45 protein-coding genes (1 of these 45 cut by a window edge) are annotated in these 57,134 nt (G+C 64.1%); 32 read left to right on the plus strand and 13 right to left on the minus strand.

Features of this window, described 5'->3' with window-relative positions:
- The 4 genes from H597_RS0125170 to H597_RS0125185 form a co-directional block, all read left to right on the plus strand.
- Positions 1 to 645: the end of a sigma-54-dependent transcriptional regulator gene (locus H597_RS0125170; RefSeq protein WP_028104544.1), read on the plus strand. It extends 789 nt beyond the left edge of the window; 645 of the gene's 1,434 nt are visible here — the last part of the coding sequence; its start codon lies beyond the left edge, outside the window; its stop codon occupies positions 643 to 645.
- A gap of 332 nt (positions 646 to 977) precedes the next feature.
- Positions 978 to 3,869, plus strand: a complete 2,892-nt coding sequence (locus H597_RS0125175; protein ID WP_028104545.1) for a ribonucleoside-diphosphate reductase subunit alpha — start codon at positions 978 to 980, stop codon at positions 3,867 to 3,869.
- A 177-nt stretch (positions 3,870 to 4,046) separates the two neighbouring features.
- Positions 4,047 to 5,153, plus strand: a complete 1,107-nt coding sequence (locus H597_RS0125180) for a ribonucleotide-diphosphate reductase subunit beta (RefSeq protein ID WP_028104546.1) — start codon at positions 4,047 to 4,049, stop codon at positions 5,151 to 5,153.
- 359 nt (positions 5,154 to 5,512) lie between these two features.
- On the plus strand, positions 5,513 to 6,478 hold the full coding sequence (locus H597_RS0125185) for a hypothetical protein (RefSeq protein WP_028104547.1): 966 nt from the start codon (positions 5,513 to 5,515) through the stop codon (positions 6,476 to 6,478).
- Between the two features lie 21 nt (positions 6,479 to 6,499).
- Here H597_RS0125185 and H597_RS0125190 read toward each other — a convergent pair whose 3' ends face one another.
- On the minus strand, positions 6,500 to 6,874 hold the full coding sequence (locus H597_RS0125190; RefSeq protein ID WP_028104548.1) for a GFA family protein: 375 nt from the start codon (positions 6,872 to 6,874) through the stop codon (positions 6,500 to 6,502).
- Between the two features lie 322 nt (positions 6,875 to 7,196).
- Between H597_RS0125190 and H597_RS0125195 the strand changes: the two genes are divergently transcribed.
- From H597_RS0125195 to H597_RS0125205, 3 genes are all read left to right on the plus strand, one after another.
- A complete protein-coding gene (locus H597_RS0125195; RefSeq protein ID WP_028104549.1) occupies positions 7,197 to 8,270 on the plus strand; it encodes an Ig domain-containing protein in 1,074 nt (357 codons plus the stop codon).
- Between the two features lie 159 nt (positions 8,271 to 8,429).
- Positions 8,430 to 10,061, plus strand: coding sequence for a mechanosensitive ion channel family protein (locus H597_RS32450; protein WP_051294105.1), 1,632 nt, complete (start codon positions 8,430 to 8,432; stop codon positions 10,059 to 10,061).
- 102 nt (positions 10,062 to 10,163) lie between these two features.
- Positions 10,164 to 11,162: a hypothetical protein gene (locus tag H597_RS0125205; protein WP_028104550.1), complete on the plus strand. Its 999-nt coding sequence runs from the start codon at positions 10,164 to 10,166 to the stop codon at positions 11,160 to 11,162.
- 74 nt (positions 11,163 to 11,236) lie between these two features.
- Here the strand turns inward: H597_RS0125205 and H597_RS32455 are convergent, their stop codons facing one another.
- Positions 11,237 to 11,959 (minus strand): substrate-binding periplasmic protein, encoded by a 723-nt coding sequence (locus H597_RS32455; protein WP_161630642.1) that lies wholly within the window; start codon positions 11,957 to 11,959, stop codon positions 11,237 to 11,239.
- Between the two features lie 331 nt (positions 11,960 to 12,290).
- Positions 12,291 to 13,037: a substrate-binding periplasmic protein gene (locus tag H597_RS32460; RefSeq protein ID WP_035375293.1), complete on the minus strand. Its 747-nt coding sequence runs from the start codon at positions 13,035 to 13,037 to the stop codon at positions 12,291 to 12,293.
- A gap of 213 nt (positions 13,038 to 13,250) precedes the next feature.
- Here H597_RS32460 and H597_RS0125225 point away from each other — a divergent pair, with 213 nt between their 5' ends.
- The 5 genes from H597_RS0125225 (at position 13,251) to H597_RS0125245 (ending at position 19,064) form a co-directional block, all read left to right on the plus strand.
- Positions 13,251 to 14,951 carry a methyl-accepting chemotaxis protein gene (locus H597_RS0125225; RefSeq protein ID WP_028104551.1) on the plus strand — a complete coding sequence of 567 codons (1,701 nt, stop codon included), beginning with the start codon at positions 13,251 to 13,253 and terminating at the stop codon, positions 14,949 to 14,951.
- Between the two features lie 2 nt (positions 14,952 to 14,953).
- Entirely contained in the window at positions 14,954 to 16,459 is a 1,506-nt protein-coding gene (locus H597_RS0125230; protein WP_035375262.1) for a chemotaxis protein CheW, read from the plus strand.
- 687 nt (positions 16,460 to 17,146) lie between these two features.
- Positions 17,147 to 18,160: a hypothetical protein gene (locus H597_RS34410; protein ID WP_211232082.1), complete on the plus strand. Its 1,014-nt coding sequence runs from the start codon at positions 17,147 to 17,149 to the stop codon at positions 18,158 to 18,160.
- Between the two features lie 83 nt (positions 18,161 to 18,243).
- Entirely contained in the window at positions 18,244 to 18,774 is a 531-nt protein-coding gene (locus H597_RS0125240) for a YggT family protein (RefSeq protein ID WP_229632245.1), read from the plus strand.
- Positions 18,771 to 19,064, plus strand: a complete 294-nt coding sequence (locus H597_RS0125245; protein ID WP_028104554.1) for a DUF167 domain-containing protein — start codon at positions 18,771 to 18,773, stop codon at positions 19,062 to 19,064. The genes H597_RS0125240 and H597_RS0125245 overlap by 4 nt, the downstream gene beginning before the upstream one ends.
- 71 nt (positions 19,065 to 19,135) lie before the next feature.
- Here the strand turns inward: H597_RS0125245 and H597_RS0125250 are convergent, their stop codons facing one another.
- From H597_RS0125250 to H597_RS0125285, 8 genes are all read right to left on the minus strand, one after another.
- A complete protein-coding gene (locus H597_RS0125250) occupies positions 19,136 to 20,080 on the minus strand; it encodes a carbohydrate kinase family protein (RefSeq protein ID WP_028104555.1) in 945 nt (314 codons plus the stop codon).
- Positions 20,081 to 20,086: 6 nt separating this feature from the next.
- The gene (locus tag H597_RS36145; RefSeq protein ID WP_028104556.1) at positions 20,087 to 22,639 is read right to left on the minus strand and encodes a DUF3426 domain-containing protein; all 2,553 of its coding nucleotides are present in this window, start codon (positions 22,637 to 22,639) and stop codon (positions 20,087 to 20,089) included.
- A 16-nt stretch (positions 22,640 to 22,655) separates the two neighbouring features.
- Complete coding sequence (prmA, locus tag H597_RS0125260) at positions 22,656 to 23,567, minus strand: 50S ribosomal protein L11 methyltransferase (RefSeq protein WP_028104557.1); 912 nt, start codon at positions 23,565 to 23,567, stop codon at positions 22,656 to 22,658.
- 16 nt (positions 23,568 to 23,583) lie between these two features.
- A complete protein-coding gene (gene accC, locus H597_RS0125265) occupies positions 23,584 to 24,942 on the minus strand; it encodes an acetyl-CoA carboxylase biotin carboxylase subunit (protein WP_028104558.1) in 1,359 nt (452 codons plus the stop codon).
- A 75-nt stretch (positions 24,943 to 25,017) separates the two neighbouring features.
- Positions 25,018 to 25,485: an acetyl-CoA carboxylase biotin carboxyl carrier protein gene (gene accB / locus H597_RS0125270; protein ID WP_028104559.1), complete on the minus strand. Its 468-nt coding sequence runs from the start codon at positions 25,483 to 25,485 to the stop codon at positions 25,018 to 25,020.
- A 95-nt stretch (positions 25,486 to 25,580) separates the two neighbouring features.
- Entirely contained in the window at positions 25,581 to 26,018 is a 438-nt protein-coding gene (gene aroQ / locus H597_RS0125275; protein ID WP_028104560.1) for a type II 3-dehydroquinate dehydratase, read from the minus strand.
- Between the two features lie 115 nt (positions 26,019 to 26,133).
- Positions 26,134 to 26,673 (minus strand): TlpA disulfide reductase family protein, encoded by a 540-nt coding sequence (locus H597_RS0125280; RefSeq protein ID WP_028104561.1) that lies wholly within the window; start codon positions 26,671 to 26,673, stop codon positions 26,134 to 26,136.
- Positions 26,670 to 27,281, minus strand: a complete 612-nt coding sequence (locus H597_RS0125285) for a hypothetical protein (RefSeq protein ID WP_028104562.1) — start codon at positions 27,279 to 27,281, stop codon at positions 26,670 to 26,672. Before H597_RS0125285 ends, H597_RS0125280 begins: the two co-directional genes overlap by 4 nt.
- A 125-nt stretch (positions 27,282 to 27,406) precedes the next feature.
- On the opposite strand from H597_RS0125285, the gene mpl reads away from it, so the two are divergent.
- The 14 genes from mpl (at position 27,407) to pbpC (ending at position 47,203) form a co-directional block, all read left to right on the plus strand.
- Entirely contained in the window at positions 27,407 to 28,777 is a 1,371-nt protein-coding gene (gene mpl / locus H597_RS0125290) for a UDP-N-acetylmuramate:L-alanyl-gamma-D-glutamyl-meso-diaminopimelate ligase (RefSeq protein ID WP_083941281.1), read from the plus strand.
- Positions 28,774 to 29,355, plus strand: coding sequence for a YqiA/YcfP family alpha/beta fold hydrolase (locus H597_RS0125295; RefSeq protein WP_028104564.1), 582 nt, complete (start codon positions 28,774 to 28,776; stop codon positions 29,353 to 29,355). Before mpl ends, H597_RS0125295 begins: the two co-directional genes overlap by 4 nt.
- Positions 29,352 to 29,936, plus strand: a complete 585-nt coding sequence (locus H597_RS0125300; protein ID WP_028104565.1) for a chorismate--pyruvate lyase family protein — start codon at positions 29,352 to 29,354, stop codon at positions 29,934 to 29,936. Before H597_RS0125295 ends, H597_RS0125300 begins: the two co-directional genes overlap by 4 nt.
- Positions 29,933 to 31,966 (plus strand): ribonuclease catalytic domain-containing protein, encoded by a 2,034-nt coding sequence (locus H597_RS0125305; RefSeq protein ID WP_028104566.1) that lies wholly within the window; start codon positions 29,933 to 29,935, stop codon positions 31,964 to 31,966. Before H597_RS0125300 ends, H597_RS0125305 begins: the two co-directional genes overlap by 4 nt.
- 109 nt (positions 31,967 to 32,075) lie before the next feature.
- Complete coding sequence (locus H597_RS0125310; protein WP_028104567.1) at positions 32,076 to 32,960, plus strand: energy transducer TonB; 885 nt, start codon at positions 32,076 to 32,078, stop codon at positions 32,958 to 32,960.
- Complete coding sequence (gene aroE / locus H597_RS0125315) at positions 32,960 to 33,781, plus strand: shikimate dehydrogenase (RefSeq protein ID WP_028104568.1); 822 nt, start codon at positions 32,960 to 32,962, stop codon at positions 33,779 to 33,781. Before H597_RS0125310 ends, aroE begins: the two co-directional genes overlap by 1 nt.
- Positions 33,778 to 34,470, plus strand: a complete 693-nt coding sequence (mtgA, locus tag H597_RS0125320; protein ID WP_028104569.1) for a monofunctional biosynthetic peptidoglycan transglycosylase — start codon at positions 33,778 to 33,780, stop codon at positions 34,468 to 34,470. The genes aroE and mtgA overlap by 4 nt, the downstream gene beginning before the upstream one ends.
- Complete coding sequence (locus H597_RS0125325; RefSeq protein ID WP_051294108.1) at positions 34,467 to 34,847, plus strand: hypothetical protein; 381 nt, start codon at positions 34,467 to 34,469, stop codon at positions 34,845 to 34,847. The genes mtgA and H597_RS0125325 overlap by 4 nt, the downstream gene beginning before the upstream one ends.
- Before the next feature lie 124 nt (positions 34,848 to 34,971).
- Entirely contained in the window at positions 34,972 to 35,937 is a 966-nt protein-coding gene (corA, locus tag H597_RS0125330; RefSeq protein WP_028104571.1) for a magnesium/cobalt transporter CorA, read from the plus strand.
- A 99-nt stretch (positions 35,938 to 36,036) separates the two neighbouring features.
- Positions 36,037 to 36,732, plus strand: coding sequence for a hypothetical protein (locus tag H597_RS0125335; RefSeq protein ID WP_051294109.1), 696 nt, complete (start codon positions 36,037 to 36,039; stop codon positions 36,730 to 36,732).
- Positions 36,732 to 37,601 (plus strand): hypothetical protein, encoded by an 870-nt coding sequence (locus H597_RS32470; protein ID WP_051294110.1) that lies wholly within the window; start codon positions 36,732 to 36,734, stop codon positions 37,599 to 37,601. Before H597_RS0125335 ends, H597_RS32470 begins: the two co-directional genes overlap by 1 nt.
- A 216-nt stretch (positions 37,602 to 37,817) precedes the next feature.
- The gene (locus H597_RS0125345; protein WP_083941282.1) at positions 37,818 to 38,936 is read left to right on the plus strand and encodes a sensor histidine kinase; all 1,119 of its coding nucleotides are present in this window, start codon (positions 37,818 to 37,820) and stop codon (positions 38,934 to 38,936) included.
- A 72-nt stretch (positions 38,937 to 39,008) separates the two neighbouring features.
- Positions 39,009 to 44,882: an alpha-2-macroglobulin family protein gene (locus tag H597_RS0125350; RefSeq protein ID WP_028104574.1), complete on the plus strand. Its 5,874-nt coding sequence runs from the start codon at positions 39,009 to 39,011 to the stop codon at positions 44,880 to 44,882.
- Positions 44,882 to 47,203: a penicillin-binding protein 1C gene (pbpC, locus tag H597_RS0125355; RefSeq protein ID WP_028104575.1), complete on the plus strand. Its 2,322-nt coding sequence runs from the start codon at positions 44,882 to 44,884 to the stop codon at positions 47,201 to 47,203. Before H597_RS0125350 ends, pbpC begins: the two co-directional genes overlap by 1 nt.
- A gap of 46 nt (positions 47,204 to 47,249) precedes the next feature.
- Here pbpC and hemL read toward each other — a convergent pair whose 3' ends face one another.
- Together hemL and thiD are read right to left on the minus strand one after the other, a co-directional pair.
- On the minus strand, positions 47,250 to 48,536 hold the full coding sequence (gene hemL, locus H597_RS0125360) for a glutamate-1-semialdehyde 2,1-aminomutase (RefSeq protein WP_028104576.1): 1,287 nt from the start codon (positions 48,534 to 48,536) through the stop codon (positions 47,250 to 47,252).
- On the minus strand, positions 48,533 to 49,342 hold the full coding sequence (thiD, locus tag H597_RS0125365) for a bifunctional hydroxymethylpyrimidine kinase/phosphomethylpyrimidine kinase (RefSeq protein ID WP_028104577.1): 810 nt from the start codon (positions 49,340 to 49,342) through the stop codon (positions 48,533 to 48,535). Before thiD ends, hemL begins: the two co-directional genes overlap by 4 nt.
- A 96-nt stretch (positions 49,343 to 49,438) precedes the next feature.
- Here thiD and H597_RS0125370 point away from each other — a divergent pair, with 96 nt between their 5' ends.
- The 6 genes from H597_RS0125370 to H597_RS35420 form a co-directional block, all read left to right on the plus strand.
- On the plus strand, positions 49,439 to 49,591 hold the full coding sequence (locus H597_RS0125370) for a rubredoxin (RefSeq protein ID WP_028104578.1): 153 nt from the start codon (positions 49,439 to 49,441) through the stop codon (positions 49,589 to 49,591).
- Positions 49,592 to 49,760: 169 nt separating this feature from the next.
- Complete coding sequence (locus H597_RS0125375) at positions 49,761 to 50,156, plus strand: response regulator (protein WP_028104579.1); 396 nt, start codon at positions 49,761 to 49,763, stop codon at positions 50,154 to 50,156.
- A 25-nt stretch (positions 50,157 to 50,181) separates the two neighbouring features.
- On the plus strand, positions 50,182 to 50,547 hold the full coding sequence (locus tag H597_RS0125380) for a response regulator transcription factor (RefSeq protein ID WP_028104580.1): 366 nt from the start codon (positions 50,182 to 50,184) through the stop codon (positions 50,545 to 50,547).
- A 3-nt stretch (positions 50,548 to 50,550) separates the two neighbouring features.
- Positions 50,551 to 51,096 (plus strand): chemotaxis protein CheW, encoded by a 546-nt coding sequence (locus H597_RS0125385; protein ID WP_028104581.1) that lies wholly within the window; start codon positions 50,551 to 50,553, stop codon positions 51,094 to 51,096.
- Positions 51,097 to 51,155: 59 nt separating this feature from the next.
- Complete coding sequence (locus H597_RS0125390) at positions 51,156 to 53,483, plus strand: methyl-accepting chemotaxis protein (protein WP_028104582.1); 2,328 nt, start codon at positions 51,156 to 51,158, stop codon at positions 53,481 to 53,483.
- Between the two features lie 37 nt (positions 53,484 to 53,520).
- On the plus strand, positions 53,521 to 57,134 hold a 3,614-nt coding region (locus tag H597_RS35420), incomplete at its 3' end, for a FimL-related protein (protein WP_211232083.1).

Raw genomic sequence — 57,134 nt, forward strand, 5'->3', positions numbered from 1 at the left:
GGCGCCACGGCCGAAGAGCCGGTCGATGTGCGCATCATCAGCGCCACCCACAAGAACCTGGAAAAGCTGGTGGAGGACGGCCAGTTCCGGCAAGACTTGTTCTACCGCCTGAACGTGATCGAACTGCGCCTGGCGCCGCTGCGCGAGCGGCTCGACGACCTGGAGGAGCTGGTCGAGGCCATCCTGGCGCGGCTGGGCAACTTCGAGCACAAGGCCGTGCTGGCCCCGGGCGTGCTGGATGTATTGAAGGGTTACCCCTTCCCCGGCAATGTGCGCGAGCTGGAAAACATCCTGGAACGGGCGCTGGCGTTCTCCAACGACGGCGTGATTTCGGCGGAAGACCTGGCGTTGAAGGGGGCCTTGCTGCCGCCGCCAGTGCCGGCTGCCCCGGTCGCGCCGGCGGCCGAGGCGCCAGTTTCCGGCGCGGCCGCGCCGGCCGGCGAAGCGGCGATGCCGCCGCTGCCGGTGTTCGACGTCCTGCCCAGCAACTTGCCGGCCTACCTGGAGGCGGTGGAACGCGACATCATCACGCGCGCCCTGGGGCAGACCCATTACAACCGCACCCAGGCTGCCCAACTGCTGGGCATCAGCTTCCGCCAGCTGCGCTACCAGATGCAGAAGCTGAACATCCAGGACCCAAGCTAGTCGACACGGGCGGCGGCGGCCGCCCGATTCGTCTATAATCCCGCTCCGCCGCGAAAATCCCCTCGAATCGTGTAGCGTTTTCGCCAACGCACAAGTTCCTGCTGCGCCGCAACATTGCTTAATAAGCCAGCACGCAAAAATCAGTGTTAGTGCTCGCACACCGCCGTTCGCCCGTGGTGATTGGAGATAGAAAAAGTCAACAAGAAATCGTGGTCTAAACGAAAAAATTTCACCTTGTACGATCCGGATCCCGTCACTACAATTAGTGGACGGAATTTGATAGTTCACTAGATATAGTAGTCATAAACAAATACTGAATACGCGGAGCATAAATGCAATCTACTCAAGACATTTCCACCAACCAGGCGCTGCAAGTGCCTGTTTCCGCTGGTGAAACCGCCGGCGGCGTCGCTGTTTCCGCCAGCCAGATGGCCGACTACCGCATCATCCGCCGCAACGGCGCGGTGGTGGCGTTCGAGCCATCCAAGATTGCCGTGGCCATGACCAAGGCTTTCCTGGCGGTGAACGGCGGCCAGGGTGCGGCTTCCGCCCGCATCCGTGAGCTGGTGGAAGCGTTGACCAACAACGTGGTGGAGGCCCTGATGCGCCGCCAGCCCGCCGGCGGCACCTTCCATATCGAAGACGTGCAAGACCAGGTTGAGCTGGCCCTGATGCGCTCGGGCGAACACGACGTGGCCCGCTCCTACGTGCTGTACCGCGCCAAGCACATGGAAGAGCGCCGCCTGAAGAAGGAAGCGTCCGGTGCCACGGCCGCCGCCGAACCGCAGATCAATGTCACCGAGAACGGCGTCGCCCGTCCGCTGGTGATGCAGGAAGTGCGCGACCTGATCGGCGCCGCCTGCAAGGGCCTGGAAAAGCACGTCGATGCCGACGCCATCCTGGCCGAAACCGTGAAGAACCTGTACGACGGCGTGCCGGTCGAAGAACTGCACAAGTCCGCCATCCTGGCTGCCCGCGCGCTGATGGAAAAGGACCCGGCCTACTCGCAAGTGACGGCCCGCATCCTGCTGCACACCATCCGCAAGGAAGTATTCGGCAAGGAAGTGCCGCAAGCCGGCGCCGCCGCCGCTTACATCGAGTACTTCCCGCAGTACATCGCCAAGGGCATCGCCGCCGAGCTGCTGAACGAAGAACTGGGCAAGTTCGACCTGGCCAAGCTGGCCAAGGCCCTGGTGGCCGACCGCGACCTGCAGTTCGGCTACATCGGCCTGCAAACCCTGTACGACCGCTACTTCCTGCACGTGCGCGATGTGCGCATCGAAATGCCGCAGGCCTTCTACATGCGCGTCGCCATGGGCCTGGCCCTGAACGAAGCGGACCGCGAAGCGCGCGCCATCGAGTTCTACAACCTGCTGTCGACCTTCGACTTCATGTCGTCGACCCCGACCCTGTTCAACTCCGGCACCCAGCGCTCGCAGCTGTCGTCCTGCTACCTGACCACCGTGTCGGATGACCTGGAAGGCATCTACGACGCCATCAAGGAAAACGCGCTGCTGGCCAAGTTCGCCGGCGGCCTGGGCAACGACTGGACCCCGGTGCGCGCCCTGGGCGCCCACATCAAGGGCACCAACGGCAAATCGCAAGGCGTGGTGCCATTCCTGAAAGTGGTGAACGACACCGCCGTGGCGGTCAACCAGGGCGGCAAGCGCAAGGGCGCGGTCTGCGCCTACCTGGAAACCTGGCACATGGACATCGAGGAATTCCTCGACCTGCGCAAGAACACCGGCGACGACCGCCGCCGCACCCACGACATGAACACCGCCAACTGGATCCCAGACCTGTTCATGAAGCGCGTGATGGAAAAGGGCAGCTGGACCCTGTTCTCGCCGTCCGACGTGCCTGACCTGCACGACAAGTTCGGCAAGGAATTCGAAGAAGCCTACCTGGGCTACGAAGCCAAGGCGGCGCGCGGCGAACTGCGCCTGTTCAAGAAGATCGAAGCGCTGGACCTGTGGCGCAAGATGCTGTCGATGCTGTTCGAAACCGGCCACCCATGGATCACCTTCAAGGACCCATGCAACATCCGTTCGCCGCAGCAGCACGTGGGCGTGGTGCACAGCTCGAACCTGTGCACCGAGATCACCCTGAACACCAATGCCGACGAAATCGCCGTCTGCAACCTGGGTTCGGTGAACCTGCCGGCCCACATGAAGGAAGGCAAGATCGACCACGTCAAGCTGCAGAAGACCATCCGCACCGCAATGCGCATGCTGGACAACGTGATCGACATCAACTACTACGCCGTCGAAAAAGCACGCAACGCCAATATGCGCCACCGTCCGGTCGGCATGGGCGTGATGGGCTTCCAGGACTGCCTGCACATGATGCGCGTGCCATACGCCTCGATGGAAGCGGTGAACTTCGCCGACACCTCGATGGAAGCGGTGTGCTACTACGCCTACCTGGCTTCGACCGAGCTGGCCGAAGAACGCGGCAGGTACGAATCGTACGAAGGCTCCCTGTGGTCGCGCGGCATCCTGCCGCAGGACTCGGTGCGCCTGCTGGCGGAACAGCGCGGCGGCTACCTGGAGCAGGACCTGTCGTCGGCGATGGACTGGACCCCGGTGCGCGAGCGCATCGCCAAGTTCGGCATGCGTAACTCGAACTGCGTGGCGATCGCTCCGACCGCGACCATTTCGAACATCATCGGCGTGTCCGCTTGCATCGAGCCGACCTTCCAGAACCTGTACGTGAAGTCCAACCTGTCGGGCGAATTCACCGAGATCAACGCCTACCTGGTGCGCGACCTGAAGGCACGCGACCTGTGGGACGAAGTGATGATCGCCGACCTGAAGTACTTCGACGGCTCGCTGAGCAAGATCGACCGCGCCCCGCAAGACCTGCGCGACATCTACGCCACCGCGTTCGAAGTGTCGCCAAGCTGGCTGGTGGAAGCGGCATCGCGCCGCCAGAAGTGGATCGACCAGGCCCAGTCGCTGAACATTTACATGGCCGGCGCATCGGGCAAGACGCTGGATGAGACGTATAAGCTGGCATGGCTGCGCGGTTTGAAGACCACCTACTACCTGCGCACCATCGCCGCCTCGCACATGGAGAAATCCACCACCCGTACCGGCGCCCTGAACGCGGTATCGGCAGCCGTGCCGGTCGCCCCGGCCGCTGTAACGGCTGAGGCAGATGGCGCCGCCTGCTACCTGCGTCCTGGTGACGACGGTTTCGAAGAGTGCGAAGCCTGCCAGTAATACAATAGTCATAGTCAAAACCGGCAAAACAGTGTCAGACCCGCCGGGTCTGACACTGGCTGAATAAAGTGCGCGGCTTGAAAAGATCCGCTGGCCGTTGAGCAGGCGGTGTCTGGCCCTCTGGGTCTGACACCGGTTTACCGGTTCAAAAAAGTAAATCAAAGAGGAAAAAACAAAATGCTATCCTGGGATGATGAAGCCGCGGCAGCACCGCGCCAAACCCCACCACTGGGCGCCAACGCCGAAGCCACTGCCGAGCAAGTCGCCCTGCGCGTCAACGCCGACGACAAACGCGTCATCAACGGCCAGACCGACGTCAACCAGCTGGTCCCGTTCAAATACAAATGGGCCTGGGACAAATACCTGGCCGGCTGCGCCAACCACTGGATGCCGCAGGAAGTGAATATGCAGCGCGACATCGAGCTGTGGAAGAACCCGAACGGCCTGTCCGAAGACGAGCGCCGCCTGGTCAAGCGCAATCTGGGCTTCTTCGTCACCGCCGACTCCCTGGCCGCGAACAATATCGTGCTGGGCACCTACCGCCACATCACCGCTCCTGAGTGCCGCCAGTACCTGCTGCGCCAGGCGTTCGAAGAGGCGATCCACACCCACGCCTACCAGTACATCGTCGAGTCCTTGGGCCTGGACGAGCAGGAAATCTTCAACGCCTACAACGAAGTGGCGTCGATCCGCGACAAGGACCAGTTCCTGATCCCGTTCATCAACGTGCTGACCGACCCGGCCTTCAAGACCGGCACGCTGGAAACCGACCAGCAGCTGCTGAAGTCCCTGATCGTGTTCGCCTGCCTGATGGAAGGCCTGTTCTTCTACGTCGGCTTCACCCAGATCCTGGCGCTGGGCCGTCAGAACAAGATGATGGGCGCCGCCGAGCAGTACCAGTACATCCTGCGCGACGAATCGATGCACTGCAACTTCGGTATTGACCTGATCAACACCATCAAGCTGGAAAACCCGCAACTGTGGACCCCGGCCTTCAAGGACGAGATCAAGGCCCTGTTCCTGCAGGCCGTGGAACTGGAATACCGCTACGCCGAAGACACCATGCCACGCGGCGTGCTGGGCCTGAACGCCGCCATGTTCAAAGGCTACCTGCGCTTCATCGCCAACCGCCGTGCGACCCAGATCGGCCTGGAAACCCTGTTCGACCAGGACGAGAATCCATTCCCATGGATGTCGGAAATGATCGACCTGAAGAAGGAACGCAACTTCTTCGAAACCCGCGTGACCGAGTACCAGACCGGCGGCGCGTTGAGCTGGGATTAATCTCTCGCGGCATCGTCGCGTGACGCATGGAATGAGTTTCGTCACGTGAGGAACCCAAAGGCCCCTTGGTGAAAACCAAGGGGCCTTTTCAATTTGCTGAGAGTGTCAATTGGCCCGCAGCACGTGTTGATATCACTGGAACAGTTGAAGGCCGGCAAATCTCGAGTACGGGATCTTGACCGGAAGAGAAGGATCCCAGACTGGTCGACAAGATCAATGAACTGATCGACGCGCGCATGGATCCCCGACTTCCGGCATTGGTAAGCGTTTCCCGCTCGCGTGTCGGGCTATAAAGCGTGCCGCCTTAACTTTTGTATAATTTGGCGCCTCGCAATTTCGCCCTTAATCATCGAGAACCAATGGACGCCACCCCACCAAGCCCAGCCAAGCCAGCCCGCAAATGGCTGCGCGTTGCGATCTACTTGTTTGCCACCGTGGGCTTGCTGCTCACACTGACGATCGCCTACTTCGCGTTCAGCGCCAAGACTAAACCAGCCGATCGCAGCTTCGATACGAACGAGGCGATCGACGGCATCATGACGCGCAACTACGGCAAGTATTCGCCAGCCGATAAAGCCTGGCACTATGTCGACGAGGCGAGACACGAGACCTATCTGGTGACCGTAGTGCAGCAGAAGAAAGTCAATGGCAAGGAAGGCGATGAGCTCTACCTCGTCACCAGCGGCCGCGTGATCGAATCGAAGGATGGCCCGCTTTCCTTCTACGGCGTGTTCCAGCTTCGCTATCGCGATGGCCAGCTGCATGAATATGGCGATGCGCGCCGACCCAGCGGCTTCCATCCGGTGACACCGGAGCAGGTCCATTTCGAAGCCCTGAGCGCCGATGTCTGGGGCTGGGTCGTGAAGCTCCTGACCATCGAAGACGGCGATGGCGAGGCATTCACCACGACGCTCAACGTGGTTCTGGCGCCGCGCGACGAACAGATCGCCGTGCTGGGAGAGTTCTATGCTGAATACCAGATTTTAGGGACCGACAACTGCGAGGAAACGGAGCGCTATTACGCCTCCTGGAAAAAAAAGCAGGATAAGCGGCAACTGGCACCGGCCGAGGGCGAAGGCTCGCCTGAATCTGCCAGCGAAGAGCTCACCGAAGAGGACGTGATGGAACCCCCCAGGTGCACCACACTGCAGTGGTCCTATCGTACCGACCCGGTCACCAACGCGACGTTCACGCCTCTGTACATCTCGCGCAAAGCAGGCATGAAGGAAGGCGTGAAAGTGGATGCGAAAACCTGGAAGGTCATGTTCGATCCAAAGAGCTATACCTACCTGCTGCCTGACGAGTTGAAATACCCGGGCACGTAAGTAACGGCGGCAAGGTCCTGTTCACCACAGGTGCTTGCCGTCGATCACGGCGACCGCGGCGCTGGCAGCATCGAAGTCATTGAACAGGCACGCGTTGACGACGATGCGGCGCGTGTGGCTATCCCAGCTTCCGTCCATTTGGAAATCGGGCGAGTCGGTATAGGTGGCGCAGCCGCATTGCGGACAAAAGTGGTGGTTCACCGTCCTGGTGTTCCAGCGATAGGTGCTTTCGCCGGTTGGCGGCTGCACCAGGTGGAATTGCGCCGGCGCGAAGCTTGCCGTCACGGCGCCGCGCTTGGCGCAGAACGAACACGTGCAACGTGTGAGTTGAGCGGGGATGTCGCCATCGATTTCGAATGCGGTGGTGCCGCAGTGACAGCTTCCCTGGATAGTCATGGCCGGCTCCTTGCGATAGAACGCACTTCGCGCGGGGAAGCCTCAATGTAGCGCGGATCGCGAGAACGCGAAAAACGCCACAGCGGGAGGAGCGTGCGCGGCCAGCGACAAGGCATTGCTGCCGCAGGATGTCTGGCAATTCATGCAATATTTCAATACAATAATGTTAATAGGATTAGTCTCATGGAATCCTATGCTGCTTCGCGGCACTCCTCATCCTTTAGCAGGCATCAATTCGTAACTGAGCAAATAAAGTCGGCGCCGCGTTACGTCTGTTGAGGCTATTGCCATCCCATTCCAAATCCTTAATAAATATCGTTCGATGATGTATCGTTTTCTTTGCGCTATTGCGTTCGTTTTTCTTGCCGGTTGTGGCGGTGCTGACAGCAGCCCCAAGGGCAATACTCCAAATGGGGACTTGGCCCTCAGTTTTTCCTATAGCTCCGTAGCGTGGCCGTTTGAGCGCTTTTCTCCGCTAAGCATCAAGCCGAATGTCGGTCAATTAGGTAAGAACAAACCGCATTTCAAGATTGTGTCGGGCCGCCTGCCTGACGGGCTGCAGCTGAATGAACATACCGGCGAAATCTCGGGCGTGCCGACCAGTGTGCAAAATTATGCAAGCTTGAGTATTGCGATCAGCGTTGAGGGATTTTCTGGCGAATTGAAATCGTCATTTGTGTTCAGCATCTCGGACAGGAATTTCTACTATGGTCCTACGGTGAGGTTGCAACTGGGTGAGACTATTCCGTCGAAGAAATTGACTCCCGGTAGTTGGAACGCGCAGGAAAATCCACAGCCCAATGGCGCCAAGATTACGTTCAGCATTGATCCAGCGACGCCGCTTCCAGCAGGATTGAATCTCAATACCGCGACAGGCGAAATTAGCGGAACGCCGACGGAGCTTTCCCCCACGGCCAAAGACGTCAATATTCGCATCGCCGTGAACTATAACGGCGTCAGCTATCCTTATTCGGCTGTGGCGAGCTTCATCGTCTACGCTCCTATGATTTCCGTCAACTACGCACGTCCGGCGGGCTCCTCTGATTTCTACGTGCGCAATGGCATGGACTTCAATAGCGGCGCGCCGCGGATTGTTCAAGGTTTTGCGGGCGATAGGATCGACGATTTCCAGCTCGTTCCCAATCACTCCAGTATTTATAACCCAAGCGGGACGAACAGCTTACCTCCCGGTCTGGTATTTGATCCGGCGACCGGCGTGATTTCAGGGGTGCCGGCTGCCCCCCACACCTTGAATAGGTGGGGAAATCCATGCACCCCGTCGGATTTGCAGAACAGAAGCTGCCCGCAGCAATATTGGACTTCTGTCTCCGCGACATTCCATCGTGGCGCTTACTCCCAAAAGATCTATATCGATGTTTTCTTTAGAGTAGAGTAGCAGCCTGCTGCGTTGGCCCGGCGACATCGGCCTTGCCCGCCCCATTAACAAACAAGCCCGCTTCATGCGGGTTTGTTTGTTAATGGGGCGGGCGGCAGAAACAGCAAGCGTTATGCGTCAATGTGTACTATGATTTCATGCAATCTGAAGAGGTCAGCCATGCTCAAACGCACGCTATTCGGCCTTTTGCTGCTGGCGTTCTGCCAGTTTAGCCATGCCTTGCAAGCGGCAACGCCGCCTTTGCCGCGCGATGCGCCCAGCGCCCACCTTGCTGTCGGCAACCGGACCGTCATGGTGTTCCGCGCCATGCTGAGCGGCTATACGCCCCAGGACCGTGTCGACGCTGCAGGAAAACGCTTGGAGCGCGCGCTTGCAAACGGCGGTCCGCAGCAAGCCAGCGTTCGTTCCATCAGCGAAGGCACGCAAGTCTTGCTGGATGGCTCGCTGCTGTTCCTGATCACACCCGGCGACATCAATGCCTTGGCCGGCGATAGCACAGACCTGCTGGCGCAAGAAAGCGCCGCGCAGTTAAGCAAGGCATTGCAGGAGCGCAGCGAACAGCGCAGCCTGCGTTATGTCGCGCTGGCGGTCGCTTACTGCATCCTGGCCACCTGCGCGCTCGCCATGGCGTTGTGGATGCTCGCGGCGCTGCGCCGCTACGCCGGCCAGCGGCTGGAAGCCGTGCTTGGGCAGCGGCTGGCGCGCGTCCGGGTGCGCAATGTGAGTGTTCTCGATGCCGGGCATCTGGTCCATTTCACGCGCCTTGCCGTGAATGTCTCGGCTTGGTTCCTCGGGCTGCTGGCGGCCTATATCTGGCTGGCCTTTGTCCTGGCAAGGATTCCTTTTGCGCGCAACTGGGGCGAACGGCTGCAGGACTTCCTGTTCGATACGGCGGCCGGCATCGCCGGCAGCGTCGCGCAAGCGATTCCCGGCCTGCTCATTGTCGCCGTGATCGCGGTGCTGGCCCGGCTGGCCACGGCCACCCTGGCCTCGGTCTTTGCTCGGGTCGAAAGCGGCGAACTGCAATTCGGCTGGCTCGATCACGATACCGCCACGCCGACGCGCAGGCTGGCATCGGTGTGCATCTGGCTGTTCGCGCTGGCCATGGCCTATCCCTATTTGCCCGGTTCGCAAACCGCGGCGTTCCAGGGCGTGACCGTGCTGGCCGGACTGATGCTGTCGATCGGCGCGTCCAGCATTGTGGGCCAGGGCGCGGCGGGACTGATCCTGATGTACACCAGGGCGCTGCGCAAAGGCGATTACGTCAGCATCGGCGACGTGCAGGGCACTGTCGTCGAGCCGGGTGTGTTCGACACGCGCGTGCGCAACGGCATGGGCATCGTGGTGGCGATGCCGAATGCCTGGGTGATTGGCAATACAATCAAGAATTACTCGCGCGCGGTACCGGGCGCCTGCGTCATCGATACCATGGTGACGATAGGCTACGACACGCCCTGGCGCCTGGTGCATGCATTGCTGGAGGAGGCGGCGGGCGCCACCGAAGGCATTGCCGCCGAACCCCGGCCCTTTGTCATGCAGTGCGCGCTGTCGGACTTCTACATCGAGTACAAGCTGGTGGCCATTTCTGCCCAGGGCTCGCCCCACGGGCGCAGCGCGCTGATCAGCCTTTTGCACCAGAACGTGGTCGACGTCTTCAATCGCGAAGGCGTGCAAATCATGTCCCCGCATTTCGTGCAGGAGCCGCCGCGGCCACAGATGGTGGCGCCGGAGCTGCGCTTCCCGGAGCATGCGGCAAGCGCCCGCCATGAACCGGAGGCGGTTGGCAAGTAGCCGGCACGCGCACGCTTCAATCCAGAAAAATGAGTGGTTTGGAAAGACTTTTGTATAATTTGGCACTGAGTAATATTGCCAATATACAATAGTTGAAATCCAATGGAAGAAGTCACCACACCTAGTCCAACCAAGCCCGCCCGGAAATGGGCGCGCGCCGTCGTCTACCTGCTTGCGGCCATCGGCCTGATCCTCACCATCATTATCGTCATCGGAATGATGCAAAAGAAGGGGCGGCCGGATCACACGTTTGACGCGGATGAAACCGTGTCCGACTTGATGACGCGCAATTACGGCAAGTACTCGGAAGCGCAAAAGGGCTGGCTCTTTGTCGATGACGCGGACCATACGACCTATATCGTCACGGTCGTCCAGCAAAAGAAAATCGCGGGCAAGGATGGCGATGAGCTTTATCTCGTTACCAGCGGCAAGCCCCTCGATGCGAGTACCACCGGCACCTCCTTCTATGGCGTGTTCCAGCTGCGCTGGACCGGCGACCAGCTTTACCAGTACAGCAGCCCGCGCACGCTTGGCGCCTATGAACCGGTGACGCCGGAACAGGTGCACTTCGAAGCCTTGAGCGCGGATGTGTGGGGCTGGGTCGTGAAGACTGTCGTCAAGGAAGAGACCGAGAATGCCAGCGTGGTCACGACGCGCAACGTGGTCCTGGCGCTGCACGACGAAAAGATCGTCGAACTGGCTGAATTCAACGCCGCGCTGGATCAGACCGGCCAGGGCGATTGCACGGAAACCGAATACCACTATGCCGAGTGGAAGAAGGCGCGCAGCGAACGTAAGGCCGCCGCCGCCGCGCGCGCGGCATCGTCCACCGGCGATGAGGCGAGCGAAGCGGCCAGCGCGCCCGAAGAGGAAGAGGGCGATGGCGAACACTTCGACCCGGTGCGCTGCACCAAGCTGCAATGGTCGTACCGCACCGACCCGGTATCCGACTCGACCTTCACGCCCCTGTACATCACGCGCAAGGCCGGCATGGAAGAAGGCGTGCAGGTGCCTGCAAAAACCTGGAAAGTGATGTTCGATCCGAAGAGCTTCAGCTACCTGCTGCCGGACGAATTGAAGGTGTCGCTCGGCGAAGAGTGATGCGCTGAAACCGTTTCGCAGCACCACGGCAAATCCAGAATCCCCGCTTGCGAGCGGGGATTTTGCGTTTCTGGCTAGCGGAACTGCGCCAGGATCTGGGCCAGCGTTCCGTCCCGGGTGAGTGTGGCAATGGCGTGGTTGGCCTCCGCCAGGCTGAGATGCCCCTGGCGCGATACGGCGCAGCGGGTCTTGAAGCTTGCCGCCGGCAGGGGCGGGTGCAGTTTCAGCGGCACCGCCCGCAAGCGCTGCCGGTAGTCGAGGACGGCGCGCGCGATCAGGATGTGGTGAACCCGGCCGCGCGCCAGCTTTTCAAAATTGATCTCCATATTGGGCGAGTTTTCGCGCGCAAAGCCGGTCCCGAGGACGGTCTCGATCTCGGGATGCTGGTAGCCCAGGATGGTGCCTATGGGCTGGCCGCGCAGGTCGGCGATGGCGAGCGGGCGCGGCTCGCTGGCAGCGGTGACCAGGACTTCCTCGGCGGTGAACACCGGTTCGCTCCACAGGTAATCGCCTTCGATCCACTGCGGTGCATAGCCGCACAGGATGTCGGCCTCGCCCTTCTGCAATGCTTTGGCAATCCGCTTGCGCGGCAAGAGCAGGAAACGCACCTCGCGCCCGGTGCTGCGGGCCAGCGCTTCGCCCAGCAATTTGTGCACGCCGTCGATCAGCAGGCCGTTTTCAATGCGTGCCATCGGCATATCGGCCGCCCGGTCGACCAGGACGACTAGTTCGCCGCAGCGCCCATACGGGGCGGCCATGAGAAGGCAGGCAAATGCGAACAGGCGGAACAGTCTCATGTTTCGGGCGCGCGCTGGGATTTCCCCATTATGCGCCAGTTTGGGGACCGCCGGCCGCTGCATTCCCTAACGTGGCCGGCATGCTGCGCGCGACGGTCATGACCACCATGTGCGCCTTTAAGCTGACGGACGACCGCAAGGCATTGCTGCCGGTGCTGGCGGGGTCCGTGGTGGCGTATGGCTGCATGGCGAACACCATGCACCGCTCGCTCCTGATCACCGTGCCAATCGCGTCACCAAGGACGGCGCGGTGCTCGGCTCGCAGGCTGGATAAGCGTTCAGCCTCACCGCGTAAGTGAGATTCCGTCGCGCTGGTAGTGTTTTCCGCGAGCTAATGGGCCGGCGCGGTCGCCGGCCGCCAGTTCGCATACTTGCGGTCGATCAGCGCGGAGGTACCGTCTTTCACAATGTCGGCCATGGCGGCCGACATCGCTGTAATCTGTTCGTCGGGCACGGCCTTGTTGCAGGCCAGGTAGGCGCGCGAGGTGTGGAATGTGAGCAGGGGAACAATCTTGCCCACCAGGCCTTCCTGGGACAGTACGCCGTTGGCCAACTGGTGGCTGGTGACCCACAGGTCGATGCGCTTGCCGATCAGCTTGCGGGGATTGGAGAAATTATCCGGCGCGGCATCCACCATGAAGCCGCGGTCCAGCAGATACTGCGCCCGCACGTCGCCGCTATAGCCGCCAATGCGCAGCTTCTTGGCGTCGTCCAGGGTGTCCAGGCGGAAGGAGGAATTGGCCAGGCCGTACAGCGTCCAGTCCACTTCGCGCAGCGGGCCGACCCACTTGAAGAGCGTCTCGCGTTCCGGTGTGCGCGAGGTGGAGAACACGCAGGAATCCGGGGTGCGCAGCGCCAGTTCGTAGGCGCGCCGCCAAGCCATGATTTCTATGGTGTAAGCGATACCTGCGCGCGACATGATTTCTTTCACTTTATCGGGCGAGATGCCGTAAATCCGGGCGCCGTCGCGCATGATGTCGGGCGGTGTGTATTCGGTGAATAGCTGCAAAGCGCCCGCCTGCGCTGCCAGCGGGAGCGCAAATGCGGTGGCGGCGAGTAGCAGCTTTATGGCGATCATCGGCTCATCATGTGCGCGTTGCCAGGTGAAGTCAATCGCAGCAATCGGGCTGGCGGATGGGGACACCATCGGCAGCGCGCCACGCTGGAGGCGCTGCCGATTGAAGCCTGTCGCACATAAGCCGCGTTGTGACAAAGCGTGAGTTTCAAAGGGCTGTTGCTGTCTATACTGAAAATTCTCAGTGGCAACATCTCCCCCCTTACAGGAGCCCTCATGAACAGCCAGGTCATCCCCGAAAGCCATTTGCAGGACGTCGAACTCCAGGCGATTAACGCCGCACTCAACCGTGCCCAGGCCGTCATCGAGTTCCAGCTCGATGGCACCATCCTGCACGCCAATGCCAACTTCCTAAGTGCGGTTGGCTACACGCTCGATGAGGTTCAGGGGCACCATCATTCGATGTTCTGCGACAGCGCTTTTGCTTCCAGCGACGCTTACAAACAGTTCTGGGAGAGCCTGCGCAGCGGCCATTACGAGCAAGGCGAATTCAAGCGCCTGGGCAAAGGCGGGCGCGAGATCTGGATCAATGCCTCCTATAACCCGGTGTTCGATGCCGAAGGCCGGCCTTACAAGGTGATCAAGTTCGCCACCGACATCACGGCCAGCAAGTTGCGCAACGCGGAATACGAGGGCAAGGTCAGCGCCATGGACAAGGCGCAGGCCGTGATCGAATTCGATATGAGCGGCCATGTGCTGGCGGCCAACAGCAACTTCCTCGATGCGATGGGTTATACGCTGGACGACATCAAGGGCGAACACCACCGCATGTTCTGCGAAACCGAGTATGCCGCCAGCGTCGATTACAAGCGCTTCTGGCAAAAACTGAACCGCGGCGAATTCGACAGCGGCCGCTACAAGCGCGTCGGCAACGGCGGCAAGACGATTTGGATCCAGGCCACCTACAACCCGATCCTCGACATGAATGGCACGCCTTTCAAAATCGTCAAGTTCGCCAGCGATATCACCGAGCAGGTGCTGATGGAGCAGGGCATCAAGGAGAAGGCCGCCAGCGATGCGGCCAAGATCGAACGCCTGCTCGACGCGGTGGCGCGCGCGGCCAAGGGCGACCTGACTGCCGAAGTGCCGCTGCGCGGGGAGGAGCCGCTCGACCAGCTGGGCGCCGGCATCGGCAAGATGATGGCGGACTTGCGCGGGGTGATCGGCCAGGTGGTGATGTCGGCCACCGCCTTCGCCGACGACGCCGAGGAAATCGCCAACCGCGCCGGGGTGGTGGCGGGCGGCTCGCAGGAGCTGGGCGCCACGGTGGAGGAAATGAATGCCACGGTCGACGGCCTGACCCGCTCGATCGACGCCATCGCCACCAGCACAGGCCATGCCAACGACCTGGCCCGCTCCACCCAGGACGAAGCGGAGGCCGGCGCCAAGGCGGTGGCGCGCTCGATCGAGGCGATGGACTTGATCAACCGCTCCTCGGAAGATATCGGGGAAATCGTCAAGGTGATCAGCGATATTGCCAACCAGACCAATATGCTGGCTTTCAACGCCGCCATCGAAGCGGCGCGCGCCGGCGAGCATGGGCTGGGCTTCTCGGTGGTGGCCGACGAGGTGCGCAAGCTGGCCGAGCGTTCTTCCCAGGCGACCAAGGAGATCTCCAAGCTGATCAGCGAGTCGGTCAAGCGGGTCAATACCGGCAGCGCCATCTCGCACCAGGCCAGCGAAGCCTTCGACCGCATCGTCAAGGGTGTCGGCAAGACCAGCGAGGCGATCGCCGAAATCTCGCATGAGGCCAAGGAGCAGCTCTTGTCGGCGCGCGAGGTGGGTGTGGCCATCAACCATATTGCCGAAGCGGCGGAACAATCGGCCGGCAGCTGCGACAGCATCGCCGCGTCCACCTCCAGCCTGAATTCGCGCGCCGGGGAATTGAACAAGCTGGTCGCCGGCTTCGTGGTGTAGGCATGGATGCCCTGCGCGTAGTGCCGGCCGCCGAGCCGGCCGGCAGCGGCGTGCCGGCCGTCGAGCTGTTCGGCTCCTTCCTCCTGGGCGGCGGCGAGTTCGCGCTGCCCGCCCTGAGCATCCGCGAAGTGGTGAACTTCCCGGAGCGCATCACCAGCGTGCCGCTGGCGCCCTCTTATCTGGAAGGCATGTTCACGCTGCGCGGCAGTGTGATCCCGGTGGTCAACCTGGGACGCCTGTTCGACCCGGCAGCGCCGGCGGCCGAAGCGTCCAACAAGATCGCCATCATCGACCACGGCGAAATGCAGGTCGGCCTGCTGGTGCATGCCACCGGTGAAATCCTGCGGGTGCGGCCCGAACAACGCAGCCGGTTGCGTTATGCGGAGGGTTCGACACAAGGGGTAGTAGCCGGCACCATTTTGTTGGACGAGGGACGGCGCCTGATTCAGGTGCTCGACATCGAGCGCCTGGTGCGCATCGAGAACGTGCCGCAAGTCCAATCAATGCGCGCCAACGGCGCGGAAACGCGGCGCCAGCTGCGGGTGGTGGGCGCACGCCGCCACGCGATCAGCTTCCACGCCGCCGGCGCCCGCTTCGCAATGGAGATGACGGCGATCCAGGAAATCGTGCGCGTGCCGGAGCTGGCCGAATCGGTCCTGGCCGGCCCCCTGTGCCTGGGGCGCATGCACTTTCGCGGCCTGCAGGTGCCGGTGGTGGACTTTGCGGCGCTGGCCGGCGGCCAGCGGGCGCAGGAGCGCGGCGAGCAGCGCATCCTGGTGGCCCATATCGGCGAAGCGACCATCGGCTTCCTGGTCGACCAGGTGGAAAGCATCCTGCATTTCACCAGTGATGAAGTACTGCCGATCCCGCTACTGAGCAAAGCGCGCAGCGAGATGTTTGCCGGTTGCGTGGCGCGCGCCGGCGAGCAGGACGTCATCCTGCTGGCGCACGAGGGCATCTTCTCGCACAGCGAGATCGGCGCGCTCGATCTGGGCCACCGCCAGCTCTATCCGGCCCAGGCCGAGGCGGCGGCGCAGCAGCGCACCGGGCGCAAGGTCTACCTGAGCTTCCGGGTGGGCGAGCTGTACGCGCTGGAGCTGAAGCAGGTGCGCGAGATCATCGACCACGCCGGCGACATCAGCCATCCGCCCGGCATGCCGGACTGCCTGTGCGGCGTGCTGAACCTGCGCCAGCAGCTCATCAGCCTGGTCGACGTGCGCCGCCTGTACGGCATGGATGCCGCCAGCGAGGACGTGGGCAAGGTGCTGGTCATCGAGCGCGAAGAAGGGCGCTACGGCCTGGTGGTCGATGCCGTCGCCGACATCGTCACCGTCGATGACGGCAAGCGTTTAGCCGCGCCTTCATTGATGAAAAGGCAGGAAGAAGTGCAAGGCCTGTCGGCCGAATCGCATGAGGTGCTGGAGCTGCCGCAGGCTGATGGTGGGACGCTCAGCGTCTGCTTGCTCGATCTGGAACGCGTGATGAGGCGAATTCTGCATGTCGCGTAATCGCGACGAAAAAAAAATTTCAAACGTCTTCACTGGCCGCCCCGGTCTCGCGCAGAAACGCGAACCGGGGCGCGCCGCTTTTTATACAGCCTTTACCTAAAGGCGCTATTCAAAGAAGGTCGACATGAGTGCGGCCGCTCGATGGCGGGGAGCGGCGCGCGAAGCGCACTTCAATGTGCGTGACCTCGCAGATCGGCGCAAAAAAAAAAGAAGAAAATCATTCGTGCTGGTTGCGCATCGACAAGCTTTCGTGTACTTTGCGAACTTGAAATCGCGTGAATATGCAAGCACTGTTTTTTGAGTGTGTTGTTACCGCAAAAATCGAAGAATAATGGGAACCAAAAACGCATAAGTATGCTGAAAGACCACACGACGACAGCGGAGCCGCTCTCCTGATCCTTCGACCAGGCCGGGCGGTTTTTTCTTTGAATGCTGGTCGTAACACGTGGCCCGACGAGGGTTGAGGAGCTGAATTGACGCCCCGCCCGCGCAATCGTCGCGACATAGAATTTGAGTCCTGCGCTGCCCAGCACCGGCGTAGGAATCGATGGCTGAAGCGCTGCACTTGTGAGGAGGTGCAGCAGTTCAGCTGGGTGCCGAATTCATTAGCGCAAACCGCAATCCTGTTTGCGCCGATGAATAATTCGCCTGGTCCAGCGCAGGGCCGGACGGGTTTTAAATTTGTGCGTGAATTTTCCCATCCCAGATGAAGGAGATCTAAAAATGGCAACCGCCGCTAAGAAGAAACCAGCAGCCGCGAAAGCAGCTGCTCCAGCCAAGAAAGCCGCCGCTAAGCCGGCCGCTAAAGCCGCAGCGAAGCCAGCTGCTAAACCAGCTGCCAAGAAAGCCGCTGCTAAACCAGCCGCTAAACCAGCAGTCAAGAAAGCCGCCGCCAAGCCAGCTGCAAAACCAGCAGCGAAGAAAGCAGCAGCTAAGCCAGTAGCGAAGAAAGCCGCTGCTAAGCCAGCAGCAAAACCAGCAGTGAAGAAGGCAGCCGCCAAGCCAGCAGCGAAGAAAACCGTCGCCAAGGCAGCCGCTAAGCCAGCAGCGAAAAAAGCCGCAGCAAAACCAGCAGCGAAAAAAGCCGTCGCTAAAAAAGCCGCAGCTAAGCCAGTAGCAAAGAAAGCCGCAGCTAAGCCAGCAGCGAAAAAAGCCGCTGCGAAACCAGCAGCGAAAAAGACCGTAGCGAAAGCAGCTGCCAAACCAGCGGCCAAGAAAGCTGCTGCCAAGAAGCCAGCAGCCAAGAAAGCCGCTGCCAAGCCAGCTGCGAAGAAAGCCGCTGCCAAGCCTGCTGCCAAGAAGGCCGCGCCGAAAGCTGCTGCCAAGCCAGCCGCCAAGAAGCCAGCTGCCAAGAAAGCCGCTGCCAAGCCAGCTGCTAAAAAAGCCGCTCCTAAAGCCGCCGCAAAACCAGCTGCCAAGCCTGCAGCTAAAAAGGCCGCCCCAAAAAAAGCCTCGGCTAAGCCAGCAGCCAAGCCAGCTGTTGCGCCAGTAGCCGTAGCACCGGCTGCAGCTCCTGCTGCAAAACCAGCAGCCCCTAAAAAGGCCGCTGCCAAGAAACCTGCCGCTCCTAAGAAGGAAGCTGCGAAGCCAGCGGCAGCAGCACCTGCTGCTGCCCCAGTGCCAGCCGCCGCTCCGGCAGCAAAAACCGTGATCGCCCCGGCAGCCGCCTGGCCGTTCCCGACCAGCACCCGTCCTGCTTAAGCGTTTGAACGCTTAGCGCCGGATGGCGAAAACACCGCTGTGTGAGACAATCGCACAGCGGTTTTTTTATTTGGAGTGGACTTGTGTTTGATATTCTGAAGCTGATCGTCGATGTGATAGCGAGCCTGCTTGGCGGCGTGCTGCTGCTGCGATTCTGGATGCAGGCCATCCGCGTCCGCCCACCGCCGTCGGTGGCGCAGTTTACTTTTCAGCTTTCGGACTGGCTGGTGCGCCCGCTGCGCCGCATCGTCCCCGGCATGGGGGGCTATGACTGGGCCAGCCTGATCGGCGCCTTCCTGATCGTGCTCCTGGCGACCTCGATCGACTTCCTGGTCGGCCTCTCGGTGGAATTCGTGCTGCTGGCGGCCCTGTACCGCTTCCTGCAGTGGATACTGTTTGGCTTCATGGCACTGCTGTTCATCGAAGTGCTCTTCAGCTGGGTCAATCCGCACGCACCGATGGCGCCTTTCGTGTATGCGCTGAACCAACCCTTGCTTAAGCCGATCCGCAAGGTCGTGCCCTTGGTCGGCAACCTGGACTTATCGGTGATGGTGGCAATGGTGCTGCTCCTGATCGGCCAGAAGGTGATTGGCATGCTATTCGGGTTCCAGTGAACCGTGCCTGGTGTTCCCCGCTGCCGGGCGGCGTGCGCCTGGCGGTGCAGATCCAGCCCAATGCAAAGAAGACCGAGGTGGTCGGGGTCCTGGACGACGCCCTGAAGATCAAGCTGGCCGCGCAACCCATCGAAGGGAAGGCGAACGAGGCGCTGGTGAAGTGGCTGGCCGGGGCCCTGGGCGTTGCGCGCAGCGCGGTGACGCTGACGCACGGGCAGACCAATAAGAAGAAGTTGCTGGAGGTGGCGGGGGTGACGCTGGAGGATGTGGCGCGCCTGTTAAACCGGTAAAGCGAGGTCTGACCCGCGGCCTTTGAACAGACGGGGTCTGACCCTGCGGGTCCGACCCCGGTCGACCGGACTTAGAAACGATACCCGAACGCCGCCTCGAACTTGTCGGCAATCTCCGCAGGCGTGAACACATGGTTCTGCGCGCCCTTGGTGACGATCTTGATTGCGCCCAGCAGGCTGGCCAGGCGGCCAGTGCTTTCCCAGCCCAGCTCATTGACCAGGCCGTACAGCAGGCCGGCGCGGTAAGCGTCGCCGCAGCCGGTCGGGTCCAGGTCCAGCGAAGTATCCACCGCCACCGCCGGGATATCGATGCGCTTGCCGCCGGTGTAAATCTCCGAACCCTTCTCGCCACGGGTCACGATCAGCGCTTCCAGCTTGGCCGCGATATCCGGAATGGTCAGGCCGGTGCGCGACATCAGCAGCTCGATCTCATAGTCGTTGCAGGTCACATACGTGGCCTTCTCGATGAAGCCGATCAGCTGGTCCGGGGTGAACATCGGCATCTGCTGGCCCGGGTCGAAGACGAATGGAATGCCCAGGCGCGCCAGGTCTTCGGCGTGCTGCAGCATGCCCAGGTGGCCGTCCGGCGAAATGATGGCGAGGCGGGCAGCGCCGGCCTTCTCGATCGGGTTCTCGTGCGCGAAGGACATGGCGCCCGGGTGGAAGGCGTTGATCTGGTTGTGGTCCGCATCGGCGGTGACGAAGCACTGCGCGTTGTAGGCATCCTTCTTGATCAGGATATTGTCGGTCGAGATGCCCAGCTTCTGCAAACGCTCCAGGTAGGCGGCGCAATCCTGGCCCAGCACGCCGACGATGCGCGGGTCCCCGCCCAGCATCTTCAGGGAGTAGGCGATATTGCCGGAGCAGCCGCCAAACTCGGTGCGCATGGTCGGCACCAGGAAGGAGACGTTGACCTTGTGCAGCTGGTCGGCCAGCAGGGTGTCGCCGAAGCGGCCTTCATATTGCATGATGATGTCGATGGCCAGGGAGCCACAGACCAGGGCGGTTTTTGTCATGGTATTTTATGGATAGAAAATGGCGATGTGATAGCCGGAAGCTTTCAGCTCTTTCAGCTCGAAGTACAACTTAATGCTTTGCTCGGTGCGCGGCCCGAAGCCTTTGTCCACTTCGGTCGCATCGGCCAGGTATTCCTGCGGGGAAAATACGCGGCGCAAGACCGGTTTGTCGGCGCTATCGTTGAGAATCAATTCGATGTGCGGCCAGGCTTGCGCGATCTTGGACTGGTTGCGCAGCACCGTGGCGAAGCTGAAGGTGTTCTCGGCCAGGCCGGCCAGTTCGCCCTGTTCGATGCTCAGCGCCTCGAGCTGGGTCGGCAGGGCGATCTTGCAATCGAGCGGTTCGCACATGGCGATCAGCACCGGCTTCAATTGCGGGTAGTTGGCGGCCAGCGTGTCGCGGAAGGTGGTGCCCGCCTGCAGCGCCAGACCGGCCAGCAGGAACGGGATCCCGATCGCCATCGCAGTATTCATGGCCCTGCCGTAGCGCTGCCTGCGCTCGACGCGCTTCACAAAACTCAGGTCGGAATGGTCGATTTCCGCGCTGGCGTGTTCGTCGACGCCGGCCAGGGCGCGCATGCGGGCAGCCGCCGCCTGTGCGCTGTCTTCGACGGGCTCGATGGTGTCGCTGCTGGGCTCCGCGGCGGCGGGCGGTGCCTCCTCCGGTTCCGCCGGGGTCTGAGCAATGGCGTTGCGACGGGCCTGCATACGCTTCAGGGCACGCTCGCGGCGCGACTCGGGGGCCGGCTCGGGCGCCGCGTCCTCGGGCAGGGAGGCGCCGTCGTCCGGCACGTCAGTATTCACGGCCGCGATCGCATGCAGGGCGGTGTCGTCGCGCTCAGTAGACTCCGGCGAAGCCGGCTCGGGCGCGATCGCAACGGCGGACCAGGGCTGCTCATCCAAGGACGGCTCGCCCGCGCTGTCCGCATCCACGGTGGCGGCATGCCCGGTTTCGGCTGAGGGCGGGGTGGCGTCCGGCGGCTCGTCCAGCGACAGGTGTTCCACCTGCTCGCTGTCGGCGGGGACGGCGAGGAAGATCGGTTCATGCGGCGTGCCGAACGACGGTTCGATGCGGCCATCCGGGGCCACATGGTCGGCCGACCACTGCTCAATGGCGGCCACCAGCGCCTGCCCGGCGTCCGGGGCGGCTTCAGGCGCAGCGTGCGCCGCCGGCTGTTCGGCCGGAGCTTCCTCGATCGCGAGTGGAGGTGCAGGGGCGGCGGACAGCTCTTCAGCGACCGGCGGCGCATTGTCCGCCAGGTGCGCCGGCTGCGGCGCAAGGTCGGCATCATCCACGGCATGGAAAGCCTCTGCCGGGCTGGCCAAGTCGCCTGGCAGTGCTGTTTCTTCAAGCTCGAATTGCGGTGCCGGAACCGGTGCGATAGGCGCTGCTGGTGCTGGTCCTGCTGCGGCCTCCGCCGGGATGTCAGCCGCCGGTGCCGGCAATGCCGCGCTGTCCTGGGCGGACGCGCTGGCAGGCGCCACGTCCTCAACTTTCAACGGCCCTGCGGGCAGCGGTATGATGGTGGGCGCCGGTGGGGGGGCGACCTCTTTCGGCGGCGCCGGCATTTCAGCGGCAAACGCGGCGTGGAATGCTGCTCCAGGCTGTGCCAGTTGGCTTGGGCGCGCTTTTTCTTCAGCTCGCAGCGGCGCCGCAGGGGCGGCCTTCTGCGGTGGAATGGTTTCCTTGGGAGCTGCCGGCATTTCAGCGGCGAAGGCGGCGTGGAACGCCTCGCCCGGTTCCACCAGGGACCAGGTCGGAGCTTTGTCTTCGGCCGGCGGGCGCGCAGCAGGCGTGGCCGGGGCGGCAGGCACCGCCATCGAGGGCTTCTCGCCCAGCGGCGCAGGCTTTTCATCGGCGATGGCGGCGAGGAATGCTTCGTCGGGCAGCGCGAATTCCCAGGTCGGCGATTTTTCCACGGCCGGCGCTGCCGCAGGTGTGGACGGCGCGCCGGTTGCGCGGGAACCCAGCGCCTGGGCGGTGTCTTTCGCGGGTGCGCTGACCGCTGCCGCTGTTTTCTTCTCCGCCATCGGCGTCGCAGGCGCGGCAGGGGGCGTGGTGGCGTGGGCAAATGCGCGCGCTACTGCTGCTTGTGCCGCAGCATCGGCGGGCGAGGGCGCGGGCGCGGCCGGGGCTTGCGGCGGGGCAGCGGCGGTGGAGCGCCAGACTGCCGGCGCTGGCGCTTCGTCGCGCGGTGTATTGTCGAGCGGGGCCGGCGGCGGGCTGGACGGCTGGGCCGGGGTTGCCGGAGCTGCCGTGCGCTGCTGGGGAATGGCCGGCTTCGGTGCTTCGGCAAAATCGAGCTCGAGCTCGAAGTCGACCGGCGAACCATGGACGTAGTCGGAAATCGCCGGCACGGCGGCATGCGGTGCGCCAGCGTCTGCCGCGACATCGGGAATCACCGGGGTAGGCTTGGCGGCCGGTTCCACCAGTGCGGCATTGCCGTCGAAAACCTGCGAGCAGGAGCCGCAGCGAACGATGCCCCCGCGCAGTTTCAGCTGGTCGGCCGCGACCCGGAAGATCGTACTACAGTGGGGGCATTTAGTGGCGAGCGCCATCAGTCGGGAAACTGCCTTAAGCCAGAGTGCCGGACAGGCACACCCAGCCTTCGTGCTCAGCCCAGACGCTCAGCTTGATGAACGGTGCATAAGCCGCGGCCACTTCTTCCGCCTGGCGCGCCAGCACGCCGGACAGCACCAGGGAACCGCCCGGCGCCACGCGGCCCGACAGCATCGGCGCCATCAGCTTGAGCGGCGAGGACAGGATGTTGGCGACCACGATGTCGAAACGCTGGGCGGCGAACGCCGACTCCGCGAAATCGTCCGGCACGAAGTATTGGATATCGTCCACGCGGTTGCGCAGCGCATTGTCGCGGGCCGACACGATGGCCTGTGGATCGATATCCACACCCGCCACCGTCGTGGCGCCCAGCTTGCGCGCCACCATCGCCAGGATGCCCGAACCGCAGCCGTAATCGAGCACGGTCTTGCCGGGCGCCGGATGGGCTTCCAGCCATTCCATGCACAGCTTGGTGGTCGGGTGCGAACCGGTGCCGAAGGCCAGGCCCGGGTCCAGTTCCAGCACCAGGGCGGACGGATCGGGGGCCTCGTGCCAGCTCGGCACGACCCAGATATTCTTGCCGATATGGATAGGTTCAAACTGCGACTGGGTCAAACGCACCCAGTCGGCGTCCGCCACCTTGCGGGTGGTGAACTTGGGCAGGTGAGCCAGCCCGATCGCGCCGGCGGCAGCCGCCACGATCAGGGCCTGGTCTTCCTCGTCATCGGTCAGCGCGACGACGCGGCTGTGATCCCATGCCGCTTCGGTCGGCTCCATGCCCGGCTCGCCGAACAGGGGTTTTTCGGCGTCGGTGCCTTCATCGGCATCCTCCACCGACACCGACAGCGCGCCCGCGTCCATCAGCGCTTCGGACAGGGCCTCAGCGTGGTCACGGGCGACTTCGATGACGATTTCAGTCCAGCTCATAGATTACTTACCTGCCTTATTTACCTGCTTTAGGCATTTCTGCCAGTCGTTGTTCCAGATAGTGGATGTTGGTGCCACCTTCGATGAAGCGCGCGTCTACCATCAGCTCGCGGTGCAGCGGGATGTTGGTCGAAATGCCTTCCACCACCATTTCCGAGAGGGCGATCTGCATGCGGCGGATGGCTTGCTCGCGGGTCGCGCCGTAGGTGATCAGCTTGCCGATCATCGAATCGTAGTTCGGTGGTACAAAGTAACCCGCATAGGAGTGCGAGTCAACCCGCACGCCCGGGCCACCCGGAGTATGCCATGCCGTGATGCGGCCTGGCGACGGGGTGAACTTGAATGGATCCTCGGCATTGATACGGCACTCGATGGCGTGACCGGACAGCATCACGTCGCGCTGGCGGAAGCGCAGCTTCTCGCCGGAGGCAATGCGGATCTGCTCCTGCACGATGTCGATACCGGTGATCATTTCGGTCACCGGATGCTCCACCTGCACGCGGGTGTTCATTTCGATGAAATAGAACTCGCCGTTCTCATACAGGAATTCGAAGGTGCCGGCACCGCGGTAGCCGATTTTGCGGCAGGCTTCGGCGCAGCGGTCGCCGATCTTTTCGATCAGCTTGCGCGGGATGCCTGGTGCCGGTGCTTCTTCGATCACCTTCTGGTGGCGGCGCTGCATGGAGCAGTCGCGTTCGCCCAGCCATACGGCGTTTCGGTGTTCGTCGGCCAGGATCTGGATTTCCACGTGGCGTGGGTTTTCCAGGAACTTCTCCATATAGACTTCCGGATTGCCGAAGGCGGCGCCGGCTTCCGATTTGGTCATGGTGACCGCGTTCAGCAGGGCCGCTTCGGTATGCACCACGCGCATGCCGCGCCCGCCGCCGCCGCCGGCGGCCTTGATGATCACCGGATAGCCGACCTTGCGGGCGATCTGCACGATGAGTTTCGGGTCATCCGGCAGGGCGCCGTCGGAGCCGGGCACGCAAGGTACGCCGGCCTTGATCATGGCCTGCTTGGCCGACACTTTGTCGCCCATCAAGCGGATCGATTCGGCGCGCGGGCCAATGAAGACGAAGCCGGATTTCTCCACGCGCTCGGCGAAGTCCGCGTTCTCGGACAGGAAGCCGTAACCAGGGTGGATCGCTTCCGCGTCGGTCACTTCGGCCGCGGAAATGATGGCCGGCATATTCAGGTAGGACTGTGCCGAAGGCGCCGGGCCGATGCAGACGGATTCGTCGGCCAGCTTGACGTATTTGGCGTCACGGTCGGCCTCGGAGTGCACGACCACAGTCTTGATGCCCAGTTCGCGGCACGCGCGCTGGATGCGCAGGGCGATTTCACCGCGATTGGCAATAAGGATTTTTTCAAACATGGCAGCTTCTATGTTTGTGTGGGAAAGGGAGGTTGTGCTGGCCGCTGTCATATCGTCGGCGGCCATGGCCCGGCTTTAGCCGATCACAAACAGTGGCTGGCCGAATTCGACCGGTTGGCCGTTCTCGACCAGGATCTGGGTGATGGTGCCGGATTTGTCGGCATCGATCTCGTTCAGCAGCTTCATCGCTTCGATGATGCAGAGGGTGTCGCCTTCCTTCACGGTGGCGCCCACTTCGACGAAGGCAGGGTTGCCAGGGGCGGAAGCGCGATAGAAGGTGCCCACCATTGGCGACTTCACAACGTGGCCGGAGATTTCGGGGGCAGCCGGCGCGGCGGCTGGCGCGGCAACCGGTGCTGCGACAGGGGCGCCAGCAGGGGCGTAATGGGTTGGCGCTTGCGACGGCATCATCACTAGCTGGTTTTGCGGCAGACCGCCGGACTTGACGATGCGAACCTTGCTTTCGCCTTCGGTCACTTCCAGTTCAGCGATGTCCGACTCTGCAACCAGGTCGATCAGCGTCTTCAGCTTGCGTAGATCCATGTTGTTGGCTCCCTTGTTCTATCTATTATGTTGACGGTTTCTGCGATCTCGCCTTATGGGCGCTATCGCGTTAGATGTGTGCAGATCGCGGTAGATTAACTGCTTTTTAAAGCAAAGTCGATGGCGAGACGGTATCCCTCGATACCTAGCCCGCAGATCGTTCCCTGTGCGATTGCGCTGAGATAGGAATGGTGGCGGAACTCCTCCCGCCGATAAATATTCGAAATGTGTACTTCAATAAAAGGCAGCGCCACGCCGGCCAGGGCATCGCGCAGGGCGATGCTGGTGTGGGTGTAGCCTCCCGGATTGATGACAATGAAATCCACGCCCTCGGTGCGGGCTGCGTGGATACGGTCAATCAACGCTCCTTCGTGGTTACTTTGGTAACAGGCGAGCTGGGCGCCGGCTGCCTTGGCTTGCGCCTGCGCTGCCTGTTCCACGTCGGCCAAGGTGCTGGCGCCGTAGGTTGCAGGCTCGCGCGTCCCCAACAAATTCAGGTTGGGGCCATTAAGAAGCAGCAGGTTCCTTGCCATGATTCCCTGACCATTTTCCGCGAAAGTTCCGCATTTTGCCGCCATCTACGAGCATTGGCAAGAGAAAATAGCTTTGCGGAAGCTAATAGAACGGTCGTTCGCCGGCCGTCTTCGGCTAGTTGAAGCCCGCCAGGTCGGCTTTCAGGGCATCGAATTTGAGGCGCGCGAGATAGGTCTTTTTGACCGTACCATCAGCGCCGATAAGGACTGTGAAGGGCAGCCCGCCTTGCGTATTGCCGAACTTGCGCGACAATTCGGTGCCACTCATGCCGGCCACATAGATGGGGTAGGCGACTTTCACTTTTTGTGTGAATTCTGCAATATTGGATGGCGAATCGATACCGATGCCGAGCACCTGGACCTTTTTTCCCAGTTCGGAATTTTGCAATTCAGACAATTCCGGCATCTCTTCCACGCAAGGGCCGCACCAGGATGCCCAGAAGTTCACCAGCAGCGGTTTGCCTTGCCATTTCGATAGCGCTTCCTGTTCGCCTTTTTCGTTTGGCAAGGTTTCTGCCAGCAGGGCGGTGACCGGGTTGCCCGGGCTTGCCACGGCGGCAACGGGGCCGTCCGCGGGTGGGGTGTGCAGGGCAAACCAGGCACCGGCGCCGGTGAAGAGGACGGCGACCGCGCCATACATCAGGATTTTTTTCATTGTTGGGCTGGGTGGGAGCTGTTGGTGAGGATGCTGCGCACTTCGGCGATATCGGCGCGCAGCAGTCTATCGCCGCTTTTCTTTTTCGCGCCGCGCAGGTCGTCCTGTTCGTACAGTTCGACGTGGACGCCGGTGTTCTTCCACATGAAGCTGGCCGTTTCGACATCCTCGAAACGGGGGCCGCGGAAGTGCGGCGATTCGGAGATTTCGATTTGCAGGTTCTTGTTCAGGAGGTAAATCTCGACTTCCTTGGCGCTGTCCACGAACACCTGCAGGTGGATGTCGTCGTGCATGCCGGCGGTACCGGTGAGGACGGAGCCGGTCAGGAAGGGCTGGTACTGTTCCAGCATCTCCATGACCTGCAAGGCCTGGCCGCGCAGCCTGAATAAATGGGCTGGATGGGTGTCTGCATTATATAGAGCGTGGTACAGGCGGACTGCTTCTTCGATCTGCTCGTTATCGGGGAGGACGTCGGTCAAGTCGCGTGCCTGGGCATCGCCCAGGATCTGGCGCGCGGCCTTGCGCTTGGCGCTGCTGTAGTCGGCGCCGTCCTGCGCGATCATGCGTGCGGCGGCGGCGGCGATTTCGGTTTTGACTTCGGTGTTCATGAATGCATCATACCTAAAACCGCAAAGCGGGGTCAGACCGGGTCGCCATCCGGCAAAGGGCCGCCCCCGCTTGACCGGATTTGAATCAGGTAAAATCCGGCTCTTGATTCTTTTCCATCATCACCATGCACATCCACATCCTCGGCATCTGCGGCACTTTCATGGGTGGCCTTGCCGTCCTGGCAAAAGAAGCCGGCCATCGCGTAACGGGTTGCGACGCCAACGTCTACCCCCCGATGAGCACACAGCTGCAGGCCCAGGGGATTGAGCTGATCCAGGGTTTCGGCCCTGAGCAGGTGGAACTGAATCCCGACCTGTATGTGATTGGCAACGTGGTCTCGCGCGGCAATCCGCTGATCGAAGAGATCATGAACCGCAACCTGCCGATGATCTCGGGCCCGCAATGGATCGGCGAGCACATCCTGAAGGATAGATGGGTGCTGTCCGTCGCCGGCACGCACGGCAAGACCACGACCTCGGCCATGGTGGCCTGGATCCTGGAGCATGCCGGCTACGCGCCCGGCTTCCTGATCGGCGGCATCCCGCAGAATTTCGGCATTTCGGCGCGCCTGAGCGGCCCGGGCGCCGACTCCGCGTTCTTCGTCATCGAAGCGGACGAATACGACACCGCCTTCTTCGACAAGCGCAGCAAGTTCGTGCACTACCGCTCGAAGACGGCCATCCTGAACAACCTGGAATACGACCACGCCGACATCTTCCCGGACATCGGCGCCATCGAAACCCAGTTCCACCACCTGGTGCGCACGGTGCCCGGCATCGGCCGCGTGATCGCCAATGCCGATGAGGCCAGCCTGCAGCGCGTGCTGAAACGCGGCTGCTGGAGCGAACAGGAAACCTTCGGCAGCGCCGACGGCGCCGACTGGGCCATGATCGAGCACGCCGACGGCAGCTTCGACGTCGTGTTCCAGGGCGCCACGGCCGCCCGCGTCAACTGGCAGCTGAGCGGCAAACATAACCGCGCCAACGCTCTCGCTGCGATTGCCGCCGCCCGCCACGTGGGGGTGCCGATCGCGGCCGCCGCCGAGGCGCTGGCCAATTTCCAGAGCGTCAAGCGGCGCATGGAAGTGCGCGGCACCGTCAATGGCGTGACCGTGTACGACGATTTCGCCCACCATCCGACCGCGATCGACACCACGGTCGGCGGCCTGCGCCAGAAAATCGGCAATACCGGCCGCATCCTGGCCGTGCTGGAACCGCGCTCCAACACCATGAAGCTGGGCACGATGAAGGATGCGCTGCCCGGCAGCCTGAAACAGGCCGACCTGGTGTTCGGCTTCGGCAGCGAAAAATCGCTGGGCTGGAACCTGGGCGAAGCCTTGTCGCCGATGGGCGCAATCGCCGCGGCCTATGACGACCTGGACGCGATGGTCAACGCGGTTGTGGCTGCGGCCAGGTCGGGCGACCATATTCTTGTGATGAGCAATGGCGGCTTTGGCGGCGTGCACCAGAAACTGCTGGAGGCGCTGCAGTCATGATTTTGTATTTGCATGGCTTCCGTTCCTCGCCGCTGTCGATGAAGGCGCGGCTGACCGGGGAGCGGATGGCGCAGCTTGGCCGCAGTGCGGACTTCATCTGCCCCCAGCTGCCGGCCAGCCCGAAACTGGCGATGGAACTGGCGTTCGGCCTGGTGGCCGGCGTGCCGGCCGCAGCGCTGACCATCGTCGGCTCTTCGCTGGGCGGCTACTACGCCACCTGGATGGCGGAACAACTGGGCTGCCGCGCGGTCGTGCTGAATCCTGCCGTGGTGCCGATGCTCGATCTCGACCAGCATGTCGGCGTCAGCACGGCCTACCACTCCGACCAGCCGTTTGAATTCAAGCGTGAATATATCGAGGAGCTGCGCGCGCTGGCCGTGCCGCGGGTGACCCAGCCTGCACGCTACTTCCTGATTGCCTGCACCGGCGACGAAGTGCTGGACTACCGTGACATGGTGGCGCATTATGCGGGCGCCAAGCAGAAGGTGGTGCCGGGCAGCGACCACGCCATCAGTGAATACGCCGACTACCTCGGGGAAGTGCTGGAATTTTGCGGCATCGCGGGCGACATCCGATGAAAGGTCAATCGCTGCGCCAGGCCAACTGGCACGGTCATCTGCTTGCCACGAACGCCCCGCATCCTTACCGCCGCTGGCTGGCGGGCGGCGGTTCGCTGACCAATAAGCTGAAAGCGCACAGCAGGGCTTTCCGCGTGCAGCTGCTGCACCAGGACACGGCCATCTGCCTGGCGGACGAAGCCAATATCATCGGCTATCACCGCCCCGGCCGCGTCTGGGAGAGGGAAGTCCTGCTGCGGTGTGATAATACGCCTGTCGTCTTTGCCCATACCGTGGTGCCGATGTCGGCGGACGCCTCGGATTGGCCGCTGTTCAGCGCCCTGGGCGAACGCTCGCTCGGCAGTACGCTGTTTGGCGACCCGCGCGTGCGGCGCGGCGAACTGGAATTTGCGCGCTTGCGCGCTTCCCATCCCCTGGCGCGGCGTGCCAGGGCGGCATTGGCGGCTAATGACGCCGCGGTGCCGGAGGAGGTTTTATTGTATGCACGGCGCTGCCTGTACCGGCGCCATGAAGGAACTTTGCTGGTGACCGAGGTCTTTTTGCCCCCGGTGCTCAAGCTTGAACGGAATAATGCGAAATGAATGTATTTTTTGAAGAATCGGGCGATTTCAAGGTCGGCAGCGTGCTGTCGCAGGCGGGCGAAGCCTACCAGGTGGAAATGGCCAGCGGCAAACGCAACAAGGTCAAGACCAAGGATGTGATGCTGCAGTTCGACAAGCCGTCGCCGGCCGAACTGATGGAGCAGGCCAAGGCCATCGCCGCCGATGTCGACCTGGACTTCCTGTGGGAAGTGGCGGGCGAAGAGGAATTCGGTTTCGCCGAGCTGGGCGCCGAGTATTTCGGCCATGCGCCGCAGGCGGCCGAAGCGGCCGGCCTGATCCTGAGCCTGCATGCGGCGCCGATCTATTTCCACAAGAAGGGCCGCGGCCGCTACAAGAAAGCGCCGGAGCAGACCCTGAAGGCGGCCCTGGCCGGCATCGAGAAGAAGAAGCAGCAGGCCGTCATCCAGGGCCAGTATGCCGAGGAGCTGAAGGCCGGCACCCTGCCGGCCTCGATGCAGAACATCGTCAGCCAGCTGCTGTTCAAGCCGGACAAGAACACCATCGAATACAAGGCGCTGGAACAGGCCGCCAATGAGGCACACACCACGCCGGCGCGCCTGATGCTGTCGGCGGGCGGCGTCAAATCGCCGAAAGAGCTGCACATGGCCAAGTTCCTGTTCGAGAACTTCCCGAAAGGGCACGGCTTCCCCGAGCTGCCGGTGCCGGCCGCGCCGGCCGGCCTGCCGCTGGCCGCGGTGGAGGCCTTCTCCATCGACGACGTGACCACCACCGAGATCGACGACGCCTTCTCCGTGGTGCACCAGGCCGATGGCAAGGTGCGCGTGGGCATCCACATCGCCGCGCCGGGCCTGGGCATCAAGCCGGACGACGCCATCGACAAGATCGCGCGCAGCCGCATGTCCACCGTGTACATGCCGGGCGACAAGATCACCATGCTGCCGGACAATATCGTCGAGGCTTTCACGCTGGCCGAAGGCAAGACCTGCCCGGCCCTGTCGCTGTATGCCGTGCTCGATCCGGCCGACTGGAGCGTCGTGTCGACCGAGACCCGGGCCGAGCTGGTCCCGATCGCCAACAACCTGCGCCACAACACGCTGGACGAGCTGGTCAATGAGGAAACCCTGGCCAGCGGCGCCGGCGACTATCCGCGCAAGGCCGAACTGATGTTGCTGTGGGGCTGGGCCCAGCACCTGGAAGCGGGCCGCATGGTCAAGCGCGAAGCGTTCGGCCTGAAGCCGGAGCAGAACAACCGCGTCGACTTCAACTTCTACGTGGAAGACGATGTGGTCACCATTGCGCGCCGCAAGCGCGGCGCGCCGCTGGACAAGATCGTCGCCGAGCTGATGATCTTCGCCAATAGCACCTGGGGCAAGCTGATGCACGAGCATGGCGTGCCGGGCATCTACCGCACGCAAGGGCAGGGCGTGGGCGGCTGGGCCGCCAAGATGCAGGTGCGCATGATGACGCAGGCCGCGCCGCACCAGGGCCTGGGCGTGGACCAGTACGCCTGGTCGACCTCGCCGCTGCGCCGGTATACCGACCTGGTCAACCAGTGGCAGATCCTGGCCTGCGCCTCGCACGGGGTGACCGCGCCGATGGTGGCGCCGTTCAAGCACAAGGATGCCAACCTGTTCGCCATCGTTTCGGCCTTCGACGCGGCCTATGCGGCCTATGGCGATTTCCAGTCGAATATGGAGCGCTACTGGTGCCTGCGCTGGCTGGGCCAGCAGGATGCCAAGGAAGTCGAGGCGGTGGTGCTAAAGGATGAAGTGCTGCGCCTGTCCGAGATTCCGCTGATCGTGCGCATGCCGGGCATGCCGGCTGTTGCGCGCGGGGCGCACGTCAAGCTCGATGTGCTGCGCTGGGACGAAGTCGACCTGGCGATCGAAACCCGCCTGCAGGAAGGCTCGATTACCCTGCCGTCGGAACCAGCGGTAGAACTGGACGAGGAAGAATCGCCTGCCGATCCCGCCCAGCCGACCGAGGTCGACGCGGAAGAGGCGTCGCGCGCCAGCGAAGCGGTGGTGACGGAGCCGGACCCCCAGTAAACCCGGTAAATCGGGTCCGGCCTGCGGGCCGGACCGCTGCGGCGTATCCGCCGTACCGGGTTTGTCGTAGAATTCAGGTTCTCAAAAGCATCATTCCAGATTCCAGCGCGTGAAGTCTTTCAAAGAAAACCAGTTCCTGTTCATTGCCACCGCCGTGTCGGTGGCATTCCACGCCGTTGCGCTGACGGTGCACTTTGTTGCCCCCGCAGCGTTCAAGGTCGAACCCACCGACCCCGGCCTCGAGGTCATCCTGGTCAACGCCAAGCATGCGTCCAAGCCCCTCAAGGCGGATGCGCTGGCGCAGGCCGACCTCGATGGCGGCGGCAATGCCGATGCCGGCCGCGCCAAATCCCCGCTGCCGAATATGGGCCGCATGGAGGATGGCGACAGCATCAAGGCGTCGCAGCGCTACATCCAGGAAATGGAGGAGCGCCAGAAAAACCTGCTGACCCAGCTGAACAAGAGTCCCGTGACGGCGGCGCCTGTGACTGAAAAGAAACAGTCCGAGCCGAACCAGACCGGCACCGACCTGATCGAAACCAGCAAGGCCCTGGCGCGCAATGTGGCGGAAATCACGCAAACCATCGAAGACCAGAACAAGCGGCCAAGGAAGACCTACCTTTCGCCGACCACCAAGGGCGTGGGCTATGCGATGTACTACAAGACCTTCCAGCGCCGCGTGGAAGACATCGGCACCCTGAACTTCCCGCAGAAGAACGGCAAGAAGCTGTATGGCGAACTGGTGCTGAATATCCCGATCTTCATGGATGGCAGCATCTATCTGAAAGAGGGCGGCATCCGCGTCGAAAAGAGTTCCGGCAACCCGGCGCTGGACGAGGCGGCCATCAATATCGTGCGCCGCTCCGCCCCGTTCGGCAGGTTCCCGCCGAATATGCTGTCGCAGGACCGCGATGATCTGTGGGTGATCATCACCACCTTCAAGTTCACGCGCGAAGAGAAACTGGAAGCCAACCTGACCGGCGGCTACTACTGATGGACCGGTACTGCGTCTTCGGCAATCCGATTGCCCACAGCAAATCGCCGGAGATCCATGCCGCCTATGCCCTGCAGACCGGCCAGCAACTGCACTACGAGAAGCAGCTGGCGCCGCTCGATGGCTTTGCCGCCGCCGTCCACGCCTTCATCGCCGCCGGCGGCAAGGGCGCCAATGTGACGGTGCCCTTCAAGCTGGAGGCGCACAAGCTGGCCAGCGCCCTGACCGTGCGCGCCCAGGCTGCCGGCGCCGTGAATACCCTGGTGTTCGGCGCCGACGGCAGCATCACCGGCGATAACACCGATGGCGCCGGCCTGGTGGCCGACATCGTGCAGAACGCCGGCGTGGCGCTAATCGGCAAGCGCGTGCTGCTGCTGGGTGCCGGCGGCGCCGCGCGCGGCGTGGTGCTGCCGATCCTGGAGCACCGTCCGGCCGCCCTGGTGATCGCCAACCGTACCGTCGCCACGGCGGCGGCCCTGGTCGAACAATTCGGCGCACTGGCCGGGCCGGGCGTGCTGAGCGCCTGCGGCTTTGCCGATGCCGCGGAGGCGTTCGATGTTGTCATCAATGCCACCTCCGCCAGCCTGAGCGCCGACCTGCCGCCCGTGCCGGCCGGCGTCTTCGCACCGGGCGCGCTGGCGCTGGACATGATGTATGGCGCCCAGCCCACCGTTTTCCTGCAATTTGCCGCCGGCCACGGCGCCGTACCCCGCGACGGCCTGGGCATGCTGGTCGAGCAAGCCGCCGAAGCCTTCCAGCTCTGGCGCGGTGTGCGCCCGCAGACGGCGCAAGTACTGCAGGCTCTGCGCGCCAAGCTATGAGCAAGAAGCTGAAGTGGTTCCTGATCGTGCCGGTCGCGATCTTCCTTGCCGTGCAGCTGTACTTCTTCGTGCAGATCTGGTGGTGGGTCGACCATAACCCGGGCATGACCGCTTTCATGCGCGAGCAGCAGGCGGCCATGCAGGAAAAGGATCCGAAGGCACGCGTCAAGCAGATGTGGGTGGACTACCAGGCCATCTCGCCCAACCTGAAACGCGCCGTGATCGCCTCTGAAGACGCCAATTTCGCCGAACACGAAGGCGTGGACTGGGAGGCGATGCAGAAGGCCTACGAGCACAACCAGGAAAAGAAGAAGGGCAACAAGGTCCACGGCGGCTCGACCATCACCCAGCAGCTGGCCAAGAACCTGTTCCTCTCCGGCTCGCGCAGCTATCTGCGCAAGGGGCAGGAATTGATCATTACGTATATGCTCGAAATGCTGATGGACAAGCGCCGCATTTTCGAGATTTACCTGAATGTGGCGGAGTTCGGCCAGGGCATCTATGGTGCCGAGGCGGCGGCGCGCCATTACTACCGCATCCCAGCCGCCAAGCTGGGCGCGGAACAGGCGGCGCGGCTGGCCGTGATGCTGCCACGTCCCAAATACTACGATGCCCACCGCGACTCGTCCTACCTGGCGCGGCGCACGGGCATCATCATGCAACGTATGAATTCGGCGGAGTTACCGTGAAAAAATATCAACAAGGCGTCAGTCTGGTCGCGGTGGCGGTCGTCATGGGGCTGCTGGGGGCGGTGGCGGTGTTCGCCCTGATCTCGATGCGGCAGGAGCGCAACCTGTTTTCCGAAGGGTGGAACAAGGTGGGGGCCAAGGCCGCTGCCGTCGCGGCACCGGTGATGGCGGAAGTGGCGCCGGCCGCGCCCATGCGCAAATGTGTCATCAATGGCAAGACCGTGATTTCCAACACCGAGTGCGGCGACACGGGCAAGGTGATCGAGATCCACGATACGCGCGGCATCGAAGCGCCGAAGGAACCGCCCAAGCCGAAAGCGCAGCCGGAAGCCGTGTCGAGCGCCACGGCCCGCGCCATCGAGCGCGCGACGCAATAAATCCGCTGTCTCCGGCGTGAAATATTTGCATCGCCAGGGGTGGCAACGCGCCCCCCTTTGCGGGTACACTTGCGAAGTTTTTTAGAACCCGCGCTCTACACCCCCTGTCCGGCTAAGATTGCCTATGATCAATGTTTTCGTTTTACAAAATGGCCGGCTCAACCAGGTGCCCATTGAGACGCGCGAAGACCTTGAGCAAGCGGCGCCGGTCTGGGTCGACCTGACCGATCCGACAGAAGACGAGCGCGCCTGGGTCAAGTCCATCTATGGCGTGATCCTGCCCGGCGAAGACGAAGTCAAGGACATCGAAGCCTCGGCCCGCTACTACGAGGCGGAAAACGGCGACCTCCACCTGCGTACCGATTTCCTGCTGGAAGAGGATGAAGGTCCGTCGCGCGTGGTCACGGTGGCCTTCATCCTGGCCAAGAAAATGCTGTTCTCGGTCCACACCGACGACTTGCCGGTATTCCGCCTGGTGCGCATGCGCGCCCGTTCGCGTCCCGGCTCGATTGCCGATTACATGGATGTGCTGCTGGACCTGTACGCCACCGACGCCGAGTACTCGGCGGATGCGCTGGAAGGCATCTACCTGAAGCTGGAAGAAGTCTCGGGCCGCGTGCTGCAGGAAGAATTCACCGACCGGGACGCGGCCGATGCCCTGAGCGCCATCGCCCATGAGGAAGACTTGAACGGCCGTATCCGCCGCAATATGATGGACACGCGCCGCGCGGTATCCTTCCTGATGCGCGGCCGCCTGCTGAATTCGGACCAGTTCGAGGAAGCGCGCCAGATCCTGCGCGACATCGAATCGCTGGATGGCCACACATCTTTCCTGTTTGATAAGATCAACTTCCTGATGGATGCCACCGTCGGCTTCATCAACATCAACCAGAATAAGATCATCAAGATCTTCTCGGTGGCGTCGGTCGCCTTCCTGCCGCCGACCCTGATCGCCTCGGTGTACGGCATGAACTTCGATTTCATCCCCGAACTGAAATGGCAGCTTGGTTATCCCTGGGCCTGGGGCCTGATGATCGTCAGCGCTGCCGCCCCGTTGATGTATTTCCGCCGCCGCGGGTGGTTGCGTTGACACTCGGCAACATATTTATTTGCTAAGCTCCATTTGTGCTGGGTAAAATTCTGCCGCAACTCCCGGTTGCGATGAGTTTAATGGCACGAAAGGGCTGAGATGAAATTCCGTTTTGGGCTGGTGGTCGCTGCTGCAGCGGCGCTCCTGGCCGGCTGCGCCAGCGCCCCGCCGCAGGCGCCCGTATCGATGGGCTTCCGGACGTTCGCCACACCGGGCCTGCGTATCGGTGTGGCGATGAGCAAGCTGCCCACGGTCGACACCAGTTTCCCCGGCGCCGCATGGCCGCTGTCGCACGCCGCCGCCGCCGTGGCGAACGCTTCGCTGACGGCCCATACCCGGACTTTGCCGGCTGACGACCTGGCCCGCCTGAAGGGCGACATCGCCCAGGCGCTGAAACGGAAGGGCCAGGTCCCCGTGGTGATCGACGAGCCGATCGCGGTGGAACAGCTGCCGGAAGCGAGCAGCCCGGCGCGCAATGCCGCACGCAGGGATTACACCGCGTTCCAGGCGCGCTACCAGCTCGACAAGCTGCTGGTGCTGGAGCTGACGGAAGTGGGCATCACCCGCCCCTATTCCTCCTACGTGCCGACCGGCGAGCCCAAGGGGATCGTGAGCGGCGTGGTGTACATCGTCAACTTCAAGGACAATTCCTACGACTGGTATTTGCCGGTGTTGGGGCAAAAGAGCGCGCTCGGTAACTGGGATGAGCCGCCGGCGTTCCCCGGCTTGAGCAATGCCTATTTCCAGGCAGTGGAGGAGGCCCGCCAGGCCATCCTGCGGCCGCTGGCGAAATAATGCCACGCCGTCAACTGATTGCGCTGGCCGCGCTGCTGGCTTGCATGCCCATGACAAAATCGGCCGAAACGGCGCCGGGTGATGCCGCCTGGGCGCTGAGTCTGCCCGCCAGGGAAAAAGTGGTCTTCCATGGCCAGGTCAATTTCGACAAGGCGGGGCAGGGGCCCGGCACCATGCTGTACCCGGTGCCCGGGCTGGCTGGCTTTGTCGTTGCCCTGGCGACGCACGCCCTGGTGGTCAACGGCCTGCGGCAAGAAGAGCGCAGCGAGATTGAAAGCGCCGCCGACCGGATCTTGCTGCCGTTCCGCAAGACGCTGGCCACCTTCAACCATGGCGAACTGGCGGAACGGGCGTTCCCGGTGGAGGCGGGCGTGCGCCTGCTGGACGGCGATGCCAGAACGCCGGCGGGCATGCGCATTGCAAGTGCACCGGTTTTCTACATGACGCAGGACCAGAGCGCGCTGATCGTCGACAATACCGTGTCCGTGTTCCAGGCCGGCAGCAAGCGGCCGGTGTATACCAATACGGTGCGGGTCGTCTCGCGCGCCGTGGAAGTTGAAAACGAGGCCATCTACTGGCAACGCAACCGGGGCCAGCGTCTGCGGGAGGCGAGCGCCGCGCTGTTCCGCGAGTCCGTCGAGATCGCGCGTGCCGATGCGTTGGCGCCAATGGCGACGCTTGCCGGCGCCCAGCAGACTTTCCGCTACCTGGAAGGGAAGACGGAAGCGATCGAACGTGCCGAGCCGATCAGCGAGTTCTGCGGCCGTGCCCTGGTCAGGAACTTGCGCGGATGGCTGATGTCGGTCCCGGTCAAGCGCGCGTCGCCCGCACCGGGATGCGACGCTGCCGGGCTGCAGGCGCAGCAATAAAAAGCGCTGCGCCCCGCGCGCCGACGCAGCAAGTACGCAACAGTTTTGTAACCAAAAGGTTCGGTCCCGCCGCAGTCCTGTGGCCGGCCAAACCTGCACGCGTCGTGCCGGTGAGCGAATGTGCTTGTCAATCAACTATTTCAATAGTACCGCGCTTGACACGAACGTATCGGCGTCACATTCTTCCATTTTACAATTCACATTTCGGGAGGGTGCATGGCAGCGGTTGTTTTGTCTCCGTCCTCCCAGGCAATGCTGGCCTTGCGCAGCCAGGTGATTGACGCCTGGTGCCAGGCCGTTAGAGCGACCCTGGGCAAGGCGGGCGCGCTGCCCGATCCCATCCTGCTGAATACCTTGCCGGTCTTCTACGAGCACCTGGCGCGCCTGCTGACGCAGGAGTATTACCAGGCCAGCGGCGTCGACGTGGCGCTGACGGCCCAGGAACACGGCGGCGAACGGGCGCGCCTGAGCGGCTACGACGCTCCCACCCTGATCCGCGAGTACCAGCTGTTCCGGCAGGTGCTGTTCAATAGCCTGCACCAGGCCGGCCTGCAGCTGACCCACGAGCAGCGCGAAGCGATCAGTACCTCGATCGACAGCGCCATCCGCGAAAGCGTGACCGCGTTCGCCCTGATCCAGTCGGCCTTGCGCGAACAGTTCATCGCCGCCCTCACGCATGACTTGCGCACGCCGCTGTCGACGCTCAGCATGGCGGCGCAAGTGATCGAGACGCGGGCCCCGAGCGACGACATCCGCCAGCTGGCCGAGCGCATCGTCGTCAATGCGCAGCGTATCGAGGCGATGACGCGCGACCTGCTCGATAGCATGGTGTTCGAAGGCGGCCAGCGCCTGCCGCTGAATATCGAGGAATTCGACCTGGCGTTGCTGGCGTACGAGGTGGGGCAGCAGGCGCGCGATCGCAGTGGGGTGGAGGTGCGGGTCGAATTCGAGTCCGCCGTCGGCCACTGGTGCCGGACATCGCTGCAGCGCGCGCTGGAAAACCTGCTGGGCAATGCCATCAAATACCGGGCGCCGGGCACGCCGGTGCTGGTGCGGGTGGGCGGCGACGAGTGCCGCGTGCAACTGTCGGTGCATAATGAAGGCGAGCCGATCCCGGCGGAGGAGCTGGAATCGATCTTTCAGGTGTACCGCCGCGCGCGCGTCGGCAAGTCCAGCAAGGACGGCTGGGGCGTCGGCCTGCCGTATGCACGCCGCGTCGCGGAAAGCCACGGCGGCAGCATCATCGTCACCAGTTCGGCCCCGCTGGGCACGACCTTCCTGATCGACATCCCGATGGACGCGCGGCCGTTCGCCAACGCCCCGGTCGCGCCATAGGCTGCTGGATGAAATAGCGCGCTGAGTATAGAATCCCCGGCACCATTATCATTTTGTCCAAAGGGGAGCCGGGTGAAGCGCATCTGGAATCTGCTCGTACGCGTCGGCGCCGCCATGTTCGGCAGCTTGTCCTGGTCTCCTCCGGCATGGATGCACAGCGCCGGGCAGCGCCTTCTGCCGCTGCGCTCCTGGGCCGGGCGCCACCGGCGCGTGCTGGCGGCGCTGGCGGTGCTGATGGTGGCCGGCCTGGCCGCCTACCCCTTGGTCAAGAGCCGCATGCCTTATATCAAGCCGGACAAGCTCGCCTCCAGCGAGGCCGGGGTGCGCATCATTGCGCCGGGCCGCACGGAACTGGAAAACGACGGCCTGCCGCAGGCGCTGCGCATCGAATTCAGCGCTTCCGCCGCGCCCCTGGCGCGGGTCGGGCGCGAGGCGGGCGACATCCAGCTGTCGCCGGCGATCGCCGGCAAGTGGACCTGGAACAGCGACCATGAACTGTCCTTCCAGCCGGCCCAGGACTGGCCGGTGGGACAGACGTTTACGATCCGCTTCGGCGCCAAAGCGCTGGCGCCGCAGGTCAAGGCGAACAAGGAATATGCGTTCGAAACCGCGCGCTTTGCCGTCACCGTCGCCAATGCCGAGTTTTACCAGGACCCGACCCAGTTCAACCTGCGCAAAGGCGTGTTCGAAGTGAAGTTCACGCACCCGGTGGTGCCGGCCGACTTCGAAAAACGCCTGCGCATGGACCTCGATGGCAAGCCGGCCAGGTTCACCCTCACCTACGACAAGTGGAAGGTGGGCGCCACCATCCAGTCCGAGCCGCTTGCCATCCCCCAGGAGACGGCGGCGCTCACCCTGCATATCGAGGCCGGACTGAAGGCCCAGCGCGGCGGCGACGGCACGCCCGAGGAGGTGAGCAAGGCGGTCGCCGTGCCCGGCCTGTTCGGGCTGGAGATCCAGGCGATCGAGACGCAAATCGTCACCGGCCAGAGCGGCGACATGGAAAACGTCCTGCGCATCACCACCGGCATGGCGGTCAATGAGAAGGAGGCGGGGCGCATGGTCAGCGCCTGGGCGCTGCCGGCGGCCACCAATGAGGCCAAGGCCTGGGACGATCCGGCCGACGTCACCGACGCCGTGCTGCAAAAGGCCAAGCGCCTGGCGCTGCCGGCCTTGCCGCAGGAGCGCGACAACACCGAGGTGCACGCCTTCAAGTTCGAGGCCGATCCGGGCAGCTTCATCTTCGTGCGCATCGCCAAGGGGATGAAGTCGGTGGGCGGCTACCAGCTGGGCCAGAAGCGCGAAGCGATCCTGCAGGTAAAGGCTTCCGCGCCCGAATTGTCCATCATGGGCACGGGCGCGCTGCTGGCGCTGAACGGCGAGCGCAAATTGCCGATCATGGTGCGCGATATCCCGGGCGTGAAGATCGAGATCGGCCGCGTGCTGCCGCACCAGCTGCATTTCCTGGCCACGCACGCCGAGGGCAACTACGCCAACCCGCAGTTCTACCGCGGCGTGACGCCGGACAGCCTGACCGAACGGTTCGAGAAGAAGCTGCCCTTGAAGCTGGCGCCCGGCAAGACGCATTTCGAGACCATCGACTTTTCCGAATACCTGAAAACCGAGGGCAGCGAGCGGCGCGGCATTTTCCTGGTCAAGATCCAGGGCTACGACCCCGCCAGCGATGCCGCCGCCGCGCCGCCCAGCCCGCAGCAGGGCGGGGGCGAAGGCGAAGGCGAGGGCGAGGGCCAGGAGCAGTACAGCGGCGACGCGGGTGCGCTGGCGGACAGCCGCCTGATCATGCTGACCGACCTGGGCCTGGTCAGCAAGCGCGCCGTGGACGGCGCGCAGCAGGTCTACGTCCAGTCCATCAGCAGCGGCGCGCCGGTGGCGGGGGCCACGGTCGAAGTCTGGGGGCGCAACGGCCTGATCTTGCACACGCAGGCAAGCGACGCCGGCGGCGTGGTGCGCCTGCCCGACCTGCGCGGCTACACGCGCGAGAAGCAGGCGGTATTGCTGGTGGTGAAGAAGGCGGGGGACACGGCCTTCATGGCGCTCAACCGCAACGACCGCGCGCTCGACATGTCGCGCTTCGACGTCGGCGGCACCCACAGCGGCGGCCTGCCGAACCAGATGCGCGCCTACCTGTTCTCGGACCGCGGCATCTACCGTCCCGGCGACACCATCCAGGCCGGCATCATCGTCAAGAGCGGCGACTGGAGCCAGAACCTGAAGGACTTGCCGGTGGAAGCCGAAGTGGTCGATGCGCGCGGCCAGACCGTGCGGCGCGAAATGCTCAAGCTGGGCCCGGCCGGCATGGCGGAGCTCGCGCACCCCACGCTCGATAGCGCGCCGACCGGCAATTACACGATTTACCTGAATTTGCCGCGCGACGGTGCGCAGGGCGAGCCGGTGCGCCTTGGCGCGACCACCGTCAAGGTGCAGGAATTCCTGCCCGACCGCACCAAGGTCGCGCTCAAGCTGTCGGCCGCTGCCGGCGAGGGCTGGGTCAGCCCGCAGTCGCTGACGGCGCAGATGACTGTGCAGAACCTGTTCGGCACGCCGGCGCCCAACCGCAAGGTGGAGGCGGTGGTGACGCTGACGCCGGCCTACCCGGCCTTCGCTTCCTGGCCCGGTTATAGTTTCTACGACCCGCAGCGCGCCAAGGAGCGCTTCACCGATACCATCGCGGACCAGAAGACCGACGAGCAGGGCGATGTCAGCTTCGACCTCGGGCTGCACCGCTACCAGTCGGCCACCTACCAGCTGCATGTGCTGGCCAGGGCTTTCGAGCCGGAGGGCGGCCGCAGCGTCAGCGCCGAGGTACAGTCCCTGGTCTCCGACGCGCCCTACCTGGTCGGCTACAAGGCCGACGGCGACTTGAATTACATCAGCCGCGGCGCGGCGCGCGGCGTGCACCTGATCGCGATCGATCCGAAGGCGCGCAAGACCGCTGTCGCCGGGCTGACGCTGGAACGCTATGAAAACCGCGTGCTGTCGGTGCTGGTCAAGCAGTCCAACGGCTTGTTCAAGTACGAGTCGCGCGGCAAGGACGTGCTGCTCAAGAGCGAGCCCTTTGCCATCGGGGCCGGTGGTGCGCAACTGGCGCCGGCGACCGATACGCCGGGCAACTTCACCTATGTGCTGAAGAACGCCCAGGGCGCGGCGCTGGCCCAGTTCCGCTACAGCGTGGCTGGCAGCGGCAATGTGACGCGCAGCCTGGACCGCAACGCCGAGTTGCAGCTGACGCTGAACAAGAAGGATTACCAGCCCGGCGAAGAGATCGAGATCAGCGTGCGCGCGCCCTACACCGGGGCCGGCCTGATCACCATCGAGCGCGACAAGGTGTACGCCTCGAAATGGTTCAAGGCCGACCAGAACGCCTCGGTGCAGAAGATCACGCTGCCCAAGGACTATGACGGCAACGGCTATGTGATGGTGCAGTTCACGCGCGCCCCGTCCTCCGACGAGATTTACATGAGTCCCCTGAGCTATGGCGTGGCGCCCTTTGCCACCAGCCTGGAACGGCGCACGACGAAAATCGCGCTGAAGGCGCCGGAGCTGGTCAAGCCCGGGCAGACCGTGCAATTCCACCTCGATGCGCCCAAGCCGGTGCGCGCCGTGGTGTTCGCCGTGGATGAAGGCATCCTGCAGGTGGCGCGCTACCAGGCGCCCAATCCGCTGCAGTACTTCTTCCAGAAGCGCGCCCTGGAAGTGACGACGGCGCAGACGCTGGACCAGATCCTGCCCGAGTTCCGCAAGCTGATGCAGGGGGCCGCGCCGGGCGGCGATGCCGACGGCGAGGCGGGCAAGCATCTGAATCCCTTCAAGCGCAAGCGCGACAAGCCGGTGGCCTACTGGTCGGGCATCGTCGACGTCAAGGGCGGCCGCGATTTCAGCTACACGGTGCCGGACTATTTCAACGGCAGCCTGCGCGTGATGGCGGTGGCGGTGGACGACAGCTCGGCCGCCGCGGCCAGCGCCAGGACCACGGTGCGCGGCGACATCGTGCTGCTGCCCAATGTGCCGGTGGCGCTGACCCCGGGCGACGAGGCCGAGGTGGGGATCGGCGTGGCCAACAATATCAAGGGCTCGGGCAAGGGGGCGCCGGTGGCGCTGACCTTGCAGGTGGCGCCGGCGCTGGAAGTGCTCGGCAAGGCCCAGGTGACGCTGGCCATCAATGAAGGCGGCGAAGCCACGGCGCGCTTCCGCGTGCGCGCCCGCAGCGGCGCCCAGGCGCAGCTGGGATCGGCCGGCGTGGTGTTCAGCGCCCAGTACCAGGAGCGCAAGGCGAAGCTGGCGACCGATCTGTCGGTGCGGCCGGCCTCGGCCCTGGTGACCCTGGTGCAGACGGGCCGCTTCAAGGGCGGCGGCGAGATCGCGACGCAGGGGCAGTTCTATCCGCAGATGCAGCGCAGCGAGCTGTCGGTCTCGGCCACGCCGTGGTCGCTGGCCTCGGGCATGCTGCGCTACCTGCAGGACTACCCCTACGGCTGCACCGAGCAGATGATCAGCCAGATGACGCCGGCAGTGCTGCTGGCCAATCGTCCCGATATCGCCAGGGAGCTGCAGGCGGCGCGGGCCGGCAGCGGCGCGGTACCCGATCCGAAGAAGGCCTTCGAGCGCATGCTCACCGTGCTGCGCGCGCGCCAGACCGGCGACGGCGGCTTCGGCCTGTATGCGCCGGGCGAGTCGGCCCACCCGTTTGCCACCGTGTACGCGGCGCAGCTGCTGCTGGATGCGCGCGAACACAAGATGCCGGTGCCGGAAGACTTGCTGGCGCGTTCGCTGGGCTGGCTGCAGAACTACGCCGCGCAGGGCGGCGGCGAGCGCTACGGCTGGCGCTGGCGTACCCAGGCCGCCTACCTGCTGACGCGCAGCGGGGCGGTGACCACGGCGGCGCTGGTGAACCTGCGCGGCGCCACGCCCAAGGATGCGCGCGGCGCGGCGGCAAGCGAGACCGACCTGGGCAATGCCTACCTGGCGGCCAGCTACCAGATCCTCAAGCAGGACCAGGTGGCGCGCCAGCTGCTCGACCCCTTGTGGAAGGATTTGCTGGCGCGCCTGGCGAAGAAGGATGAATTCAAGAGCTGGGGCTGGTATTACGATTCGCTGGTGCACGACGCCACCCTGGTGACCCTGGTGGCGCGCCATTTCCCGAACCGGCTCAGGGACTTGCCGCCGGAGGCGTTCGAGCGCATGGCCGCCTGGCTCAGCGAAGGCTGGTACAGCAGCCTGTCGGCGGCCGCCGTGGTGACGGCGGTGGACGCCTACAGCAACGCCGCCGCCAGCGGCGCCGCCGGCGCCATCACGGCCAGGGCGGTCGACCGCCAGGGCAAGGAAAAGGCGCTGGAACTGGGCGCCCTGAACGTGATCGCCAGGACGGCGGTGCCGGCCGATGCCGCCAGGCTGAAGATCGGCAGCAGCGGCGGCCTGCCCTTGTACTATGCGCTGGCGGAAACCGGCTTTGAGCGCAACGTCCCTGCCACGGCGGCCTCCAACGGCATCGAGATCATCCGCGAATTCGTCGACGCCGCCGGCAAGCCCCTGGCCGAAGCCACGCTGGGCGACGAGGTGACAGTGCGGGTGCGCGTGCGCGCCGTCGGCCGCAGCGAAGTGCAGCAGGTGGCGCTGGTGGACGTGCTGCCGGGCGGTCTGGAGCCGGTCCTGAGCAGCCCCTCGGAGGAAGACTCCGACGCGCCGCTGTGGCAGCGCCGGGTCGGCACCAAGGGCTGGAGCTGGAATGTCGATTACGTCGATCTGCGCGAAGACCGCGTCATCATCTTCGGCAATGTGGGCAGCCACCAGACCGAAATCACCTACAAGGTGCGCGCCACCAATGTCGGCGAGTTCGTGGTGCCGGGCGCCTACGGCGAGGCGATGTACGAGCGCAAGGTGTTCGGCCGCTCGGCCGGCTCGAAGCTCGTGATACGGGACCGTCAATAATGCTGCCGGGCCTGCGCACCCTGGCCGGCCGCTGGCGCGGGATGGCCGGTCTGGCCGGCCTGGCCGCCGTCGCTGCGCTGGCCCTGCTGCTGGTGCGCGCCTGGCCGCACGCGCCTTTGCTGGCGGGCCAGGCCTGGTCGCACGCCGTGCAGGCCAGCGGCGGCGAGCTGCTGCGCCTGACGCTGGCGGCGGACGAGCAGTTCCGCCTGCCGCTGCGGCTCGATGAGATGCCGGCGGCGCTGCCCGAATCGGTGCTGCTGTACGAAGACCGCTGGTTCTACTGGCACCCCGGCGTCAATCCGCTGGCGCTGCTGCGCAGTGCCTGGGCCAGCGCCACCGGTGCGCGCCGCCAGGGCGGCTCCACCATCAGCATGCAGCTGGCGCGCCGCCTGTACCGCATCGACAGCCGCAGCGTGGGCGGCAAGCTGCGCCAGGCCGCCGCCGCGCTCTGGCTCGAAGCGCGCTACGGCAAGCGCGAGATCCTGGAAGCCTATCTCAACCTCGCGCCCTACGGCGGCAATGTGGAAGGGGTCGGGGCGGCCAGCCTGGTCTACTTCCGCAAGAGCGCCGCCAGGCTGGTGCTGCCGGAAATCCTGGCGCTGGCGGTGATTCCGCAGAACCCGCGCCAGCGGCTGGCCGGTGCCGCGGCGCCGCAAGCGTTGCACGCCGCCCGCGCGCGCCTGTGGCAGCGCTGGCAGGCGCGCCATCCGGACGACCGCCGCTGGCAGGCCGACATGCAACTGGCCCTGCGCACCGAAGGCCGGGCCACCCTGCCTTTCCTGGCGCCGCACCTGGTCGACCTGCTGCTGCATGCCCAGCAGCAGGCAATGGAGACGCAAGGGGTCATCGATTCCAGCCTGGATCTGCGCGTCCAGCGCGTGCTGGAGCGCGTGATCGGCGGCTACCTGCGAACGCGGGCGGACAGCGGCGTGGTCAATGCCAGCGCCATGCTGGTCGACACCGCGACCATGCAGGTGCGGGCGCTGGTGGGCTCGGCCGACTACGGCAACGCGGCGATCGCCGGCCAGGTCAACGGCACGCTGGGGCGGCGCTCGCCCGGCTCGACCCTCAAGCCCTTCATCTACGGCCTGGCGCTGGACCAGGGCCTGCTGCATCCGAAAACCGTGCTGCGCGATACGCCCTCCGCCTTCGGCGCCTTCACGCCGGAGAATTTCGACGGCCGCTTCGCCGGCCCGCTGACGGCGGAAGACGCGTTGATCCGCAGCCGCAATGTGCCGGCCGTCGCCGTGGCGGCCCGGCTCGCGCGCCCCGACTTGTACGACTTCCTGCAGCAGGCCGGCGTGGCCCATCTGGACAGCCGCGAACACTATGGCCTGGCCCTGGTGCTGGGCGGCGGCGAGGTCTCGATGGAGGAGCTGGTGCAGATGTATGCCATGCTGGCCAACGGCGGGCAGTGGCGCCCGCTGACCTACCGCGGCACGGCGGCGCCGGCCCAGCAGCGCCCCCTGCTCAGCGAGGAGGCGGCCTATATCACGCTCGCGATGCTGCGCCGCAATCCCCGCCCCGACACGGCGGCGCCGGGCCAGCCGGCCATCGCCTGGAAGACCGGCACCTCCTGGGGCTTCCGCGACGCCTGGACGGCGGGCGTGTTTGGCCGCTACGCGCTGGCGGTCTGGCTTGGCAATTTCGACGGCGCCGGCAACCCGGCCCTGGTCGGCGTCGACATGGCCGCGCCGCTGTTCCTGCGCATTGTCGACGCCCTGCGCGCGGAGCGCCTCGACCCCGGCCCCGTGCCGCGCGAACTGCCGCCCGACCTGCGCCTGGTGGAAGTATGCGCCGCCAGCGGCGACCTGCCGGACCAGGCCTGCCCGCGCCTGGTGCAATCCTGGTTCATCGCCGGCAAATCGCCGATCAAGCGCAGCACGCTGCACCGCCAGGTCTGGATCGACCAGGACAAGGGCACGCTGGCCTGCCGGCCGGGGCCGAACACGGTGGCTAAAACGGTCGAAGCCTGGGGGTCGGACGTGCAGCAGCTGATGCGCCAGGCCGGGCTGCCCCTGCGCGACAGCGGCGCCTGCGGCGAGACCGGCGGCGACAGCGCGCCGCGCATCCTGCAGCCGCTGCGCGGGGTGCGCCATATCGTCCGGACGGCGCACCCGGAGCCGATCCTGCTGGTGGCGCAGGCGGCCGGCGGGGTGCGTAAACTGTTCTGGTTTGTCGACGGCGCCCTGGTGGGGCGCGCCGCGCCTGGCGCGGCGCTGGCCTGGCAGCCGTCCGGGCCCGGCCACCATACGGTGCGGGTGGCCGACGGCGACGGCCGCGCCGATGCGCGCGACATCGATATCGACCTGGTGCCCTAGCTCCGTCGCTTCGAGATAGAAGCTAAAAGCTAGCAGCCGGGGCTTCTTATGTGAGCGTCGCGAAGACTTTTTTCGCGGCGGCGATGGTGGCGTCGATCACCTCGTCGCTATGCTGGGCGCTGACGAAACCGGCCTCGAAGGCGGCCGGCGCGAAGTACACGCCTTCATCCAGCATCTGGTGGAAGAAGCGGTTGAACTTCTCGCGGTCGCCGGCCATCATTTCAGCGTAGTTGTTGGGCGGATTGGCGCTGAAATAGAGGCCGAACATGCCGCCTTCGGCGTCGGCGCAGAAGGTCACGCCGGCCTCCCTGGCGGCGGCGGTCAGGCCGTCGGCCAGGCGGCGCGCGCTGCGGGCCAGGCCTTCGTAGAAGCCGGGCTGCTGGATCAGCTTCAAGGTGGCCATGCCGGCCGCCACGGCGACCGGGTTGCCGGACAGGGTGCCGGCCTGGTACACGGCGCCCACCGGCGACATGTGCGACATCAGCGCTTTCGAGCCGCCGAAGGCCGCCACCGGCAGGCCGCCGCCGATCACCTTGCCCAGCGCGGTCAGGTCCGGCTTGATGCCGTACAGCTCCTGGGCGCCGCCCAGGCCGACACGGAAGCCGCACATGACTTCATCGAAGATCAGGATGGCGCCGTGCGCGGTGCACAGCTCGCGCAGCGCGCCCAGGAAGGCCGGCGTGCCCTTGATCAGGTTCATATTGCCGGCCACCGGTTCCACGATGACGCAGGCGATCTCGGCGCCGTATTCGGCGAAGGCGGCGCGGATGGCGTCCACATTGTTGTAGTCCAGCACCAGGGTGTGCTTGACGAAATCTTCCGGCACGCCGGCCGACGTCGGGTTGCCGAAGGTGAGCAGGCCGCTGCCGGCTTTCACCAGCAGGGAGTCGGCGTGGCCGTGGTAGCAGCCTTCGAACTTGACGATCTTGTCGCGGCCGGTGGCGCCGCGCGCCAGGCGCAGGGCGCTCATGGTCGCTTCCGTGCCGGAGGAAACCAGGCGCACCTGTTCGATCGAGGGCAGCAGGCGGCAGATTTCCTCGGCCATCTCGATTTCCGCTTCGGTCGGGGCGCCGAAGGACAGGCCGCGCGTGGCCGCCTGCTGCACCGCCTGCACCACGTCGGGGTGGGCGTGGCCGACGATGGCCGGGCCCCAGGAGCCGATGTAGTCGATATAGCGCTTGCCGTCCGCATCCCAGAAGTAGGGGCCTGCGGCACGGGTGATGAAGCGCGGCGTGCCGCCCACCGAACGGAAGGCGCGCACCGGCGAGTTGACGCCGCCCGGGGTGGATTGCTGGGCGCGTTCGAACAGGCTGTCGTTTTTCGAAGTAGTCATGGTTGGAAGAAGCGATTGGGGACGAAGCGGCCCATGCCGTAGCGCTGGGCATGGAGCAGGGACAGGTAGGTGTAGTGTTCGGCGCGCTCCACCGCGTCCGGCACGGTCATGCCGTGCGCCAGGTAGCCGGCGATGGCAGCCGACAAGGTGCCGCCGGCGCCGACGAAAGGCCCCGGCAGGTGCTGCCACTTGTCATGGCGCAGCACCCCCTCGCCGCTGTACAGGGTGTTGGCGCGCTGGCCGCCGCCGGCGTTGGTGCCCGTCACCAGCACATATTCGCAGCCGAGGGCGATCAGGTGCTCGGCGTCGTCGGCCATGGTTTCGCCGTTGCCCAGTTCGCGCCAGGTTTCGGCCAGGCGCGCCAGCTCCACTTCGGACAGCATCAGCAAGGTGCCCTGCGGCACCAGCAACTGGCGCAGCACGGTCAGGAATTCTTCCGGGTCGTCTTCGTCGCCCGGCGCCGGCAGCTGGCTGCCGAAGGGGTCGAGCACGAGCGGCGCGTCAGGGTAGTCGGAAACGATTTCGGCCAGGGTGGAGACGTGCTCCAGGTGGTCCAGGGCGCCGATCTTGAAGGCTTGCACCGGCACGTCTTCCAGCACCATGCGGGCCTGGTCGGCCACCCAGTCGGGATCGACATGCTGCTGCTCTTCGACGCGCGCGCTGTCGCCCACCAGCAGGGCGGTGGTGGCGGTCAGGCCGTGGCAGCCCAGGGCGTGGAAGACGGCCAGGTCGGCATGCACGCCGACCGCGCCGACCGGGTCGGCGACGCCAAAGGTCAGGATCAAGGGAGATGTTTGGTTTTGCACGGCGGGTAGATTAAGATACCTAATTCAGCATTTTACTTTATTAGAGGGTGACTCAACGTGAGCAGCATTGAACCAAGCCAGGAATTCCAAAGCTGGATGTGCCTGATCTGCGGCTGGATTTATGACGAAGCCGCCGGCTTGCCGGAAGAAGGCATCGCCCCAGGCACCCGCTGGGCCGATGTACCGATGAACTGGACCTGTCCGGAGTGCGGCGCCCGCAAGGATGATTTCGAAATGGTAGCAATCTGATAGCAAACAATGGCAGGCGGCTATTACATCCCATGCAATTGAGTTAATTTCCGCTCAATTAATGTTTCCAAGTAGTTAAATAAATAAGTGTTTCTTTTCAGCAGCAGGTTGAGCCACAGACCTGCGCCCTGTGCTATCGTAGCGGTACTATAGGGTGATTACATTTGAAATGACGACTACACCACAAGGAACCGGACTGAAAATCATGGTGATTGACGATAGCAGCACCATTCGTCGGTCGGCCGAAATTTTCCTGACCCAAGCGGGTTACCAGGTGGTATTGGCCGAGGATGGCTTCGATGCGCTGGCCAAGATCAACGACCAGCAGCCGGCGCTGATCTTCTGCGATATCCTGATGCCGCGCCTGGATGGCTACCAGACTTGCGCCCTGATCAAGAAGAGCGCCAAGTTCCACACCACGCCGGTGCTGATGCTCTCCTCCAAGGATGGCCTGTTTGACCGCGCGCGCGGTGCCATGGTCGGTTCGGCCGCCTACCTGACCAAACCCTTTACCAAAGACAGTCTGTTGGCAGCGGTGCGCGAGCACACCGCTGCCAGCGCGTGAAAACATCGTATTACAGAGGCATAGCATGGCAATTCAACGAATCCTGATCGTAGACGACTCGCCTACCGAGCGCTACTACCTGACCGATATCCTGGTGCGCAGCGGGTTTACCGTTTCCACCGCAGAAAACGGCGAAGAAGCCTTCGCCAAGATCAAGGCGGACAAGCCGCAACTGATCCTGATGGATGTGGTGATGCCTGGCCAGAACGGCTTCCAGGTCACCCGCGCCATCGCCAAGGATCCGGAGCTGCAGGACGTGCCGGTGATCATCTGCTCGTCCAAAAACCAGGAAACAGACCGCATCTGGGGCATCCGCCAGGGCGCCAAGGATTACCTGGTGAAGCCAGTCGACGCGGCCGAGCTGTTGGCCAAGATCGCGGCGCTCGGTTAACCGATGGCGACCGATCAGCAGGCGCCGACGGGCGCAGAACGCCGCAGCCGCTTGCGGCAGTACCAAGTCACGTTGCTGGAGCGCATGCAGGCCGCCAGGGCCGGCACGGGCAATGCCGGCCGCGAGCTGGGCGTGCTGCTGGGCGGCCGCCGCTGCCTGCTGGATCTGACGCAGGTGGGTGAAATCGTGCCTTTCCAGTCGGTGACGGCGGTGCCGTTGTCGCAGGACTGGTACCGCGGACTGGCGAACATCCGCGGCAACCTGGTCGGGGTGGTAGACCTGGCGCGCTACTTGGGCGATGCCGGCACGCCGCCGGGCCCGGACAGCCGCCTGATAACGTTTGCGACGCATCTGGGCTTCAATTGCGCAATCCTGGTCGGCCGCGTGCTGGGCCTGCGCAACCTGGATGAGATGGCTGAGCAGCCATCGGACAGCGGGCAGCCTGCCTGGGGCGGCCAGCAATTCCAAGACCGCGAAACGCAGCAATGGACCAGGTTGGACCTGGCCGAGCTGGTGCGTGATGCACGGTTCCTGCAAATCGGCCTGTAATTCGCGTACCGCCAACCGGGCGGGCGCCACCAAATCGAAAGTTATCGGGGGATGTAGTAATGGCATTTAAATTGTTCTCGCGCTCCGCGCCAGAGGCTAGCGTCGAGCTGGCTTCCAATTCGGAGTTTTCCAGTTTCACCAATTCGGCCTACGAAGGCACGCCTGCCAATGAAACGGCCGCCGAGCCGGTCACGGCCGATTTCACCGCTGGCGAAGCGTCGCCGGAGGGCGCGCGCGGCCTCGGCCTGATGCAGCGCCTGGGCCTGAGCAGCGTCGGCGAAGCGGCGGCCAACGTCAAGCTGCCGCTGATCGGCCACCTGCCGAGCGCGCGCCAGCTGAGCGTGCTGTCCACCACCCTGGGTGTGTCGATTCTGCTGTCGGTGGTGTTCGTGGCATGGAACGCGTACAACAGCGGCGTGGCCTCGACCCGTACCCAGATCGCCTCGGACGTGCTGATGCACTCCCAGCGTATCGGTAAGGCGGCGCCAAACGCGATTAAGGGCAATAAGGATGCCACCGTCCAGCTGGAAGACAGCCGTAGCGAACTGAACCGCGCCCTGCTGGCCCTGGCCGAGGGCGGCCGCTACGCCGGCCACTCGGTGCTGTCGGCGCCGGGCAATGTGCTGCCGGTACTGAACGAGGCGCGCAAGAAGTGGACCGCGTCCGACAAGGCCGCGGCCACCATCGCCAAATACAAGTGGGACTTGGCCGGTCTGGACGAGACCTTGCAGAAACTGAACGCCATGTCGCCGGACCTGCTGTCGCTGACCGAGGAAGTCGCGGGCGCGCGCCTGAAGCAGGGCGGCAGCGCCAAGGAACTGGCGGCGCTGGGCAAGCTGGGCATGCTGACCCAGCGGATGAGCCGTAGCGCCTCGGCCTTCCTGACCGAAGGCGGCGTGTCCTCCTCCGAAACCGCGTTCCAGCTGGGACGCGACGCCACCGTGTTCCGCCAGACCGTGGAAGGCTTCCTGGGCGGCAGCGATACGCTCGGCCTGCCGGCCGTGAAGGACGGCGAAACGCGTGAAAACCTGCAAGCGCTGAAAAAGGGCTTCGAGGACTACGACAAGCTGGTCAAGTTCATTCTGGACCGTCTGGAAAAATTCTCCGCCGCCAAGAGCGCGGAACGACTGCTGTTCGCCGAAAACGAACAAGTGCGTGCCAGCTTCGCGACCCTGCAGACCAAGCTGCGCGAGCAGCAGGACTCGCTGGGCGTGGCGTTCTGGCTGATGGTGGTGGGCCTGGTGCTGACCCTGCTCTCCGCCGCGGCGATCGGCCGCGTGCTGCTGCTCGATTCCCAGAACCGGGGCCGCGCTTCCGAGCGCCGCCGCCAGGAAGCGGAAGCGATGCGTCTGAAGGCGCAGCAGCAGGAAGAGGAAACCAAGGCCATTAACGAGCAGAACCAGGCCGCAATTTTGCGCCTGATGAACGAACTGCAAGAAGTGGCGGACGGTGACTTGACCGTGCAGGCCACCGTGTCGGAAGACATTACCGGTGCGATTGCCGACTCGGTGAACTATACCGTGGAAGAGCTGCGCGGCCTGGTGGGCCGTGTGACGGTGACGGCGGAGCAGGTGACGTCCGCGTCGACCCACGCGCAAGGCATTTCCAATGACCTGCTGAGCGCATCGGCGGCACAGTCGAAGGAAATTCAGGAAGCATCCAACACCGTTGTGAAGATGGCCAACGAGATTACCGACGTGTCGCGTAGCGCGGCCGAATCGGCGGACGTTGCGCGTCAGTCGGTTAATGCGGCGCGCCAGGGCGCGACGGCGGTGCAGAACGCGATCAAGGGTATGGACGAGATCCGCGAACAGATCCAGGAAACCTCGAAGCGCATTAAGCGACTGGGTGAATCCTCGCAGGAGATTGGTGAAATTACCGAGCTGATTTCCGACATTACCGAACAGACCAACGTGCTGGCGCTGAACGCGGCGATCCAGGCGGCCTCGGCGGGTGAAGCCGGCCGCGGCTTCTCGGTGGTTGCGGAAGAGGTGCAGCGACTGGCGGAACGTTCCGCGGAAGCGGCCAAGCAGATCGGTGCGCTGGTGAAGACCATTCAGACCGACACCCACGACGCGGTGGCCGCTATGGAAAAATCGACCCAGGGTGTGGTGGAAGGTGCCAAACTGTCCGACGCGGCCGGTTCCGCACTGCAGGACATTTCCCAGGTTTCGGACCGTCTGGCGGAGCTGATTCAGGGCATTTCCTACGCGACCGGTACGCAGGCGACGTCGGCGAACGGCGTGGCGCATAACATGCAGCACATCCTGCAGGTGACCCAGCAAACCCAGGAAGGTACCCAGCAAACCGCAATCTCGGTGCGCAAACTGACCTCCCTGGCGCAGGAGTTGAAGAACTCCGTGTCGCGATTCCGTGTTGGCGCCTGATTAGTGCTCCAAGTTGTCTGCTTAATTTATTGAATCTATGAGCAAACCTGATCTTTCGTTCACCGCTTTGCCGCAATACGATACCGGACCGCTGTCCTGGGTCATGGGTGAAATCCGCGAAGCGCTGGCCCGTTCCCGCACCGCCTTGTTTGAAGCCGGCGGTCGTGATCCGGAAGATCAGACCACCGCGCTGATGCACGCCAAGACCCACCTGCACCAGGCGCACGGCGCCCTGCAGATGGTCGACGTGGACGGTGTGGCGCTGCTGACGCAACTGGCGGAAGTGGTGCTGGACCGCATGCGCGACGGCACCCTGAAATGCACGCCGGACCATGTCCAGCTGCTGGCCAATATGTACCAGGCGCTGGTGGAGTTCCTGGAGGAGCTGCTGGCCGGTGCGCCGTTCCAGCCGGTCCGCCTGTTCCCGTTCTTCCGCGACATCCAGGACCTGCTGGGCATCGACCGGGTGCACCCGGCCGACCTGTTCTTCCCGGACGTGTCGCACGTGCCGGAACTGCCGGCCGCCATGCCTACGGCCGGGCTGCCGGCCGGAGAGCCGGACTACAAGGCCCTGCGCCAGCGTTTCGAGCGCGCCCTGCTGCCTTACCTGAAAGCGGCTGACGCCGGCAGCCAGGCGATCCACGCGGCGGCGCTGCAGGCAGCCATCACCGACGTCGCCGACCAGCAGCGCGACTATAAGGCGCGGGTATTCTGGCGCGCCATGCAGGCCTTCGCCGAGCTGGTGGTGGGCGGCCAGCAGGAAAGCAACCGCTACGTCAAGCAGTTGTTCGGCCTGATCAACCTGCAGCTGCGCCGCCTGTCGGCCGGCTCGCCGGATTTGCCGGACAATGTGCTGCGCGAAGCGCTGTTCTTCATCGCTTCGGCCGAGCCGGAAACCATGCCGCCGCTGGCGCGCCAGCTGCGTGCCGGCTATGCGCTGGAAGGCATGGTGCCGCATGATTTCGAGACGCGCCGCTACGGCCGCATCGACGACCATTCGCTGGCCTCCGCGCGCGACGGCATCGCCCACGCGCGCGCCGTCTGGCAGCGCATGGAGCAGAGCGAAAACAATGCGGACCTGGAGAATGACTTCGGCCAATCTTTGGCCAAGGTCGCCGCCGCCAGCGAAATGCTGGGACTGGGCGCCCTGGCGGCGCTGCTGCGCCAGCTGGCCGATACCGCGCGCAATACCGCCGGCGCGCGCCGCAGCGAAGCGCTGGGCCTGGAAATGGTGACGGCGCTGCTGTTCGCCGAACACGGCATTGCCCAGATCCGCCACCTGCCGGACGATTTCAATGCCCACGCCGATACCATCGCCGCGCGCCTGCAAGCCTTGCAGGCCGGCGGCGCCGTGCCGCAGCCGGCACAGTGGCAGGGCAGCCTGGCGCGCCAGCTGCACGAAGAGGACACCATCGTCGCCCTGGCCCAGGAAATGAAGACCGGCCTGCGCCAGATCGAGAAGGTGCTGGACGAGTATTACAACGACCCGGCGCACCGCGCCGAACTGGCCGACCTGGACAAGGTGCTGCACCAGCTGCACGGCGCCTGCGCCATCCTGGACCAGGACGACGCCATGAACGCCGCGGCCCACGTGCGCATCGAGATCGGCCGCCTGGCTTCCACCCAGTCCGATTCCGCGCATGAAGCCAAGTCACTGGACGAAATCGCGCAGAACGTCGGCGCGCTGGGCTTCTTCGTCGACATGCTGGCCCAGAATCCGGATGGTGCGCGCGAGCGCTTCACCTTCGACCCGGAGCACGGCACCTTCCGTGCGGTTCCATTCAAGAAGATCTCCGGTCCCGAATCGATCCCGGTGCTGGAAGAAGCACTGCCGGAGCCGGAAGCGGCACCCGAGCCGGTGCTGACCGCGCCCGTGCCCGAAGCCGGCGCCGCCGGCGACGAGCAGGTCGAAGCCGAACTGCTGGAAATCTTCATCGGCGAAGCCCAGGAAGTGCTGGCCTTCGTGCGCGAAACCCTGGCACGCCCGCACGCAGAAATCTCCAGCCTGGATACGCTGACCATGCTGCGCCGCTCGTTCCACACGCTGAAGGGCAGCAGCCGCATGGTGGGCCTGAACCGCTTCGGCGATGCCGGCCATGCGATCGAAAAGGTGATGAACATGTGGCTGGCGGAAGAGCGCCGCGCCAATGAGCACTTGTTCGGCCTGCTCGGCTACGCCAGCGAGGAAATGTCGGTCTGGGTCGACGAACTGGCCAGCACCGGTACGTCGGCGCGCCAGGAGCAGCCGATCATCGATGCCGCCACGCGCGTGCAGGATGGCGGCGCCTTCGAGCGCCCTGCCGCCGTTGCGCCTGCCGCCGCCGAACCGCCGGCCGCTGTCGCGCCGCCGGCCGTGGAACCGGTCGCCGAAGCGCCCGCCGCCGTCGAGGAAATCATTGTTGCCAGCGTGCCGGCCGAGGCCGACGCCGCATTCGACTTCGACCTGCCGGGCATCGAGGAAGCCAGCGCCGATGCGCTGGCCGTGGCCGAAGTCGATTTCGCCGACCTGGACCTGCCAGTCGCCCCAAGCGCCGAGCTGCCCTTGCTCGACGCGCTGGAAACGGCACCGGCCGCCGAACTGAATCTGGCCCCGGTGGACGAGGTGGAACCGGCAGCGCGTGCCACCAACGTCATTGATTTCCCGAGCGCCACCGCGCCTGCCGCGCCAGAGCTGCCGGCCGAAGACAATATGAAGTTCGTCGGTGGCCTGGCGATCCCGCTGCCGCTGTACAACATCTACATGGCGGAGACCGATGAACTGGTCCGCCTGCTGTCGCGCGATTTTGGCGAATGGCGCCACGAACAACGTCCGGTCAATCCGGAAGGGCTGCAAGCGGTGCACACCTTGACCGGCACCTCCGGTACGGTGGGCTTCAAGCCGCTGCGCGAGCTGTCCTATGCGCTGGAAACCACGCTGCAGCAGCTGCAGCCGCCGGCGCCGCACCTGGACGCCTCCCAGCACGACCTGTTCGACTTTGCGATCGAGCGCGTGCGCCAGATGCTGCAAAGCTTCGCCACCGGCGAACTGCCGCCGGACCAGCCGGAGCTGATCGAAGCGCTGCACAAGCTGCGCGACGTACTGGCGCATCCGCCGGAAACCAGCCATGCGCTGGACCAGCGTCTGGAAGAAATCGTCGCGCAACCGGAAGCGGGGCAGCTGGAAGCGCGCCTCGACAACCTGTTCAGCGATACCTATCACAGCCTGGTCGCCGAGCCACCGGCCGAGCCGGCGCATGCCGCCGCGCCGCAGCCGGAAGTGGTGGCCCAGGACGGCAACATCGACAACCTGTTCGAAGCGGCTTTCGATGACGCATTGGACCTGCCGGAACTGACGCTGGCCGCCCCTGCCGCCGAACCGCTGCACCTGGTGCCGCCGGTCGCTGCCGAGGCCGCACCTGCGACCGAAGAAGAAATCCTGGCGTTCATCCCGGCTCTGCCTGAACCGGAGATCGAAGCGATCGCACCGGCCGCCGTTGAACCGGAAATCGAAGCCTTTGCCCCGGCTGCTGTTGAACCGGAAATTGAAGCCTTCGTTCCGGCCGCCGTTGAACCGGAAATTGAAGCCTTCGTCCCTGTTGCCGTCGAACCGGAAATTGAAGCCTTCGCTCCGGCCGCTGTTGAACCGGAAATCGAAGCCTTCGCTCCGGCTGC

Source organism: Pseudoduganella violaceinigra DSM 15887 (genome assembly GCF_000425385.1).
GTDB lineage: Bacteria > Pseudomonadota > Gammaproteobacteria > Burkholderiales > Burkholderiaceae_D > Rugamonas > Rugamonas violaceinigra.

What these genes read in the sequence shown, in the direction of transcription:
- H597_RS0125375 (WP_028104579.1), top strand. Translation starts at nt 49,761, where the DNA reads ATGACGACTACACCACAAGGAACCGGACTGAAAATCATGGTGATTGAC.
- H597_RS0125190 (WP_028104548.1), bottom strand. Translation starts at nt 6,874, where the DNA reads ATGACTATCCAGGGAAGCTGTCACTGCGGCACCACCGCATTCGAAATC.
- H597_RS0125335 (WP_051294109.1), top strand. Translation starts at nt 36,037, where the DNA reads ATGAAATTCCGTTTTGGGCTGGTGGTCGCTGCTGCAGCGGCGCTCCTG.
- H597_RS0125280 (WP_028104561.1), bottom strand. Translation starts at nt 26,673, where the DNA reads ATGAAAAAAATCCTGATGTATGGCGCGGTCGCCGTCCTCTTCACCGGC.
- hemL (WP_028104576.1), bottom strand. Translation starts at nt 48,536, where the DNA reads ATGACTACTTCGAAAAACGACAGCCTGTTCGAACGCGCCCAGCAATCC.
- H597_RS0125385 (WP_028104581.1), top strand. Translation starts at nt 50,551, where the DNA reads ATGGCGACCGATCAGCAGGCGCCGACGGGCGCAGAACGCCGCAGCCGC.
- H597_RS0125180 (WP_028104546.1), top strand. Translation starts at nt 4,047, where the DNA reads ATGCTATCCTGGGATGATGAAGCCGCGGCAGCACCGCGCCAAACCCCA.
- aroQ (WP_028104560.1), bottom strand. Translation starts at nt 26,018, where the DNA reads ATGGCAAGGAACCTGCTGCTTCTTAATGGCCCCAACCTGAATTTGTTG.
- H597_RS32460 (WP_035375293.1), bottom strand. Translation starts at nt 13,037, where the DNA reads ATGATCGCCATAAAGCTGCTACTCGCCGCCACCGCATTTGCGCTCCCG.
- H597_RS32455 (WP_161630642.1), bottom strand. Translation starts at nt 11,959, where the DNA reads ATGAGACTGTTCCGCCTGTTCGCATTTGCCTGCCTTCTCATGGCCGCC.
- H597_RS0125300 (WP_028104565.1), top strand. Translation starts at nt 29,352, where the DNA reads ATGAAAGGTCAATCGCTGCGCCAGGCCAACTGGCACGGTCATCTGCTT.
- H597_RS0125205 (WP_028104550.1), top strand. Translation starts at nt 10,164, where the DNA reads ATGGAAGAAGTCACCACACCTAGTCCAACCAAGCCCGCCCGGAAATGG.
- corA (WP_028104571.1), top strand. Translation starts at nt 34,972, where the DNA reads ATGATCAATGTTTTCGTTTTACAAAATGGCCGGCTCAACCAGGTGCCC.
- H597_RS0125370 (WP_028104578.1), top strand. Translation starts at nt 49,439, where the DNA reads ATGTGCCTGATCTGCGGCTGGATTTATGACGAAGCCGCCGGCTTGCCG.
- accB (WP_028104559.1), bottom strand. Translation starts at nt 25,485, where the DNA reads ATGGATCTACGCAAGCTGAAGACGCTGATCGACCTGGTTGCAGAGTCG.
- H597_RS0125185 (WP_028104547.1), top strand. Translation starts at nt 5,513, where the DNA reads ATGGACGCCACCCCACCAAGCCCAGCCAAGCCAGCCCGCAAATGGCTG.
- H597_RS0125380 (WP_028104580.1), top strand. Translation starts at nt 50,182, where the DNA reads ATGGCAATTCAACGAATCCTGATCGTAGACGACTCGCCTACCGAGCGC.
- mpl (WP_083941281.1), top strand. Translation starts at nt 27,407, where the DNA reads ATGCACATCCACATCCTCGGCATCTGCGGCACTTTCATGGGTGGCCTT.
- H597_RS0125230 (WP_035375262.1), top strand. Translation starts at nt 14,954, where the DNA reads ATGGATGCCCTGCGCGTAGTGCCGGCCGCCGAGCCGGCCGGCAGCGGC.
- mtgA (WP_028104569.1), top strand. Translation starts at nt 33,778, where the DNA reads ATGAGCAAGAAGCTGAAGTGGTTCCTGATCGTGCCGGTCGCGATCTTC.
- accC (WP_028104558.1), bottom strand. Translation starts at nt 24,942, where the DNA reads ATGTTTGAAAAAATCCTTATTGCCAATCGCGGTGAAATCGCCCTGCGC.
- H597_RS0125285 (WP_028104562.1), bottom strand. Translation starts at nt 27,281, where the DNA reads ATGAACACCGAAGTCAAAACCGAAATCGCCGCCGCCGCCGCACGCATG.
- H597_RS36145 (WP_028104556.1), bottom strand. Translation starts at nt 22,639, where the DNA reads ATGGCGCTCGCCACTAAATGCCCCCACTGTAGTACGATCTTCCGGGTC.
- pbpC (WP_028104575.1), top strand. Translation starts at nt 44,882, where the DNA reads ATGCTGCCGGGCCTGCGCACCCTGGCCGGCCGCTGGCGCGGGATGGCC.
- H597_RS0125295 (WP_028104564.1), top strand. Translation starts at nt 28,774, where the DNA reads ATGATTTTGTATTTGCATGGCTTCCGTTCCTCGCCGCTGTCGATGAAG.
- H597_RS0125390 (WP_028104582.1), top strand. Translation starts at nt 51,156, where the DNA reads ATGGCATTTAAATTGTTCTCGCGCTCCGCGCCAGAGGCTAGCGTCGAG.
- aroE (WP_028104568.1), top strand. Translation starts at nt 32,960, where the DNA reads ATGGACCGGTACTGCGTCTTCGGCAATCCGATTGCCCACAGCAAATCG.
- H597_RS0125175 (WP_028104545.1), top strand. Translation starts at nt 978, where the DNA reads ATGCAATCTACTCAAGACATTTCCACCAACCAGGCGCTGCAAGTGCCT.
- prmA (WP_028104557.1), bottom strand. Translation starts at nt 23,567, where the DNA reads ATGAGCTGGACTGAAATCGTCATCGAAGTCGCCCGTGACCACGCTGAG.
- H597_RS0125250 (WP_028104555.1), bottom strand. Translation starts at nt 20,080, where the DNA reads ATGACAAAAACCGCCCTGGTCTGTGGCTCCCTGGCCATCGACATCATC.
- H597_RS0125195 (WP_028104549.1), top strand. Translation starts at nt 7,197, where the DNA reads ATGATGTATCGTTTTCTTTGCGCTATTGCGTTCGTTTTTCTTGCCGGT.
- H597_RS0125345 (WP_083941282.1), top strand. Translation starts at nt 37,818, where the DNA reads ATGGCAGCGGTTGTTTTGTCTCCGTCCTCCCAGGCAATGCTGGCCTTG.
- H597_RS32470 (WP_051294110.1), top strand. Translation starts at nt 36,732, where the DNA reads ATGCCACGCCGTCAACTGATTGCGCTGGCCGCGCTGCTGGCTTGCATG.
- H597_RS32450 (WP_051294105.1), top strand. Translation starts at nt 8,430, where the DNA reads ATGCTCAAACGCACGCTATTCGGCCTTTTGCTGCTGGCGTTCTGCCAG.
- H597_RS0125225 (WP_028104551.1), top strand. Translation starts at nt 13,251, where the DNA reads ATGAACAGCCAGGTCATCCCCGAAAGCCATTTGCAGGACGTCGAACTC.
- H597_RS0125305 (WP_028104566.1), top strand. Translation starts at nt 29,933, where the DNA reads ATGAATGTATTTTTTGAAGAATCGGGCGATTTCAAGGTCGGCAGCGTG.